At 66.5% G+C, this 55,012-nt stretch carries 66 protein-coding genes (2 of these 66 only partly in view); 58 read left to right on the forward strand and 8 right to left on the reverse strand.

The annotated features are described in order from the left end of the window. Both RI444_RS11055 and RI444_RS11060 read left to right on the forward strand, forming a co-directional pair. Window positions 1–176, forward strand: the 3' portion of a protein-coding gene (locus tag RI444_RS11055; protein ID WP_316963720.1) for a hypothetical protein. The gene continues 163 nt to the left of window position 1, outside the view; 176 of the gene's 339 nt are visible here — the last part of the coding sequence; its start codon lies off the left edge, out of view; it ends in the stop codon at window positions 174–176. 152 nt (window positions 177–328) lie between these two features. Next, the gene (locus RI444_RS11060) at window positions 329–922 is read left to right on the forward strand and encodes a hypothetical protein (protein ID WP_316963721.1); all 594 of its coding nucleotides are present in this window, start codon (window positions 329–331) and stop codon (window positions 920–922) included. A gap of 64 nt (window positions 923–986) precedes the next feature. Here the strand turns inward: RI444_RS11060 and RI444_RS11065 are convergent, their stop codons facing one another. After that, the gene (locus RI444_RS11065; protein WP_314191994.1) at window positions 987–1,208 is read right to left on the reverse strand and encodes a hypothetical protein; all 222 of its coding nucleotides are present in this window, start codon (window positions 1,206–1,208) and stop codon (window positions 987–989) included. Window positions 1,209–1,460: 252 nt separating this feature from the next. On the opposite strand from RI444_RS11065, the gene RI444_RS11070 reads away from it, so the two are divergent. The 5 genes from RI444_RS11070 to RI444_RS11090 all read left to right on the forward strand — a co-directional run bounded on the left by RI444_RS11070 (window position 1,461) and on the right by RI444_RS11090 (window position 3,641). Beyond that, window positions 1,461–1,697: a hypothetical protein gene (locus RI444_RS11070; protein ID WP_316963722.1), complete on the forward strand. Its 237-nt coding sequence runs from the start codon at window positions 1,461–1,463 to the stop codon at window positions 1,695–1,697. 67 nt (window positions 1,698–1,764) lie between these two features. After that, the gene (locus tag RI444_RS11075; RefSeq protein WP_316963723.1) at window positions 1,765–2,094 is read left to right on the forward strand and encodes a hypothetical protein; all 330 of its coding nucleotides are present in this window, start codon (window positions 1,765–1,767) and stop codon (window positions 2,092–2,094) included. A 5-nt stretch (window positions 2,095–2,099) separates the two neighbouring features. Continuing rightward, window positions 2,100–2,480: a hypothetical protein gene (locus RI444_RS11080; RefSeq protein WP_316963724.1), complete on the forward strand. Its 381-nt coding sequence runs from the start codon at window positions 2,100–2,102 to the stop codon at window positions 2,478–2,480. Between the two features lie 36 nt (window positions 2,481–2,516). After that, window positions 2,517–2,771, forward strand: coding sequence for a hypothetical protein (locus RI444_RS11085; RefSeq protein ID WP_316963725.1), 255 nt, complete (start codon window positions 2,517–2,519; stop codon window positions 2,769–2,771). A gap of 147 nt (window positions 2,772–2,918) precedes the next feature. Then, window positions 2,919–3,641 carry an HD domain-containing protein gene (locus RI444_RS11090; RefSeq protein WP_316963726.1) on the forward strand — a complete coding sequence of 241 codons (723 nt, stop codon included), beginning with the start codon at window positions 2,919–2,921 and terminating at the stop codon, window positions 3,639–3,641. A 105-nt stretch (window positions 3,642–3,746) separates the two neighbouring features. Here RI444_RS11090 and RI444_RS11095 read toward each other — a convergent pair whose 3' ends face one another. The 3 genes from RI444_RS11095 to RI444_RS11105 all read right to left on the reverse strand — a co-directional run bounded on the left by RI444_RS11095 (window position 3,747) and on the right by RI444_RS11105 (window position 5,909). After that, entirely contained in the window at window positions 3,747–3,989 is a 243-nt protein-coding gene (locus tag RI444_RS11095; RefSeq protein WP_316963727.1) for a hypothetical protein, read from the reverse strand. An 86-nt stretch (window positions 3,990–4,075) separates the two neighbouring features. After that, on the reverse strand, window positions 4,076–5,389 hold the full coding sequence (locus RI444_RS11100; RefSeq protein WP_056387588.1) for a hypothetical protein: 1,314 nt from the start codon (window positions 5,387–5,389) through the stop codon (window positions 4,076–4,078). 52 nt (window positions 5,390–5,441) lie between these two features. Then, entirely contained in the window at window positions 5,442–5,909 is a 468-nt protein-coding gene (locus RI444_RS11105) for a hypothetical protein (protein WP_316963728.1), read from the reverse strand. Window positions 5,910–8,044: 2,135 nt separating this feature from the next. Between RI444_RS11105 and RI444_RS11110 the strand changes: the two genes are divergently transcribed. Then, the gene (locus RI444_RS11110) at window positions 8,045–8,377 is read left to right on the forward strand and encodes a hypothetical protein (protein ID WP_316963729.1); all 333 of its coding nucleotides are present in this window, start codon (window positions 8,045–8,047) and stop codon (window positions 8,375–8,377) included. Window positions 8,378–8,545: 168 nt separating this feature from the next. Then, a complete protein-coding gene (locus RI444_RS11115) occupies window positions 8,546–9,034 on the forward strand; it encodes an SLOG family protein (protein WP_256248776.1) in 489 nt (162 codons plus the stop codon). Between the two features lie 124 nt (window positions 9,035–9,158). On the opposite strand, the gene RI444_RS11120 is transcribed toward RI444_RS11115, so the two are convergent. Further along, window positions 9,159–9,494 carry a histone-like nucleoid-structuring protein Lsr2 gene (locus RI444_RS11120; RefSeq protein WP_056387574.1) on the reverse strand — a complete coding sequence of 112 codons (336 nt, stop codon included), beginning with the start codon at window positions 9,492–9,494 and terminating at the stop codon, window positions 9,159–9,161. A 207-nt stretch (window positions 9,495–9,701) separates the two neighbouring features. On the opposite strand from RI444_RS11120, the gene RI444_RS11125 reads away from it, so the two are divergent. From RI444_RS11125 to RI444_RS11265, 29 genes are all read left to right on the forward strand, one after another. Continuing rightward, the gene (locus tag RI444_RS11125) at window positions 9,702–11,627 is read left to right on the forward strand and encodes a DHH family phosphoesterase (protein ID WP_316963730.1); all 1,926 of its coding nucleotides are present in this window, start codon (window positions 9,702–9,704) and stop codon (window positions 11,625–11,627) included. Between the two features lie 19 nt (window positions 11,628–11,646). Further along, window positions 11,647–12,471 carry a type II CAAX endopeptidase family protein gene (locus RI444_RS11130; RefSeq protein ID WP_316963731.1) on the forward strand — a complete coding sequence of 275 codons (825 nt, stop codon included), beginning with the start codon at window positions 11,647–11,649 and terminating at the stop codon, window positions 12,469–12,471. Window positions 12,472–12,641: 170 nt separating this feature from the next. After that, window positions 12,642–13,052: a hypothetical protein gene (locus RI444_RS11135; RefSeq protein ID WP_142938857.1), complete on the forward strand. Its 411-nt coding sequence runs from the start codon at window positions 12,642–12,644 to the stop codon at window positions 13,050–13,052. Between the two features lie 1,107 nt (window positions 13,053–14,159). Beyond that, window positions 14,160–16,088, forward strand: coding sequence for a phage/plasmid primase, P4 family (locus tag RI444_RS11140; protein WP_316963732.1), 1,929 nt, complete (start codon window positions 14,160–14,162; stop codon window positions 16,086–16,088). Between the two features lie 7 nt (window positions 16,089–16,095). Continuing rightward, on the forward strand, window positions 16,096–16,332 hold the full coding sequence (locus tag RI444_RS11145) for a hypothetical protein (RefSeq protein ID WP_056387559.1): 237 nt from the start codon (window positions 16,096–16,098) through the stop codon (window positions 16,330–16,332). 297 nt (window positions 16,333–16,629) lie between these two features. After that, window positions 16,630–19,854: a hypothetical protein gene (locus RI444_RS11150; protein ID WP_316963733.1), complete on the forward strand. Its 3,225-nt coding sequence runs from the start codon at window positions 16,630–16,632 to the stop codon at window positions 19,852–19,854. 163 nt (window positions 19,855–20,017) lie between these two features. After that, a complete protein-coding gene (locus RI444_RS11155; protein WP_316963734.1) occupies window positions 20,018–20,467 on the forward strand; it encodes a hypothetical protein in 450 nt (149 codons plus the stop codon). 6 nt (window positions 20,468–20,473) lie between these two features. Beyond that, on the forward strand, window positions 20,474–20,803 hold the full coding sequence (locus RI444_RS11160) for a VRR-NUC domain-containing protein (RefSeq protein ID WP_071416422.1): 330 nt from the start codon (window positions 20,474–20,476) through the stop codon (window positions 20,801–20,803). Beyond that, window positions 20,800–21,219 carry a dATP/dGTP diphosphohydrolase domain-containing protein gene (locus RI444_RS11165; protein ID WP_316963735.1) on the forward strand — a complete coding sequence of 140 codons (420 nt, stop codon included), beginning with the start codon at window positions 20,800–20,802 and terminating at the stop codon, window positions 21,217–21,219. Before RI444_RS11160 ends, RI444_RS11165 begins: the two co-directional genes overlap by 4 nt. Before the next feature lie 98 nt (window positions 21,220–21,317). Next, the gene (locus tag RI444_RS11170) at window positions 21,318–22,046 is read left to right on the forward strand and encodes a hypothetical protein (protein ID WP_316963736.1); all 729 of its coding nucleotides are present in this window, start codon (window positions 21,318–21,320) and stop codon (window positions 22,044–22,046) included. Between the two features lie 39 nt (window positions 22,047–22,085). Further along, window positions 22,086–23,954 (forward strand): DEAD/DEAH box helicase, encoded by a 1,869-nt coding sequence (locus RI444_RS11175; protein WP_056387546.1) that lies wholly within the window; start codon window positions 22,086–22,088, stop codon window positions 23,952–23,954. A 98-nt stretch (window positions 23,955–24,052) separates the two neighbouring features. After that, window positions 24,053–25,129 carry a hypothetical protein gene (locus RI444_RS11180; RefSeq protein ID WP_316963737.1) on the forward strand — a complete coding sequence of 359 codons (1,077 nt, stop codon included), beginning with the start codon at window positions 24,053–24,055 and terminating at the stop codon, window positions 25,127–25,129. A 202-nt stretch (window positions 25,130–25,331) separates the two neighbouring features. Then, on the forward strand, window positions 25,332–25,505 hold the full coding sequence (locus tag RI444_RS11185) for a hypothetical protein (RefSeq protein ID WP_156400143.1): 174 nt from the start codon (window positions 25,332–25,334) through the stop codon (window positions 25,503–25,505). After that, complete coding sequence (locus RI444_RS11190; RefSeq protein ID WP_316963738.1) at window positions 25,502–25,801, forward strand: hypothetical protein; 300 nt, start codon at window positions 25,502–25,504, stop codon at window positions 25,799–25,801. Before RI444_RS11185 ends, RI444_RS11190 begins: the two co-directional genes overlap by 4 nt. 149 nt (window positions 25,802–25,950) lie before the next feature. After that, entirely contained in the window at window positions 25,951–26,409 is a 459-nt protein-coding gene (locus RI444_RS11195; RefSeq protein WP_316963739.1) for a hypothetical protein, read from the forward strand. 104 nt (window positions 26,410–26,513) lie between these two features. Further along, window positions 26,514–26,831, forward strand: coding sequence for a hypothetical protein (locus tag RI444_RS11200; protein ID WP_056387538.1), 318 nt, complete (start codon window positions 26,514–26,516; stop codon window positions 26,829–26,831). Then, window positions 26,828–27,028 (forward strand): hypothetical protein, encoded by a 201-nt coding sequence (locus RI444_RS11205; protein ID WP_316963740.1) that lies wholly within the window; start codon window positions 26,828–26,830, stop codon window positions 27,026–27,028. Before RI444_RS11200 ends, RI444_RS11205 begins: the two co-directional genes overlap by 4 nt. Then, window positions 27,025–27,294, forward strand: coding sequence for a hypothetical protein (locus tag RI444_RS11210; protein WP_056387532.1), 270 nt, complete (start codon window positions 27,025–27,027; stop codon window positions 27,292–27,294). Before RI444_RS11205 ends, RI444_RS11210 begins: the two co-directional genes overlap by 4 nt. A gap of 146 nt (window positions 27,295–27,440) precedes the next feature. Then, the gene (locus tag RI444_RS11215; protein ID WP_133830757.1) at window positions 27,441–27,971 is read left to right on the forward strand and encodes a hypothetical protein; all 531 of its coding nucleotides are present in this window, start codon (window positions 27,441–27,443) and stop codon (window positions 27,969–27,971) included. A gap of 58 nt (window positions 27,972–28,029) precedes the next feature. Then, window positions 28,030–28,371 carry a glutaredoxin family protein gene (locus tag RI444_RS11220; RefSeq protein WP_056387525.1) on the forward strand — a complete coding sequence of 114 codons (342 nt, stop codon included), beginning with the start codon at window positions 28,030–28,032 and terminating at the stop codon, window positions 28,369–28,371. Continuing rightward, window positions 28,326–28,856 (forward strand): hypothetical protein, encoded by a 531-nt coding sequence (locus tag RI444_RS11225; protein ID WP_316963741.1) that lies wholly within the window; start codon window positions 28,326–28,328, stop codon window positions 28,854–28,856. The genes RI444_RS11220 and RI444_RS11225 overlap by 46 nt, the downstream gene beginning before the upstream one ends. Continuing rightward, window positions 28,853–29,197: a hypothetical protein gene (locus tag RI444_RS11230; RefSeq protein ID WP_071416432.1), complete on the forward strand. Its 345-nt coding sequence runs from the start codon at window positions 28,853–28,855 to the stop codon at window positions 29,195–29,197. Before RI444_RS11225 ends, RI444_RS11230 begins: the two co-directional genes overlap by 4 nt. A gap of 202 nt (window positions 29,198–29,399) precedes the next feature. Beyond that, complete coding sequence (locus RI444_RS11235) at window positions 29,400–29,810, forward strand: WhiB family transcriptional regulator (RefSeq protein WP_142133561.1); 411 nt, start codon at window positions 29,400–29,402, stop codon at window positions 29,808–29,810. 29 nt (window positions 29,811–29,839) lie between these two features. Then, window positions 29,840–30,154 carry a hypothetical protein gene (locus tag RI444_RS11240; protein WP_133830755.1) on the forward strand — a complete coding sequence of 105 codons (315 nt, stop codon included), beginning with the start codon at window positions 29,840–29,842 and terminating at the stop codon, window positions 30,152–30,154. 28 nt (window positions 30,155–30,182) lie between these two features. Beyond that, on the forward strand, window positions 30,183–30,635 hold the full coding sequence (locus tag RI444_RS11245; RefSeq protein ID WP_316963742.1) for a hypothetical protein: 453 nt from the start codon (window positions 30,183–30,185) through the stop codon (window positions 30,633–30,635). A 3-nt stretch (window positions 30,636–30,638) separates the two neighbouring features. Then, window positions 30,639–31,940, forward strand: a complete 1,302-nt coding sequence (locus RI444_RS11250; protein ID WP_316963743.1) for a replication-associated recombination protein A — start codon at window positions 30,639–30,641, stop codon at window positions 31,938–31,940. A 108-nt stretch (window positions 31,941–32,048) separates the two neighbouring features. Next, window positions 32,049–32,411: a hypothetical protein gene (locus tag RI444_RS11255; RefSeq protein ID WP_056387508.1), complete on the forward strand. Its 363-nt coding sequence runs from the start codon at window positions 32,049–32,051 to the stop codon at window positions 32,409–32,411. 28 nt (window positions 32,412–32,439) lie between these two features. Next, window positions 32,440–32,787: a hypothetical protein gene (locus RI444_RS11260; RefSeq protein WP_316963745.1), complete on the forward strand. Its 348-nt coding sequence runs from the start codon at window positions 32,440–32,442 to the stop codon at window positions 32,785–32,787. A 160-nt stretch (window positions 32,788–32,947) separates the two neighbouring features. Continuing rightward, window positions 32,948–33,637 (forward strand): class I SAM-dependent methyltransferase, encoded by a 690-nt coding sequence (locus tag RI444_RS11265; RefSeq protein WP_056387501.1) that lies wholly within the window; start codon window positions 32,948–32,950, stop codon window positions 33,635–33,637. Here the strand turns inward: RI444_RS11265 and RI444_RS11270 are convergent. Then, complete coding sequence (locus tag RI444_RS11270; RefSeq protein WP_071416438.1) at window positions 33,634–34,719, reverse strand: hypothetical protein; 1,086 nt, start codon at window positions 34,717–34,719, stop codon at window positions 33,634–33,636. The genes RI444_RS11265 and RI444_RS11270 overlap by 4 nt on opposite strands. A 2-nt stretch (window positions 34,720–34,721) precedes the next feature. Then, the gene (locus RI444_RS11275; RefSeq protein WP_160147647.1) at window positions 34,722–35,411 is read right to left on the reverse strand and encodes an SDR family NAD(P)-dependent oxidoreductase; all 690 of its coding nucleotides are present in this window, start codon (window positions 35,409–35,411) and stop codon (window positions 34,722–34,724) included. Between the two features lie 126 nt (window positions 35,412–35,537). Here RI444_RS11275 and RI444_RS11280 point away from each other — a divergent pair, with 126 nt between their 5' ends. From RI444_RS11280 to RI444_RS11310, 7 genes are all read left to right on the forward strand, one after another. Further along, on the forward strand, window positions 35,538–36,095 hold the full coding sequence (locus tag RI444_RS11280) for a hypothetical protein (protein WP_277798890.1): 558 nt from the start codon (window positions 35,538–35,540) through the stop codon (window positions 36,093–36,095). Further along, window positions 36,095–37,216 carry a hypothetical protein gene (locus RI444_RS11285; RefSeq protein WP_316963746.1) on the forward strand — a complete coding sequence of 374 codons (1,122 nt, stop codon included), beginning with the start codon at window positions 36,095–36,097 and terminating at the stop codon, window positions 37,214–37,216. The genes RI444_RS11280 and RI444_RS11285 overlap by 1 nt, the downstream gene beginning before the upstream one ends. Beyond that, window positions 37,213–37,851 carry a hypothetical protein gene (locus RI444_RS11290; protein ID WP_256248800.1) on the forward strand — a complete coding sequence of 213 codons (639 nt, stop codon included), beginning with the start codon at window positions 37,213–37,215 and terminating at the stop codon, window positions 37,849–37,851. Before RI444_RS11285 ends, RI444_RS11290 begins: the two co-directional genes overlap by 4 nt. Window positions 37,852–37,952: 101 nt before the next feature. Continuing rightward, window positions 37,953–38,399 (forward strand): hypothetical protein, encoded by a 447-nt coding sequence (locus RI444_RS11295; protein ID WP_316963747.1) that lies wholly within the window; start codon window positions 37,953–37,955, stop codon window positions 38,397–38,399. A gap of 169 nt (window positions 38,400–38,568) precedes the next feature. Further along, window positions 38,569–39,096, forward strand: coding sequence for a hypothetical protein (locus RI444_RS11300; RefSeq protein ID WP_316963748.1), 528 nt, complete (start codon window positions 38,569–38,571; stop codon window positions 39,094–39,096). 217 nt (window positions 39,097–39,313) lie between these two features. Then, the gene (locus RI444_RS11305; protein WP_316963749.1) at window positions 39,314–39,616 is read left to right on the forward strand and encodes a hypothetical protein; all 303 of its coding nucleotides are present in this window, start codon (window positions 39,314–39,316) and stop codon (window positions 39,614–39,616) included. A gap of 180 nt (window positions 39,617–39,796) precedes the next feature. Beyond that, window positions 39,797–39,949: a hypothetical protein gene (locus RI444_RS11310; RefSeq protein ID WP_316963750.1), complete on the forward strand. Its 153-nt coding sequence runs from the start codon at window positions 39,797–39,799 to the stop codon at window positions 39,947–39,949. 70 nt (window positions 39,950–40,019) lie between these two features. Here RI444_RS11310 and RI444_RS11315 read toward each other — a convergent pair whose 3' ends face one another. Continuing rightward, window positions 40,020–40,577: a LysM peptidoglycan-binding domain-containing protein gene (locus RI444_RS11315; RefSeq protein ID WP_316963751.1), complete on the reverse strand. Its 558-nt coding sequence runs from the start codon at window positions 40,575–40,577 to the stop codon at window positions 40,020–40,022. Window positions 40,578–40,748: 171 nt separating this feature from the next. Here RI444_RS11315 and RI444_RS11320 point away from each other — a divergent pair, with 171 nt between their 5' ends. The 13 genes from RI444_RS11320 to RI444_RS11380 all read left to right on the forward strand — a co-directional run. Further along, window positions 40,749–41,705: a hypothetical protein gene (locus tag RI444_RS11320; RefSeq protein ID WP_316963752.1), complete on the forward strand. Its 957-nt coding sequence runs from the start codon at window positions 40,749–40,751 to the stop codon at window positions 41,703–41,705. 89 nt (window positions 41,706–41,794) lie between these two features. Then, a complete protein-coding gene (locus RI444_RS11325; protein WP_316963753.1) occupies window positions 41,795–42,874 on the forward strand; it encodes a hypothetical protein in 1,080 nt (359 codons plus the stop codon). Between the two features lie 220 nt (window positions 42,875–43,094). Then, complete coding sequence (locus RI444_RS11330; protein WP_133830740.1) at window positions 43,095–44,339, forward strand: AAA family ATPase; 1,245 nt, start codon at window positions 43,095–43,097, stop codon at window positions 44,337–44,339. A 103-nt stretch (window positions 44,340–44,442) separates the two neighbouring features. Further along, the gene (locus tag RI444_RS11335) at window positions 44,443–46,134 is read left to right on the forward strand and encodes a hypothetical protein (protein ID WP_316963754.1); all 1,692 of its coding nucleotides are present in this window, start codon (window positions 44,443–44,445) and stop codon (window positions 46,132–46,134) included. Window positions 46,135–46,286: 152 nt separating this feature from the next. Continuing rightward, entirely contained in the window at window positions 46,287–48,230 is a 1,944-nt protein-coding gene (locus RI444_RS11340; protein WP_316963755.1) for an AAA family ATPase, read from the forward strand. Between the two features lie 59 nt (window positions 48,231–48,289). Beyond that, window positions 48,290–48,541 carry a hypothetical protein gene (locus RI444_RS11345; protein ID WP_316963756.1) on the forward strand — a complete coding sequence of 84 codons (252 nt, stop codon included), beginning with the start codon at window positions 48,290–48,292 and terminating at the stop codon, window positions 48,539–48,541. 328 nt (window positions 48,542–48,869) lie between these two features. Beyond that, window positions 48,870–51,659: an AAA family ATPase gene (locus RI444_RS11350; RefSeq protein ID WP_316963757.1), complete on the forward strand. Its 2,790-nt coding sequence runs from the start codon at window positions 48,870–48,872 to the stop codon at window positions 51,657–51,659. Between the two features lie 107 nt (window positions 51,660–51,766). Further along, the gene (locus RI444_RS11355) at window positions 51,767–52,387 is read left to right on the forward strand and encodes a hypothetical protein (RefSeq protein ID WP_316963758.1); all 621 of its coding nucleotides are present in this window, start codon (window positions 51,767–51,769) and stop codon (window positions 52,385–52,387) included. Window positions 52,388–52,449: 62 nt separating this feature from the next. Then, window positions 52,450–53,391, forward strand: a complete 942-nt coding sequence (locus tag RI444_RS11360; protein ID WP_316963759.1) for a hypothetical protein — start codon at window positions 52,450–52,452, stop codon at window positions 53,389–53,391. 36 nt (window positions 53,392–53,427) lie between these two features. Beyond that, window positions 53,428–54,129 (forward strand): hypothetical protein, encoded by a 702-nt coding sequence (locus RI444_RS11365; RefSeq protein WP_316963760.1) that lies wholly within the window; start codon window positions 53,428–53,430, stop codon window positions 54,127–54,129. Window positions 54,130–54,131: 2 nt separating this feature from the next. Beyond that, window positions 54,132–54,395 (forward strand): hypothetical protein, encoded by a 264-nt coding sequence (locus RI444_RS11370; RefSeq protein WP_316963761.1) that lies wholly within the window; start codon window positions 54,132–54,134, stop codon window positions 54,393–54,395. Next, window positions 54,392–54,676: a hypothetical protein gene (locus RI444_RS11375; RefSeq protein ID WP_316963762.1), complete on the forward strand. Its 285-nt coding sequence runs from the start codon at window positions 54,392–54,394 to the stop codon at window positions 54,674–54,676. Before RI444_RS11370 ends, RI444_RS11375 begins: the two co-directional genes overlap by 4 nt. Window positions 54,677–54,704: 28 nt before the next feature. Then, window positions 54,705–55,012 carry the 5' portion of a hypothetical protein gene (locus RI444_RS11380; RefSeq protein WP_316963763.1) on the forward strand. Its footprint extends 187 nt past the window's final position, so only the first 308 of its 495 coding nucleotides appear in the window; the start codon lies at window positions 54,705–54,707; its stop codon lies beyond the right edge, outside the window.

A 55,012-nucleotide genomic window follows, 5' to 3' on the forward strand; every position in this document is an offset into this window, starting at 1 on the left:
AGCTGGGGGTGAGCAGCGTGATGGACCGCCGGGCGGTGCCCGCGATCGCAGCCGCCGGCAACTGGCCGGGACGCGAGGCACACACACTGGTCCGCCTGCCCAGCGGCTTCTGGTACGACTGCGCCACCGGCCTGCAGGACGGGTCCGGATCCACGCGCATCGAACGCATGCACTGAGCCTGAACAGAGCCCGGCACAGGGGGAGCCCCTGTGCCGGGCTCGTGTTTTTCCTTGCGCTCCTGATGGCGGCTCTTCAGATCGGCACAGCCGATCCGGATCTGACCCCGAAGGACGCTTCGCGCTCCTTCCCGACCAGAAGGAGCAGCAGGATGAGTAACGACGACCACAAGTGCAGCCTGGCCCAGCTGGAGCAGGCGCTCGAGGTGCTCGACAGCAAGCTGAAGCACCTGGGACTGAACGCCCCGGTGCAGATCCGTGCGATCGGCGGCTTCGCGCTCATGAAGTACGGCATCCGTGCTGCGGACCGGGCGTTCACCGTCGACATCGACTCTGTCACCCCTGACTTCGCCCCGGCGGTCCTGGCAGCGATTCACGAGGTCGCCGAAGAGCTGAACCTGGAGCGCGACTGGATCAACAACGACAACGTGATGGATGGCGACGAGGCTGAGCTGGTCGCGTCGATGTACCAGGCACGCTGGATCGCGGACGACACAGCGTACGAGTGCATCGAGATGCACCTGGCCAGTGTTCCCACACTGACCCGGGCGAAGATCATCGCAGCTGACACTGCCGAGTTCTCCGGCCGTGCACAGGACCTGCCCGATCTCCTGGAATTGCTCCGATTCCAGGGCATCACCACTGCTGCCCGGTTCGATGCTGCTTACCCGGATCCCTACGACGAGTACCCCGCCGCCCGCGAGGCCGTGCATGCGTACTTCGCTGCAGACAGGACGTTCGCCTGAAGAAGACCCCACCGTCAGGAGCGCGTGCTCCGGCGGTGGGGTCTCTTTTTTCTGTGTCCGTGGTTTACTGCTGGCCGGAATCTTCGGAGTTACCTCCGTCGTCGATGTCCTTCATCCGCTGTTCCAGCCGGGTTGCGTGGGCCTCTTTGACTTTCCGGTAAACCTTGACGCCACCTGCAATGACCAGACCTGCAGCCGCCAAGACCCCCGCGGCGATCAGGTCCTCTGTACGGGCATCCTGCTTGCCTGCGTGGTAGCCCTTGCCATAGACCGCGCTTCCCGCCACGAATCTCTCCCTTTGTTGAATTTTGAACTCCGCCGAAAGCCTATCCCAGGGTGCGTGGAGGGGTTGTGCCGATGCTGCGGATCACCTGCACTGTGCCGGCGCGGGGTTGGAACCTTCTTGTTGTTCTTCTACATCTTCGATTCTCAGGTGCAGCCGGTGGAGGTGACAGCGGAGCTGTCACGGAGGAGTCATCGACGAAGGACGGCCTGCAGTGCAGCGCCGCGCCACCATCGGATTCCGAGGAGAACCGCCATGAGCACCATCGCAGTACCCGTACAGGACGCGCTGCCGTTCGACTTCGGCTCTGATGTGCTGGTCGTCAGCGCGCCCGTTTACGACGAGCAGGCCCGCCAAGCCGACCGCGAGCTGTGCCAGCGCTACTTCACCGGATGGTGCGGCACGGCGTTCACGGCGGACGGCACCGCAGAACACAGCGGGACTACTTTCGCGGACTTCCAGGCGGCCTCCCGCCGTCTGGCTGAGAGCTGAGGAACCAGCGCAGCTGATCCAGGTCCGGCATCGAACAAACGACTTCATCAAACAGGAGGGGATCACCGTGTCCACTGCCATCACTTCCGAGCCCGACCTCGACGCTGAAGCGCAACGCGTTGCCGCCGTCCACCGGCTCGCCACAAGCAAGGCCTTCCATCCGGAGCTGCGGCGCGCCGAGGCTCAGGCCCGGGTCCAGCTCGCGGCCGCCATCATGGCAATGGACGAGGTCGAGGACCGCATCGCCGCCGGCGAGAAGATCCACTCACTCTACGAGCAAGCCGCCGTTGAACGCGCCAAGGACGCCTACGCCCAAGCACTGGCTGATCTCGTCCGCGGCGAATCCAGCGTTGAGGCTGACCCGTCGACTTCCCAGCCCATGAACCAGGAGCACTGATCACCGTGTCCTTTCTAGAGAAAATCGGATTCATCGAGACCGCCGAGCAGGAGGCCCAGCGCCTCGCGCAGTCGCCCGAAGGCTCGGCCAACCACGAACTGTCCAAGCTGCCGGTCACCATCGAGCAGTGGCCTCAAGACCTGCTCATTGAGCTGCCCTGGCACGCCACCGAGCGCGGTTCCGGCCACCGCGTCGTCGTGGTGCCCATCGAATACCGCGGTGAGGCCCGCACCGAAGGCGAGGAAGAACCCCGCCCTCGCAAGCGCCACGCCGGTTGGTGGAACTGCGCGGTCGTCGCCAGCGACCACCCCAGCTACCCGGTCGGCGGCTACCGGCTGAGCATCCCCGCTGCCGAGCTCGCCCGCGGCAAGCGGATCGAGCTCTGAGAGAACACACCCCACGACGAAGGACCGTGAACCACCATGCCTGACACGGTGCAGACCACCGGCCGGCGCGAGCGGATCCTCCGGAATGTCGGCAGGACGCTCCTCGTCACGGGAATCGTGCTGAACGTCCTCGCCCTGCTGCCCGCGATCGCAGCCAGCGCCTGGACCGGCCACTGGACGGCGAGCGTGGTGCTCGTGGTCCTGTCCGGTGCAGTCTGGGCTGCTGGCTGGCGCGGCCTGAAGGCCCGGGCTGCGCGGCTGCGCAGCCGGAACAGTGCCCGGTCCAACTGACCAGGTTGTCACTCCACAGAGCCCCGGCTCCTGCGCTCCGGCGCGGGGGACGGGGCTCGCTCTTTGCAGCTCAGACGGATCAGCGCTGCGGGGCAGCGCCTGGTGTTTTCCAACAGCAAGAGAACCATCCCGAACAAAGGAAGAGCCATGACCACCCTGCCCACCACGCGCATCCCGCTCAAGCAGATGGACTCCGCACTGCTCGTGTTCGAACTCGAGCGGGAGATCCAACGCCTGATGCCCGGCACCGCGAACACGGAACTTGTCACCGGCGCAGCTGCGACGGCCTCTTTCCTGCACCGCGATCAGACCCGCTTCGTCAGGGGAGACCTGCCGCGTGTGCCGTACATCGAGCATCCGCTGCGCGTGGCACTGCGGCTCCTGCGCTGGGGTGTCACCGACGCTGAGCTCATTGCCGCGGCGCTGCTGCACGACGTCATCGAGGACTGCAGCGAAGGACTGCTTGCGGCGTTCGGCCTGGCTGGAGAGGACCCCCTGGACTGCCTGACGCGGCTGTACGGCCGTCGCGTCGCACTGCTGGTCGCAGCGGTGACCAATCCCGGCGGGAGCACCTCCTACGAGGAGCACCTCGCTGTGCTGGCCAGCTCCGGCTCCCGGGCGCTGCTCATCAAGGCCAGCGACCTGAAGGACAACGCCGGTTCCATCCGCCACCAGCTTGGCCACGGCCAGGACTCGCGCATGTACCGAATGCTCTTCAAGTACATGCCTGCCGTCGAGATCGTCGCAAAGGGCCTGCGCAGCTCGCTTTGCTGCCCTGCGACCCAGCAGTGCACCATGGCCGCCATCGCCGCGATGGAAGATCTCAGCCACGATCTCGCAGCCCTGTCGACCGAGCATGGCATTGACTGACCATCCTGTTGACCTGGATCACCAGCACAGCAGAGACCTCCCCGGCGGCAGCACCAGCTGCCGCCGGGGAGGTCTCTTTTTCGCCCGCGCTGTACCTGCCGGGCGCTACGGCATGTTGTCCATCGGCAGCAATGAGATGCCGATGAGATCCACGGCTCCGGTGAGCACTCCGCCGAGCAGGAACATCAGCCCGGAAACCACCATCACGAGCACGGCGAAGACCACAGGTCGGTCCTCGTAGAGATGCTGGAGCCGTGCGACGATACCCGAAGGCTTCTCACGGGTCTCGCTCGGGTCCTTCTGGGGTCCGTCGTTGGTCTCGTCGTTGGGCTCGTCGTGGTCAGTCATGGTGCTGATGCCTCCTCGGGTCTGTTGCTGGTCTGTTGCTGGCCGGTCCGCAGTCCTCGCGGGACCTAGCTACGGGTGCACGATCGTCACGCCGCCGCCTTGCTGCGCTTGCCCTCGGGCTTCTGGACCTCGACGGCCTTCGCCGCCAGGTACAGGCCCTCGCGGTTCAGGTGGCGCGAGTACGCGGCGTCGAGGTAGAGCACCGGGATGCCGCCGGCGGCCTTCTGCAGGACAGGGCGCAGGATCTCCTTGATCGGGCCCGAACCGCCGCCGTAGACGTACACCACCTCGGTGGTGCCGCCGACCTCGGCGAGGACGTCCTCGAAGCGTGCGCCGATCTCCTCGGCCAGGTACTCGGCCTCCTCGTCGACGTAGCCCTTGGCGCGGTCAAACCTGCCCTGGAGGAATACGCTGGGCTCCTGCTGCAGGAAGTCGGCCAGCGCCTTGCGGTTCTTGAACCGCAGGTCCTTGTCTCCGCTGGTGCTCATGCGGTCCAGCGCGTTCGTCAGCGCGGTGCCGTAGCCCTGGTCCAGCGTGCTGGCCGCTTCGGAGTTGAACGCGCCGTCGGTGAAGACGGGGAAGTTCACGGTGCCCTCGCCGACGTCGACGCCGACGGTGTTGCGCACACCGACCAGCAGCTCGGCGGTGACACCCTGCAGGCGCGCGGCCTCCTCGGGGTCCGAGGCCCGAAGATCGTCCAGCAGAGCCTGCGCCAGCGGCGCGCCCTTGTCGGTGATCGCGAACTGCGCGGACGCGCCCTCGGGCAGGACCTGCACATCCTCGAACTGCAGGCGCACGGTGACCGGCGTGGAGAAGTTCTTCACGGTCACCAGGTGCACCGTGGGGTCAGCCGCGCCCAGGAGTCCCACGAACTGGGCAGCGTAGGCGCTGCGGCGCTGCACGTACTCGGCAATCGGCAGAGCCAGGCCTGCGCGCACCGTGGCGCGCAGCTCGCGGTCCGGCAGCGCGCCGTGCTCGCGGACATAGTCGCGCAGGGCCTTGGCGGCGAAGACGCCCAGGACGAGCACCGAGCTCAGTTCCTGGTCAGCCTTCGAGCGGGATCCGACGACCTCGAACTGCGTGAACTTCGACCCCGGGGTGCTCAGTGCCGCGCGGCCGAAGGTGCGCAGGTCCGAGTGCCCGATCAGGGGAGTGGTGAACGAGGCGGCGACGCGGTTGTAGAAGTCGTCCTCCACCACGATCTTGAAGGCATCCGAGTCAGCCTCGGGCACCTTGGGCGTGGAGCGCGAGGTGCTCACCACGGCCGAAGGAAGGTCGATCGTGTCGAAGACCTCCTTGCCGTGGACCTCGCCGCGGATGACGCCCTTGACGTATCCGTTGCCGACGTCGATGCCGCCGGTGAGCTGGATGGTCTTCTCGGCGGTGCGGGTGTTGCTCATGGTTGTGTCCCTCTCGGTCAGGAAGTCGGTGTCTCAGGAAGTGCGGTGCGGATCAGTGGGTGAGGAAGGCGTCCAGCCCCGAAGGGACAGAAGGCTCCTCGACGGGAACAGGATGGGGCTCGCGGACGGGAGGCGTGGGCGGCGGCTGAACAGCCTGGGCTGCCTCGACGCGCTGCACGGGCTCTGAAGGAACAGCAACAGGCACGGCAGCCTCGTCACGGCTTTCGCGACTCTCGTGCTGGCTTTCACTCCCGTCACGGCCGTCATCGCCGCGTTCCTCTCCTTCAAGGGCCTCGCTGCGCCCAGGGTCCTGCTCGCCCTGCGGCGGGCGGCCGCGCCGGGGAAGCTGCTCTACGGGACGGTTGACCACGTCGATGTAGCCGTCGCGCTGGATGGACTCGCGGATCAACAGCTGGAGCGACCTCGAGATGTCGTACTGCTCGTCGAGCCACCGGTTCGTGGACTCGTCGGCCCGCGGGACGCTCCAGCGCAGACGGCGCGGCTCGGCCTTATCGGTCATTGCGAGCACCCCCTTGCGCCCTCGTGCTGATGGACACTGTCCTCGGTCATCGCGGCCCCCTCTCATGCGCGGTCCCCGAGGCGCTACTGCCAGTCGGGGACCTTTCGACTCATTTATCAGTCATCATTCTACTGGTCTTTCAATGGTCTCTGCAAGGACCACGCCAAGACCAGCAAAAGGCCACCAGCAGATCAGGCCTGCGTCACCGTGAGCGACCATGGCCGCGGCGGGACCCGTGGGAGCCGCCGGCAGGACCCGCAGAAGGCCGCGGGTCAGCCGGGGAACCAGAAGACACAGGACTCATCAAGGGCTCACCCGGGACCGGCACGCGGTCCGCTGCGGACCAGCAGAAGACCTCGATCAGGCCACGGCACATTGGAGGGCGCTCGGTGGTCCCACACAAAGCACAGAAGCGCCCTCGAAGAGACCAGCAACAGTCCACCGTCGCGAGCCGGACCAGAGCAGACCTGTGAGAGACCATCATGAGACCAGCAGTGCGCCCGAAGCGGCCCCGAGGAGCGCCATCCGGCTCTTAATGGGGTCTGAATGGCCTTTCTGGACTCTCTCGGGGCTTGTGTAGGTCTGGTCTGTGTCCCTGTCTGTCCATGCCGGTGCAATGATCTGTCCACTCCGGGACCAGAAGGGGTCCAGCGATGCGGGACCGGACCGGTACCTGGAACACCCGCCTGCGACACCTCGAGGCAGTCCTGGAGCGAGCGGAGGAGCTATCGGAGCAGGGTGGAGCAGCTGTGGTTGCGCCTGTGGCGTCACCGACCCGCCCGGGGGGCCGCAAGGAGAGCGGAGGGAAAAGGCGAACTGGGTAGTAGGGCCCCGCATGGAGCGAAAGGGCAAAAACTCCGCTTCCTGAAGAGGCTCACGGGCGGTGGGGGTCTAGAAGGTAAGAACCCGTGAGCCTCTTCAGGAAGCTGCACCTGGTGGGAGACCCGGACGGCTCGGTGACGCTGTGGAAGCGGGGGCTGCCGTTGGATCCAGGGAGGCTTCATGCTTCCCGGGAAAGCTCCTCTTCTGATGCGTCCACGAGGGGCAGGCCGGGCGGTGGCCGTCGAGGACTCGCTGTCGCTCGTCCGTGAGTGCAGCTGCCACCGGGGAGGAGAGCCAGCCGGCCCGGAACGGGCCCCGGCAAGGGGCCGGTGTGGGCCCGCCTCGGACGCGGTGCGACAGGTGCTGGCGCGACCGTGAAGCAGAGCCGGAGTGAGCGCCCGCACACCGGTGCGACAAGCGCACCGACAGATCAGAGCAGTGCCGCGACAGCAGAGTTTTCCACAGCCTGACGCGACAGGTCGCGGGGAGTGGTGGACGCTGCGCGCCGGGTCTGATGTGCCTGCGGCAGCAGGATGCACCAGGGGTGCGGACCGGGCTGCGCCCGACGTCGCTGACGCTACATGTGAGGACCCGTACGGGTACCCGCTCGTGCCTCGCGGTGGTGCGGAAGATGCATCCGTACGGCGTTGCAGCGGACGGCAAAAGGGCTGTACACCCAAAAGCCAGTAAATCCAGCGGAAACGACATGACCCGTACACCCGCTGCGCGGATGGAGAGGGGGTGTACGGGTCAAGGGTGTACGGGACGTTTCCCCTGATATTCCAGGCTTCCGCTAACGCTCCAGCCGTGGAATGGCGAAATGGCGGCAAGAGAGGAAAAGGGCATAAGGGAACCTGGCAACAGCGGTCCTGCGGACCCTCCGCTTCGCTCCGGTCTCTCGCTGCGCTTCGAGACGCTGTTGGTCGGCATAGCCGACAGGTTCCACCGCTCGCTTCGCTCGCCGGTCCGTCAGTCGCTGCGCTCCCTCCGGCTATGCCCAGCGCTGCGCTTGAGTGGAGGACGCCCCCGCCTGCCCCGCCGCATTTGTCCACAGGTGGACGACGCGGCAAAGGGTGCAGCCAGGCGGTGGATCACCTGGCGCTGCGCACCAGGTTTGTCCGAGGAGGACGGCCCGTCGGCCGGCCCGCTGCGCGGCCCAGTCGGAGCAGTTCCCGACACGGTTCACCAGTGGGCCGTCAGGCCAGCGGAGCTGGCACGGGAGCTGGACCGTACATCGAGTCTCCGCGGACCCCTGGCGGGACCTGCACTCGATGCCCGACACCTGCATCCCGAGAAACAGAAGAGGCATCGTCATGACACACGCTCGGAAGGCATCCAGGTCCGCACGCCGGCCACAGCCGCAGCTCTCGCCCTACGACACCGGAGCCAGGTGCGAGGCCAAGCCGTGGATCCCCTACGGAGAGCGAGTCACTGCGGCGAATCCGGCGGAGAGCTTTGGCAAGGTCGACTTCGACGATGAAGAGAGCGGCACGGTCTGCGTCGCCTACCTCGAGCGCGACATGGACGGTGGATACACCCTTCACGTCGCACCGCTCAGCGAGGACCGGAAGGTCCGGGTGGCAATCCATTACGAACGCGGCGTTGCCAGGCTCAACGGTGCCCAGGCGTCGGCAGCTGCCGCGTAGTGACCTGCCGACTGAGAAGGAACACCGGGAATCATTCCGGAAAACATTGCGGCGAAAGAGGACGCGAATGATGCAGCGACAGACGAGTATCACAATCCGGACTGCCACCGCGGCGGCCTCGGCGGGATCTATGCCGATGACCAAGATGACCAGCCGGGAGGCATCACGATGACCAGTGGATTCAGCCATGCCCTGCTCGTGACCGGTTCCCGAACCTGGGACGCCGCGGAGGCCATGAAGGCGGCTTTGAACGAGGCCTGGAGAGCCTGGGGACCGTCTGCGGTCGCCCGACCCGTGCTCCTGTCAGGGCACTGTCCCAAGGGTGCCGACGCCATGGCCGAGCGGCTGTGGCGGGCTGCCGGCTTCGAAGTAATTGAGTTCCCGGCCGACTGGAGCGCTGAGCCTAAGGCGGCGGGCTTCACCCGGAACCAACGGATGGTCGATGCCCTCGTCGCCATGCGCGCCGGGGGAACGCAGGTCCGTGTCGCCGCCTTCCTGGACCTTTGCAGCAAGTGCGACCAACGCACCGGCCAGCAGCAGCTGATGCCCGGAACGCCAGGGCACTTCTCACATGGCACCGTGCACGCCCGCTCCCGCGCCCTGGCTGCAAGCATCGAGGTCGAAGACATCATCCACCCGCGCCTGCCTCCGTTCTGACAAGTGCACACCCCGGACATGACAACAGCCCTGCAGCTGGTGCTGCAGGGCTGTTGATCCTTGATTCGAATAGGTGGCCGGAAATCTCTCCGGTATGGCCCGAAAGACTGCGGAAAGGGTAGGGCTAGAGAGTCCGCTCGATGCCGTGTGCCTCATCGTGGGCCTTCATGACAGCTTTCGGAATGCGACCAAACTCGGGCACTTCATGACCGTTCTCGCGCGCCCACTTACGGATCTCCTCGCGTTCCTCGGGCGTCGTCTCGGGCACGAGTCGCTTCTTCTCGCCCTTCTTAGTGGCCTTTCGACCCTTACTGATGTATTCCTTGAGATTCTTCTCAAGCTCTTTGCGCTCTTCGTCGGTCAGGTCTATCTCGAACCAGGTGTCGCCCAGTCCGAAGGTGACTGTGGCAGCATCCGGCTTGCCACTGATGTCCGACTCCACAATATTTCGAATAGCCATGTCTTGAATGGTAGACGATCCGAACCACCTTAGAGAAGTCTTTGGGCGCGCCAGAACGACAGATCTTTCGAATGCCTTCATCATAGGCCGAAAACACTGCAATACCAGCATAATCCACCTGCGACACTGCTAAAATCACACTGCCAGCGGGTGCCTTTCCCCACCCCTGTAAACCGACCATTCGACACGATCGAGAGGCCCCCCACCATGACCATTCTCCAGACCGTCGACGACCATCCACTGACGGACGACGGCGTCGACCTGTTCGCCCTGATGTGCCAGCGCCGCGGCTGGACCGACGAGTACCTCCGCGAGATCGAATCAGCTGAACACGACGAGCTCCTGGGCCTGGCCGAGATGGTCGAGGCCCTGGAAGACGCCCGGGCCGCCGGCCACAAGGTCACCATCGCCCCTGACTTCGACATGGACGGGATCTCCTCCGGTGTGCTCGGCTACGCCGGACTGTCAGAGCTCGGCTTCGACGTCGAGCTGCACGTGCCCGACTACCGCCGCGGCCACGACCTCACGCCCGAGGACATCGCAGAGATCGCCGCGACGTGGCCGGACACCAAGGTCCTGCTCACCTGCGACGGGGGAGTGAACTCCCACCGCGGGATCGCCGCCGCCCGGGCTCTGGGATGGAAGACCCTGGTCACCGACCACCACGAGGAGCTCGAACCCGGTTCGAGCGCCGACGTCACCGTCGACCCCTGTCGGATGGACGAGACCTACGCCAACACCGGCATCTGCGGCGCGCACGTGCTCTACCAGGTGTTGGAGGCCTATGCCCGCGTCCACCGGCCGGAGAAGCTCTGGGAGATCCGCCTGCTGCGCCTGTTCGCCGGCCTAGGCACCGTCTCCGACGTCATGCCCGTGCTGTACGAGAACCGGCAGCTGGTGCGCGACTCGCTGTCCATCGCACGGCTGCTGTACGCGCCCGCGCCGCGCACGGTCCCGACCCCCTGGGGCTTCGACCCGGACCCCGAGGCGATCGACGTCGGGCAGTCGACGCTGATGCAGCTGCTGCGCGTCGACCCGCACCACCCGGCCTTCGTCCGGGCCTTCGAGGGCTTCGCGGTCCTGCTGAAGGCTTTCGGCCAGGCAGGCAAGGTCCGAGACATCGACAGCATCGACGAGGGCTTCTACGGGTTCTACCTCGCGCCGGCGATGAACTCCCCGCGCCGCACGGGCGACCCGCTCGCACCGTGCTTCGGCGTGTTCACCGCGCCTGACCAGGACTTGATGCTCGAGGCGGCACACCAGGTCATCGCGACCAACGAGAGCCGCAAGGAGCTTGTCGAGGTCCACACCCGGGAGCTCGAGGAGGGTGATCAGCCGCTGGCCCCCTGGGTCTACTTTTCCGAGGCCTACCCGGGCATGTACGGTCTGCTCGCCAACCGGCTGATGGAGCGCCACGGCCACCCGGTCGTCGTGCTCAACCGTCCCGCCGGGCCGGATGACTACGTCGGAGGCTCCGGCCGGGCACCGTCGTGGTTCGGCATCATCGACACGCTCGAACACCAGGACGGCATGCGCGCCATCGGCCACCAGCAGGCCTGCGGCGTCAAGGTCGACCGGGCGGAACTGCTCGACGGTCTGATCGAAGCATTGCGGGAGGCCACGCAGGTTGCCCTGCTGGCTGTCGTCCAGGATGAGCGCCGGGCCGACCTGGTCCTGGGCCCGGACCGGGACTGCGATGCTGGCTTGGACGACCTGGAGCCTCTGGTCGGCTTCGTCCGGCGTGTGGAAGCGCTGCGGCCCTTCGGCCACGGCTTCGTCGAGCCGGTGGTCGAAATCGCTGTCGAGCCCCTCGGGCTGCGGGTGGACCGGATCGGTTCCGATACTGACTGCGGCCATGAGCGCACCGACGCCAACCTGATGACCAACGCCCGCGGCTACCGCGTGTGCCGCCTGTGCAAGAAGCACCTGCGGCTGGTCACCAGGTCGGGGCTGTTCTGCCTGTGGTGGAACGTCGCCGAGGAGAAGGAGCCGGAGATTTCGGCTCTGACGCGGTCGGCCAGCCGCACCGAGGTCGGAACGCTGCGTTTCATCGCGAAGCTGCAGCTGAACACCTTCCGCGGCGAGACCCGCGTCCAGGCCGTCATCGAAGAGCAGATCCCCGCGTCTGTCTGACCACGGAAAGGAGGCGGGGATGCCCGCTCCACCCATCAAGTCCCGGCTCGTCTCCATCGCGTGGTGTGTCCTCGTGCCCCTCGGCGTGCTCGCCGCCTACCTGGGACTTGGCCTTGCCGTAGTTTCCGTGGTCGGCGAGCCCGTCCTGGGTACGGCGGTGCTCGGAGGCCTGGTGGCGCTGCTCGTCGGCGCTGCCAGGCTCTTCCGGCCCCGGTGGTTCGCCAACGCGCCAACGGTCCGACCGATGTCCGGAACACCGCGCTTTACCCGAAGGGTGCTTGGGTGCCTGGCTCTGGCGTTCTTCGCCGGCCAGTCCCTGGCCCTGTGGCTCTATACCCTGGGCGGCTCGGCGGGATTCGATGAATCGACCCGAGCCAGGACAGACGCCGGTCCCGTCGTGGCCCTCCTGCTCGCACTGGTGGCAGCGCCGGTGGCCGAGGAGATGCTTTTCCGCGGCCTGCTCTACCCGCTGCTGCGGCGCAGGGTCGACATCGTCGCGGCGGTGCTCGTCACCGCCGCGGGCTTCAGCCTACTGCACGCCAACGTCGTCCAGTTTGCTGCCACGCTGCCCCTGGCGGTGCTGCTGGCGCTGGTCTACGAACGCACCCGCGTCCTGTGGCCGTGCGTGCTGCTCCACCTGGCCTTCAACCTCACGGCCGTCCTTGTCCCCGCCCAGCTGCTGGGCGCACTGGCGAACCCCGTCTCAGCGCTGCTGATGACCGCGGCGTTCCTCGCGTGCGCCCTGGCGGTGTACCGCATGGCGGCACCCGCGCCCGGGCCTGCACAAGACGACAGGGAAGCCGGCGGGGAAGAAGGCAGGGAAAACGAGCCACAGGCCGCGTAGCGGCCGGGCTCAATGTGCAGGACTGACGCTGGTGCCCTCCGGGCGACCTTTCGGCCGTGGGCCGACGGTCGCTCCGGAGGGCCTGCTCTCGGGTGACCGGGGTGATCCGGTCACCGGGGGATTGGCTGAAGGATTTTCGTCAGCCAGACCTGAGAGGAGGTGGATCCACCATGGCAGTCGTCAACAAGTGCACGTATGACGCGCAAGGCCGGCTCGTGCGCCCCAGCGGCAGCGAAGTGCGCCGCGCGCGGTTCGCCAGCGACTTCGACACCGGTGAGAGGCCGACCTTCGATCGAGGGTCCATGCACTTCTTCACCATGAGCACCAGCGGCCGCACGGCGGAGCAGGCGCACGAACGCGCCCGCGAGATGCTCGCCCGCTTCTTCGAACGTGCCGAGTCCGTCGCTGGCTTCCGCAAGCTCGAGATGCGCCGGAGGCAGGGTGTGATGCCCTGCAACCGCAACGTCTCCATCACCTACGAGATCCTGTACGCCGTCGAGGACGGCCACCGGGTCCGTGCCCACATACCCGAGTCCCCCAATGCGGGATACCGGCGAGGCCGCAGCGCGGCCGCCTTCTAGGCGGCCGCGCACCCTGGGCCTCGCACCAGCGTGAACGCGCAGAAAGGCCGGAGAGCTCCCTTCCCACGGGGATGCTTCTCCGGCCTTTCTGTTTTCACGTTCCTGTGACAACAACGCCTGGTGACGGTTCCTGGCCCTAACACCAATGCCCACTCTATCAGTGTCGATTCATCATGTGCAATGCAGTTGGCATCCCATTCCGTCGACCATTCGAAGGTCTGTCTCGGAATCACTCGGAATCAATCGGAAGCCCGGTCGACCAGGACGCCGGACCCATCGCGATCGCTCCCGTCAGGGCCGTGAGGGCCTGATGCTCCGCTGCACGGGAGGACGCAGCGCCGAGGTGTACCACGTGTCGTGGTACACCTTCCGATCCCAGTGCTGGCCTGCTCAAACGGCGGGTCAGGCGACCGCGGCCGAGGGAGTCTGTACCACGTGCCCGAGCGGACGTGGTACGCGTTTTGCCTTGGTAGATCAGCGTTTTCGGCAGGTGTACCACGAGTACCACCAGATTCCGAGCGTTTACATATGTGCGCGAAGGACGCCTCCGATCGGTCATCCAGCCAGTAAGAGCTCTTATCCCCATGCGCGTATATCTAGTCTTTATTTAGTGGTACGAGTGGTACAGGGGGTATATAAAGCCCGTCTGACCAGGGTAAACGCCTGTACCACGTGCAAATCTCCATGTGGTACACCCCGTTTGGAGAAGTCCTGAAATCCCCGACTGACCAGGGGAAACAGGTGTACCACGTCAAGTGGTACACCTTCCGATACCCATTGGGGGTATACCGGCTCGCTGCTGCAGCCGGATCCCAGCTCTGGAGGTTCCCGGCCGGCCGGTCGGAAGAACTCCCCGAACCCCGACCAGGGGGTCGGGCGGCTCACGCCGCCCGCGGGGGAGTGCTCGAGCACGAGAAGCCAGCGGCTCCGTGGGGCATACGCCCCCGGAGCCGCTGTTTCTCATTCCAGACCGCACGCCCTCGTCGTGTCGCCGTGGCCTCCGGGTCTCGCGCGCGACCCCTCCGAGCCCCACCCGGGACCTCTGTCGGACCATGAGTCGGCTATCAGTCGACTCGTTGCGAAAGACCATTCGGATGGCATAGAGTCGTGAGCACGTTCCTATTCGATTACGAGACCAATCGGCTTCCCACTCATTGCCGGCAGGTACTCGACGCGATCGAGAAAGACAGCAGCATGACGACTCCTGACGACCCAACGCCCGTCTTCGACGAGGACTTCGACACCCCCTCGACCAACCCTGTCGCCGACGCCTTCACCGAGGTCATGACGTACTTCGCCGACGGCGTCGACATCGCCCCGCAAAACGAAATAGTCACGCGCGCGACCGAGGTCTACCTCCAGCTGATCGACCCGTCGGACCCGCCGGCACCGCGCCTGCTCGAGAAGCAGCTGCTCGCGATCGTGAACGGCGTCTCCAAGGCCGAGAACAGCAAGACCAAGGTGGCTGCCGAGAAGCTGCCCCTGGCCCGGCACCTGACCTACTGGCAAGTGGCGCAAATCCTGTTGAGCCTGCACCACGTGATCCGCATCGCCCCCAGCGCCAAGGACACTGACCGCGAGTACGACCTGCTGGCGATGTACCAGGCCACCGGCCCGGGCCGCGGCACGTACACCACCAGCGAGGACGACATCCGCACCACGGCACGCCGTTACAACACGCAGCTGACACTCAAGGAATTCGCCGAGGTCCTGGCAGTACTCCGCGAGGACAGCCCGCGCCGGCACCAGTGCAGCCACAGAGACCTCATCGCCGTGAACAACGGCGTGTTCCACTACGGCCGCGAGGCCCGGGACATCCATGAGGGCGGCAAGGCCTTCCACTTCGAACCCAAGTCGCTCGTACCCTTCGACCCGGCACTGGTGTTCCTGGCCAAGTGCCACATCGACTACGTCGAAGACCCGGACAACCCGGTGATCGTCCACCCTGTCGACGGCTCGGTCTGGGACATCGAGTCCTGGATCCGCGAGCTCTCCGACGAGGAGGGTATCCCCGAGCTGCTCTGGGAGGTCATCGGCGCGATCATCCGGCCGCACGTCAGCTGGGGCAAGACTGCCTGGTTCTATTCAGAACAGGGCAACAACGGCAAGGGCACGCTGTGCTCGCTCATGCGCAACCTGTGCGGGCCACGCTCGCACACCTCGATCCCGCTGAGCGACTTCGGCAAGGACTTCGCGCTCGAGCCGCTCGTGCGCGCCAACGCGATCATCGTCGACGAGAACGACGTGGGCACCTTCATCGACAAAGCGGCCAACCTGAAGGCGATCGTCACCAACGACGTCATCCAGATCAACCGGAAGTACCGGATGCCGATCGCCTACCAGTTCTTCGGCTTCATGGTCCAGTGCCTCAACGAGTTCCCGCGCGTGAAGGACAAGTCCGAAAGCTTCTACCGCCGGCAGCTGTTCGTACCGTTCAACAAGAGCTTCACCGGCATGGAGCGCAAGTACATCAAGGACGACTACCTCCAGCGCCGCGAGGTCCTGGAGTACGCCCTCTGGTACGTGCTCAACCGCGCCGGCGCAGCCGACCCGGGCAACTACTACCAGCTCTCCGAGCCGGTGGCGACCAAGGACGTCCTGGCCGAGTACAAGGAGGCCAACGACCCCGTGCGCGCCTTCTGGGAAGAGTTCCGCGAGCGGCTGGTGTGGGACCTGGTGCCTTTCACCTTCACCTATGACCTCTACAAGGCCTGGTTCGCAGACGTCTCGCCCTCGGGGTCGCCGGTGAGCAACAAGCAGTTCATCACGGACCTGGTTGCGATCGTGCGGCCTGACCCGCTGTGGCACTGCCCGGACAAGAACAAGAAGATCCGCCCCGGCCAGATGATGGCCACCCCCGAGACGATCATCGCCGAGTACGAGCTGAAGAAGTGGATGAACCCGCACTACAGCGGCTCGGACCCGAAAAAGAAGTCGCAGCCGGTCCTTCAGGCCAACTACCGCGGCCTGCTCCGGCACACAGGTCCCGCTGCCCAGGTGGACGCCGACGACGAGGACACCACAGGAGAGGACTGATCCGACCATGCCCACAATCGCCAGGGCCATCACCGAGCTCGCCCGGGCGGTGACCGACCTCGCCAAGCAACAAGGCAGGGCGAGCACCGCGCTGGCCGATGTCGCCCGCGAACAGCGGATCACCAACCTGATCGTCCGCTCGCAGATCAGTGCCGACCCGGAGGAGAAGCGGCGGCTCGTGGCTGAGGCCTCCAGCCGGATGGACGCCCCGCGCCGCCGCTCTCCACACAACCCGATCGACTGAAGACAAGAACGGAAAACAGGACATGACGCAGCCGCACCCGAACGAACCGGACTGGAAAGACGGATGTGCAGGAGAGGGAGTCTCACCCGGAAAGGAATGCGCCGACTGCACCGGCCAGCGTGAGCACTTCGGCTACTCCCTGGTGGGAGGTCGATGGGCCCGCGGTGCCCGGCCGGTCCCCGCGCAGTCACAAGGAAGAAGCGCCGCCTAAGGCCATCCGCGGCAGCGCCCGGCACCCCGACCAGATAACTGCATACCCCGGCCGTGACGGCCGGTGACGACCGAAAGGCCAGACCCATGACCACCCAGCGCACCCCCGTCACAGCTGAGACCGCGCTCTTCACGTTCTACGACATCGAATCGCTGTCGAACGTCTTCACGCTGTGCGCCTACACCCCGCGGCCGGGCCGCGCCGTCCACGACCTGGAGATCTTCTTCCTGGCCGACGACCCGGCGCTGGTCGCCTCCGTCGACCCCCAGGCCCTCTACGACACCGTGATCCGCTCCAACCCGGGGCTGCCCGCGGTCAGCGTCCAGCTTTGGAACCTCGGCGGCGAACGGGGCAGCCTCCGGCTCGCCGAACTGATGGGCCTCTCGAACGCCGACCAGGTGTGCAACCACTCCGACCCAGGCGGGTACCCCGCGGCGCTGCGTCCGGTCTGCGACACAGACCCCGAGTACGACCCGGCACTGCATCCGTTCCTTGCTGGCTACAACTCAATGAACTATGACACGACCATGGTCGCGCTCTACCTCAACGAGGCGTTTCCGGCCCCGGGCAGCGGTCGGCCGTTTCAGCCGACCACGGCCCGTACTCTGCGCGACCACAACGACCAGCTCTTCTCGTCCCAGCACATCGAGTACATGCCTGGCTACCTCGGCTGGGACGGGGCGGCTGCGAAGATCCGCCGCGCCATGCTTCACTCGGGCCGGCACCTGGACGTGGCCCGGCTGAACGAACTGCAGTCCAAGGTCAGCCTCAAGCGCCTGCTCGGGATGCTCGGCCGCCAGATCAAGGAATCCGAGAAGCTCAGCCATGACACGAGCATCGAGGCGGTAGAGGATCTCTATGAGCTGCTGGCCTACAACGTCTCGGACTGCCTTGGTCTGGCCCAGCTGTTCCGGCATCCGGCGTACGCGAGCAACTTCGATCTCAAGGCCGCTCTGCTCGCCCAGTTCACCGAAACGGTGTTCACCAAGAACGGTGCGGTGCGCAAGGACCGGCTGGCGGTCGACTCCTCATCGGCAAAGTTCGTGGGCCGCATCCTCGCACCCTACGCCTCACTGGATGACATCGAGGCGGTGTCCTTCGTATATCCGCACCCCGAGGTCGCTAAAGAACGCGGGATCGAGCCGGTCAACGTGCTCGACGAGTGCGTGCGCTTCTTCGAGGAGAACGTCGCGCCCGACCCGGCCACCCACTCCGAAGTGACTGCAGCCCAGCGCGAGGCCCACCGGCAGTTCCTGCAAGTCGTGGCGTACTACCGCTCGATCGAGGGGCAGAACTTCAACGACTCCGAGGAGTACCGCGACAAGTTCAGCCTTCCGGCCCGGTCTCTGCGCGATGTGCCCAAGACCCCGAACAACGTGCCGTATTTCCGGGCGGACGCCTCGCCGTCGTCCTGCTTCGCCACGTTCTCCACCGGCGGCATCCATGGGGCCGAAGCCGACCTGTCGGTGTTCAACGCCGAGAAGGTCGAGCACAACGATCAGACCATGATGCTCATCCGGGCAGCGCAGGCCTTCCCGGACGCAAAGGACTTCGTGGCCGAGGCCAAGCGTCAGCACGCCATGCTCCGCCTGCCCGACGGCACCTTCGTCGACAAGCGGCTGGTCCTGCTGGGTTCGGACCCGGAGAAGGTCAAGTACCGCAAGCCGAAGAAGGACGACCCTGACCAGGCCGGGCAGCTCGCCCGCGCCCAGGCCCAGGTGCCTGACCCGGCGGACCTGTTGACCACCCAGCGGCCCGAGGCAGAGGCGCTGAACGTCGTCCTGCCCGACGGCGGTGTCCTGGAAGGCAAGGTGGTACTCGCCAACAGCACGGCCACCAATGCCGCCTACCGCGATGAGCCGGCCAAGAAGAAGCCGGAGCTGTTCATCGCCAAGGAAGACGGCTCCGACAAACTGCACCCGAAGTTCGCACGCACCTCGGCTGGCCTGGTGATCCACGAGGACTTCACCAGCTACTACCCGAACCTGCTGCGCAACATGCGGGCGTTCTGGAACCCCGAGCTGGGTGAGGACCGCTACGCGAAGATCTTCTTCGACAAAGAGCGCTACGGCCAGGAGATCAAGGGGCTGAAGAAGCAGCTGGCGCAGCTTCCGGGCGACAGCCCTGAAGCTGCGCGGCTGAAGGCTCAGATCGCCGGGCTCGGCGTGCTGCGCAACGGCACGAAGCTGATCCTCAACTCGGCCTCGGGCGCAGGCGACGCAAGTCACCGGACGCCGATCCGGATGAACAACCGCATCATCTCGATGCGCATCCTTGGTCAGCTGTTCAGCTGGCGGATCGGACAGGCCCAGACCCTGGCCGGGGCGCGGATCATCTCCACCAACACCGACGGCCTCTACTCGGTCGTCGGCGGCGAGAACGGATTCGACGAAGCGACCAACAACCGGGTGCTGGCCGAGCAGCAGGAGGCCATCGGCGTCGACATCGAACCTGAGCTGATGTTCCTCATCAGCAAGGACTCGAACAACCGCCTGGAGCTGGAGGCCCCGGAGCCGGGGCGGTCCGTGGCAGACAGTCCGATCATCGCCGCCGGTGGCGGCACGCTGGCCTGCCACGCGGGCCCGACTCCGACGAAGTCGCTGGCCCACCCGGCCGTGATCGACTTCGCCCTGGCCCGCTACCTGCAGACGGTGGCGAGCAGGGGAGAGTCGGCGATCGCGGAGCCCTTCGACCTGATGCTGGGCCGGAAGGTGATCGAGGAGGCGGTCCTGGAGGACGACCCGATCCGGTCGCTCCTGTTGTTCCAGAACGTCATCGCGGCCTCCCGCGGCTCGATCACCTACCCCTTCTCGGCTGCACCCATCGACCCCGCCGTGGGTGTGAAGTACAGCGAGCAGGGTCACGTGGCCAACGTCCGCGACCCGCAGGTGCTGCAGATGGTCAACCGGGTGTTCATCGTCCGCGAGGGCACTGAGAACGCCCGGAGCCTGCTCAACGCCGGTGCCTGGAAGGTCACCGCGGCCAGCCAGGCCAAGCGCCGCGAGGAGGACATCGGCCGGACCAAGCGCGACCCGGTCGCGCTGGAGGTGCTGCGCCATCACGGCTGGGCCCGCTCCCGCGCCGAGGCCAGCATGTCGGACGGGCTCGCCGTGCTCCCGGACGACCAGGACGTCGTGGTGCGGCGCATTAACGCCATCGACCCAACCTGGTCGATGGTCGTCGTTAACGACGACCTGCACCAGCTGCCGGCCGACCGGATCGAGCGGCTCATCGCCTCGCTGGACCTGGACACCTACGTCCGGATGCTCGAGGAGACGTTCACCAAGAACTGGATGAACGAGGCCGCCTGAGCCGATCGACCACAGCCCGCACAAGGGGGCCGCGCACGCCGCGGCCCCCTTGTTCAACTCTGTGCACCATTGCGAATGGTTCCGCACAGATCATTCACTTCGAGTCATAATTGAGTACGAAAGGCAATTCAGACTCGACACGACACGACCACGAGAGGCCATCATGTCCCAGTCAACACTCCCTGTCCGCTCCACTGACCCGGAGACCTCCTACGCCGCCGCCGTGAAGGCCGCGCTCGGCGCATCCCGCGTCCGTCCCATCGTGCTCGACATCGTCCGCGAGAAGGGCCCGCTCACCCACGACGAGCTCATCGCCGCTTACCACGACCGCGTCGTCACCAGCCTCGGCCAGGTGCCGCGCTCCTCGGACTCCGGCATCCGCACCCGGCTCAAGGAGCTCGCCCACCAGGGCCTGGTGACCGTCGCCGACATCGACGGCTTCTCCAACTACGGCAATGCGGCCAAGCGCTGGGTCGTAGTCGACCCTGACGACCCGAGCTTCGTCTACGACCCGGACGCCATCGCTGCCTACATCGACGACGAGGACATCGTCGGCTTCGGGCACTTCCTTGACGGCGACGCCTCCGACGCTGCCGGGACCGACGAGGACTGAGGCCCCATGCCGAGGAAGAAGAACCAGCGGGAGAAGGCCGTCGAGCAGTACCTGCTCACGCAGTGCCGCCGGCACGGTCTGTTCTGCCTGAAGTTCGTGTCCCCGGCCCGCGGGGGCGTCCCCGACCGAATCGTCCTCACGCCCACCGGCACGGTCTTCGTCGAGGTCAAGCGACCCGGCGGAGACCTCGAGAAGCGCCAGCGCGTCATGCACGCCAAGATGCGCCGTTTCGGTGCCGAGATCCACGTCGTGGATGACGAGCAGGCCGTCGACGCCTTCATCACCCACGTGCTCGGTTACCGCCGGATCGAGAGCCAGCAGAAAGCAGCATCATGACCGCAACAGCCACGGCCGCGGGCCCGGAGACAGCCGCCCGCGACTACAAAACGAAAGACTCGGGATCACGCAGGGTCACCGCCTCCGGCATGCAGCGCGAGGTGAAGACAGGCCAGCCCCGCTTCGACCTGCTCGTACCGCTTCAGGTGCCCTACCAGGACCAGCTGCTCACAAGGACGGCCGCGCTCGTGGAGCGTGGAGCGCGCAAGTACGACTCGCGCGACTGGGAGCAGGCCAGCACTGCCGCAGAGATGGAGGAGTTCCGCGCCAGCGCCTTCCGCCACTTCATGCAGTGGATGTGCGGCGAAGACGATGAGGACCACGCGGCTGCCGTGGTGTTCAACCTCCTGGCCGCGGAAAGCACCCGGACGGTGATCGCCCGCGGTGACGCCGGAACCCCGGAGGCCGCCCGATGAGCGGCCGCGTCACCAAGGGCAACGGCCAGGCCACCTCGGCCTTCCGCCAGCTCACCCGGGCCGACCTGGGCACCTTCGATCGCGAGGCCACGGAGCTCGTGCTCGAAGCGATGCGGGCCGGCTGCGTTGGGCGTGTCTCGTCCCGGGGCCACGCCATCCTGCGCAACAATGCCGGCGGATCCGTCTCGGTGCCGCGCAACATGACCTCACCCAACCGCACGGCGCAGAACGCCCGTGCCGACATGAAACGGCTGCTCGGCGGGCACCGGGCCGATCATGCAGTATCCGCCGCAGACCGCAGGCCACGCGGGAAACGGCAGATGACCGTCGCGGTGGCCTTCGTGGAGCACCCAGCCGCCTTCTCCCGCTGGTTCGACGCCCAGCCCGAGGGCCTGCCTGCGGACCAGCTCATCGAGGTCTCGTTCGACGGGGCCGGGGAGCCGGCCTTCCAGGCCGTGCCCGTCGACGCGCCCGCACAGCCCGATGCACCGGAACAAGACCAGCCGGAGCCCGCGACGGCCCGGCCCACCCGCCGCCGGGGACACCTGATGATCGCGCCCGAGCCCGGGCAGGAAGCAGAGGACGACATGACCGCCGAGGCCAAGGAAGATTTGCCGTTTGCGACGCCCATACCCGATGCGGCCGTCGGGGATGCCTCTGCCGAAGCGGTGCTTGAGCGCGTACGCACCGCGCTGGGTGAGGACCCGCGTGTCACCGCCCTGCAGCGCAGGATCGTCGGGCTGGAGGCAGAGCTCGCCGCCCAGACACGCCGGGCCGATGACGCCGAGGTCCGCCTGGGCCTTATCCGCGAGGCATTCCATGCCTGATCCCGACTACCGACAACCCACGAGAGGAGGCCGCACACCATGACCACGACCATCGCACCACCGCAGCCGTCACCCGCGCCCATCGTGCTCAAGCCCTACCAGCAGCAGATCCACGACTTCCTCGTCAGCCGCCCCTTCGCCGGAGCCTGGCTTGGTGTCGGAGCCGGGAAGACGCTTTCGACCCTCAGCGTCCTGCAGACAGTCCGGCCGATGGGCCACATCCTCGTCGTCGCACCGATCGCGATCGCTCGCTCGACCTGGCTCGACGAGATCGACAAATGGGGATTCCCGATCCGAACCAAGTCGCTCATCGTCAACGAGAACGACCGGAAGCTGCCCAAGGAGAAGCGACTGGAACGCTTTCGGGAAGTCTTCTCCGACCCGCCGACGATGTACTTCGTCAACCAGGAGTTGCTGACCCAGCCCTCCCAGGGTGCGCGTCTGCTCCAGCTGACCGGCGACCCCACCGGCGATGCCATCGCCGCCGGGATCTCACCGGAGGCCGTGCGGCTGCGCGGGCTCATCGAGACGATCGGACCAATGGCTCAGGAGCAGCTGATCGGACACTTCCTGCAGCTGGCTGCCGGGCAGTCCGGAACCAAAGCCCCCACCAAGACCGCGGTCAAGGAGGCGATCAGCGAGCTCGTCACCCGCGGCGCGCTGGAGCGCGAGAGCCACGACTGTCGCAGCTGCGGCGGCGACGGCTGCGCGCAGTGCCGCTACGGCCTGGTCGACCAGATGCCGATCCAGTCCATCAACGGACAGGACACCCTCATCTGGCCGTTTCAGACGGTGATCATCGACGAGTCGCAGGGCTTCAAGTCCCACAGCAGCGCCCGGTTCAAGGCCTTGAAGGCGGTCCGCCCGGCCATCACGCGGCTCATCGAGCTGACCGGCACGCCGAGCCCGAACGGGCTGCACGACCTGTGGAGCCAGATCTACCTGCTCGACCAGGGCGAGGCCCTGGGCCGGACCATCACGGAGTTCCGCAACCGGTGGTTCATCCCGAAGATGGTGCCTGGCACCACCACCCCGGCGAAGTGGATCCCGACCCCGAACGCCGAGGCCGAGATCCATGAGGCCATCAGGCACCTGGTGATGAGCGCGCAGAACACCAACCTCAACCTGCCGGGCCTGACGATCCAGGACGCCAACGTCACCCTCCCGCCGGACCTCATGCAGGCCTACAAGGAGTTCAGGCGCGACCTCGTGCTCGACGTCGTGAAGACCTACCAGGACGAGGACGGCAAGCTCACCCAGAGCGTTGAGTCGATCGTCGCCGAGAACCAGGCGGTCCTCACCAGCAAACTGATGCAGTTCGCCTCGGGGACGCTCTACACGGCCGACCCGGAGGACCCGGCGACCAAGGGCCAGTACGAGGTTATCCACGACAAGAAGCTCGAAATGGCCGAGTATCTGGTGCGCAACAGCGGGGGAGACCCCGTGCTGGTCGCGTACCACTTCCGCTCTGACCTGGAGCAGCTGATGGCGCGCTTCAAGAAGGCGGGCATCGACGCGCAGGTCTTTGACGGCTCGCGGGAGATGGTCCGCCGGTGGAACGCCAAGCAGATCCAGGTGATGCTGCTGCACCCCGCGGCGGCCGGCCACGGCCTGAACCTGCAGGACGGCGGCTCGACGATGATCTGGTACACGCTGCCGTTCTCGCTCGAGCACTACCTGCAGACCAACGGCCGTCTCTACCGCACGGGGCAGACCAAGCCCGTGGTGATCCACCGGATTATCACCAAGGGCACTCAGGACGAGCGGATGCCCGGAGTCCTGGCAGAGAAGCAGCAGGTCCAGGACGACCTCATCTCGGCTGTGTCCGGCGAGGAGGCGATCCTCGTCGCCCTCGAGGAGGAGATCCAGGACGACCTCAACGACCTGTGGGTCTCCGAACGGGTCTGACCGACCCATTCCGACGCCGCGGAGCGCCAGCCACACGCCGGCGCTCCGCGGCGCACCACCCCGACCCCAGTGCCACCCGGCCCGAGGAGGACTGATCCATGAATGACCCGAAGCACCAGGCCTGGCCCGACGGAGCGCGCGTGCGCTTCACCGCCGAGGCCAGGGAAGCCATGCAGGCGCGGCCCGGAACGAAGCCGCTGCGCGCACCGGCCCTCGGGCCGAACACGGACTACACGATCGACAACACCGACGACGGCCTGCACGACGTCGTGCTGCGCGAGACCGGGGAACGCTACGGCGTGCTCTGGCTCCAGAGCGCAGAGCACGAACCCGTCGACCCCGACGTCGCGCTGCTCGAGGAGCTCTTCGACCGCGAGCTGCCGGCCAGCTTCGACCCCGCCCGGGGGACAAGGAGCGTCACTCGCCATCACGGAGCAGGGATGGCCACAGCCGGAGCCCGGCCCGCCACGACCGTAGTTCAGCGCGGCAACTGGATGCAGACCTACACGGGTCGCCGGTTCTACCCGCTGGACCCGCGGCCCGAGGACGTGGACATCGCCGACATCGCACACGCGCTGTCCATGCAGTGCCGCTACAACGGCCACGTCCGCCGGTTCATGTCCGTCGCCGAGCACTGCGTACTCCTCTCGCGACTCGTCGCCCCGGAGCATGCGCTCTGGGCGTTGCTGCACGACGCGACAGAGGCATACGTGGGCGACATGGTCCGCCCGCTGAAGCTTCACATGCCGGAGTACCGGGCCGTCGAGGACGGCGTCATGGTCGCCATCGCCCAGAAGTTCAGCATCGACCCCGCCATGCCCGCCGAGGTGAAGCACGCCGACTCGCGGATCCTGCTCGACGAGCGCGCGGCGCTGCTGGGCGAGCCGGCGGGGGACTGGGAGGTTCCAGGTCAGCCCTTCGGGATCGAGATCCAGGCCTGGAGCCCGGATGCTGCCGAGCTCGAGTACCGCCTGCGCTTCGCCGAGCTGACTGGAGACCCGGCCGGTCTGCCCGTCGGGCTGTGCGGAGACCGGGAGGACCACCTGCCCCACACCCACCGCAGCGCCTCGCTTGGCGGGCTCTGGTGCTCCGCTGACCAGGACTCCCGCCTCCCCTGGGCCGCCGAACGTCGGCAGACCCAACCCGGAAACGAAGGAGAACAGCCCCATGGCTGAGACCAGGATGACCGGGACGGAACGCATCGCAGCTGGTTCATGACCGACCGGTGACCGGCACCCTGCGGGTGCTGGTCACCGGAGGGCACAGCGTCGGGGTCGGCAGGGCCGACCCGGGTGCCGGGGCAGTGATGCCGGGGGTCGGGTCCCGGCCCGGTCCCCCCTCATTGCCACGACACCACAACGAGAAGGAGCGAGTCCCATGGCTGAGCAGCCCATCTACCGGCTCCCGCCTGCGGGCTGGTCGGACTTCGGCGCACACATAGACCAGCCGGAGGTCCGCCTCGAGTTCTCGGCCGAGACCGGCGAGGACGGGATGCCGCTCTGGGAGCGGCCCATCGACATCCGTCACGACGACCAGGAGGTCTCGCCATGAAGGCGTACAGCACGCAGACCGAACGCACCCACGATTCCTGGGAGGACCTGGTGGCCGAGGAGGCCAACGGCTACGGCGTCGTGGTGATGATGCAGGCCGAGAGCCTGAAGTCCGCCAGCCCCCAGACCTACTCGCGCCTGATTGGGCCGTTCGACGACCAGAAGAAGGCCCGGAACAAGGCCGCAGCCGTTCGCCGCGCCTGGAAACGCGCCAAGGACCGCGACCCCCGTATCCAGTTGCTGGGCGTCTCGGTCGAGCCCATCTGGCCCGACCTGCGCTTCGGCACCAGGAACTGAGACCTAATTCCACAACCAGCGCCACGGGCGCGCTGTCGGGGCCGACGCTCCGCAGACCATCAACGACACGACCGACCAGGACATCCGCCATGACCATGACGACCACCGCCCGCCCCGCACCTCCACGCCTGCAGGACCCGCTCGACGCCGTGATGCGCAGCTGCCTGCGCGATGACGCAGTCTGGGCCGAGGTCACCACCACGCCGGCCGGCCTCAACCAGACCGAGCACTGGCTGAAGACCACCGCCTCAAGCATCGACCAGCAGCTCTCATTCCGCCAGGACGACGCCGAGATCTGGCGGCTGTCCCCGCTGGATCACAGCACACAGCTGATCGAGTTCCTCGAGTGGCGCAAGGGCGCGCTCTACCTCAAGAGCCTCTGCGAGAAGCGCCTCATCGACATCAAGCGCCTGCGGACCGCCGACGAGGAGCGCGCCGAGGAGATGAAGGTCCTGCTGGTCCGCCTGGCGCAAGCCGTCGTCGCCCACGAGGGCGAGCTGATCGGAGACGAGGACCTGTACGGAGCCCTCGACCGGATCTCGCTTCCCGGCGCGGACGCGCCGACCCTGCGGGAGTACCTCCAGTTCCGCGACGGCTCGAAGGACTGACCCAGACCACACGACCGCAGCCTCGCCGCGGCCGGGTCCCTGTGGGACGGCGGCGCGACGGGGCTCCTCGATCCCGGGCCAAGCGGCCCGGCGGAAAGAACCGCATGACGCCCCAGACCACCACGACCACCGCAGAAGAGCTCGTCCCTGAGATCGAGCAGACCCTGCTCGATTCGCGGGCGGACCGTGCCCTGCACGAACGCCGTGGGGTGCACGAGCACTCCGAGCAGACGGAGCTGAGCGACCACGAGCGCACCGTGATGCTCGACGTCACCCTGGCGCTGCTCATCCGGCATCGGCTGCCCATCGACGCCGACCGCGCCGCGAAGGCGGTGGCCGCCGCGCAGACCGCCGATGCCCGCACGTGGGCGGCTGGCTGCGCCCGCCACATCGCCCGCGTGGCGGAGGAGAAGAACCCATGAGCCGAAAGCGCAGGCAGCACTACTCCACCGAGGACTTCCGGCCGTCGGCGAATCCCGAACAGGCGCACTGGATGCGGGAACTCCGCAAGTCCAGTGCGACGCAGCGGCACACCCCCAAGCCCCGCAAGGGCACCCGCCGCGAGCGGGAGCGACAGGCGATCCGCGACCAGCAGCGACACCGAGGAGACCACCCATGACCGACAACAACCGAGGGCCCGCAACCGGAATCGCGCTCGACGCAGAGTCACTGCGCGCCGAGCTGCGGGAGGCCCCGGAGGCCCACGGCCTCGATCCGGAGCAGGCGGCGGAGATCGCAGCGCTCCCGGACGGACAGATCAACAGCTGGATACACGAGCTCGCCGCGCGCGACGACGCCTTCTGGGCGCTTTACGACGGGCTCCGCCGGCGCACCATCGCCCATCTCGCCGAGATGCACAGCACAGCCAAGGACGTGAAGCCGTGAACGCGCCCCTGCCCGACTGGTGGGTCGACGCGACGCCGGACGGCAAGCGCGCCAAGCACCCCGGCAAGCACGAGGTCTACGTCTACGGCCAGCAGCGCGCAGACGGCACGGCGTGCATCGGGTGCAGCTGGCAGCACAGCACGGTCATGTCGACACCAGCAGCCATCGCCCGGCACGACGCCGACCAACACCTCGAGCACGACCACGGGCTCTGGGTGCCCATCGATCGCGGCCCCCTCGCGGGCACCTGCCCGTGCGGGAAGCCCGGGCTGTACGCCGACTCAGTGCTGCGGACCAAGGTCCGCGCAGTCCTCCAGCAGGCGCAGCCGTGGAGCCCGACACCGGACCAGCTGGCGGACCTGCTCGTCGGCGCGCTCGTGCCCGACCACGGCATCCTCGTGGCCTTTACAGCCGAGCAGCAGACCGAGTCCGACTGGGAGCTGGGCTACAGCGCCTCGTACACCGACCTCGCTGCCCCCGAAGTGCTCGGCCACCGCCTGAGCGAGCGGGAGCTCGCCGAGCTGTACTTCCAGATCGAGGCCATGGGTGGACTCGGCGAGTCCGAGGCCTACCGCGACCTGGACAAGGCCGTCGAGCGCCTCGGCGAGGAACCCGCCCGGCAGCTGCGCGAGCGTGTGGCCCAGCCCGGGCTGTTCGACCTGGAGCCCGACGTCTGAGAGCCAGGGCCTCCACACCACAACGACCCCAGCAGGGGAGAGAAGGAAACCAAGTCCCATGACCCCCACCACGATCGGCGACCTGCCCCGGACCGCCCACACCGCGCCGAAAATCACCATCTACGGGCCGGCGGAGTGCCCCAACTGCGACAAGGCCAAGAGCCTGTTCGATCGGCAGCAGCCCGCGATGCAGTACACCAAAATCGACATCGAGCAGGGCGATGAAAACCACCGCCACATCACCGAAGACCTCGGATACGCCCAGGCACCCGTGATCGTCGTCAAGCTGGCCTCCGGCCGCACTGTCCACTGGGGCGGGCACCGCCAGGACATGCTCACCGCCCTCGTCCGGCTGTGCACCAAGGGCATCGTCCCGGAGGACCGGAAGGCGGCGTCCTGATGGCAGCGGCGCAGCAGCGCCTCGGCCTCAGCATCACCGCCCGGCAGGCCGACATCCTGCTCGACACGCTCGTCGACAAATCCGTCGAGACGGACCACTACCTGCTGTCCTATCCCAAGGACGAGCCCGACAAGACCGACACCTGCTGCGACGCGCACCTGGCCCGGTTCGAGCAGCGCGCACTCCAGCGCAAGGCGCTGCTCGAACGGAAAGCAGAGGTACAGCACCTCATCGCGCTCATCGAGGCGATCCGGCCGGCGTTCGAGGCCTCCGGGTCCTCCCCGGTAAGCACCACGGCCGTGGACCTGTCCGGCGTGACGCTCGTCTACCGGGACACGGCAGGCAAGACGCACGAGCAGCCGCTGGCCGACATCGGATCCGCCGGGACCCTCATCGACCCCGACAGCGGAGACGACCTCGAGCTCATCGCCGCGCTGGTCGCAGCAGACCCCACCCGAACCAAAACCCAGGGAGCAACCCCATGAGCCTGCACATCGACAGCCTTGCCGACCTCGTCCGCGGAGCTGTGTCCGGCGGCGACACCACCCGGGAAGACTTCGAGCGTGCGCTCGACCAGGTCTTCCCCCGGGATCAGCTCGACCCGTTTGAGGGCACCGGCAGCGAGGAGTACCTCGTCGGATGGACGATCGACCAGGATGCTGCATCGCCCGCTGAGGCCGCCAGCAAGGTCTGGCGGGAGGTCTTCCAGCGCGGACCATGGCAGCCCAGTGCTGACGAGGGCTGCGTCTTCACGGTCTCTCGTGAGGGCCAGCGTGTCGAGATTGACCTCAGCGACGAACACTTCGCGCACCTTTTCAGTGACTAAAAGGAACAGCGGGAGCAGCGCGCGGCGCAGCCGCCCCGGAGTACAGGACGGAAGCCTCGCGCACAGAGCCCCGGAGGAATGGGATCCTCCGGGGCTCTGTGCCCGCACACCCCGAGAACGAAGTACCGACACACGCACGACAACTTCTAGGAGGAGCCACGGTGCACGCACAGCAGAACACCCGCCTCCCGGCCGCACCGTCATGAGCGGCGAGGACCCCGACGAGAAGTGGCGCAGGGATGCCCTGTGCGCAGAAACAGACCCCGACGCGTTCTTCCCGGAGAAGGGCGGCAACACCACCGACGCCAAGAAGGTCTGTGCCCAGTGCGGGGTGCGCGCACAGTGCCTGGATTACGCGTTGAGCGCCGACGAGCGCTTCGGCATCTGGGGCGGACTCAGCACCGCCGAACGCGACCGCCTTATCAAGACTTCACCGGTGGCACACCGTAGCGCCGCCCAGGCGCAAAAGCAGGAACGCGACACCCTCATCGTCGCGATGGCCGGCAGAGGGATCGACCCCCGGACCATCGCCGACATGGCCGAGGTCACCGACCGCACCGTCTACCGGGTGCTCGCCCGGCACAAGGAGCGGGAGGACGCCGTCTCCGCCTGAGCGCAGCACCGTCAATTGAAAGGACCGCCATGCCACTGTTCCCGCGCCGCTTCAGGCAGCAGAACCTGCTGCCCGGGGACGCCTATCCCCCTGAACGGACTACAGGCGCGCCCATGCCGGCCAGGAAACGCGCCGCCATTGACCGCAAGCTCCGCCGGATGGTGAAACAGCATCGGCTCCCGGCCGAGCCGGGAGAGTACCTCGACGCAACGGGCGACCGCTGGACGCTCGACGCCCAAGGCGGCTGGACCGACGCCGGCGGCGTACACCGCGACGCCCGGTACGCGCCGATCATCGCCTTGTTCGTCCACAACTCCGGCCCGTTCACGCGCATCGAGAGCTGATGGCCACCCCGCCGCAAAAGGAGCAACCATGCACCCCCGCATCGAAGACAGCCACCTCGACCCCGGACTCCTGCCGACCGTCAATCCACAGCAGCGCACCGACACCCAGCTCGTCGAGCCGGTGCTCCGGGCCATCCACGCCGCCGTCGCGGACTGCAGCGTGACCGCCGCCCAGGTCTTCGCCGGCCGGATCCACACGCGCAAGAACGAGGAGTGCACGACAGCGTTCGGCCGGCCGCCCAGCGTCGGTCACGCATCTGACGGTGACGACTTCTACTTGCAGATCGGCGTCCGGGTGCCCTCGTACGCAGCCGCACCGGTGCTCGAAGCGATCCACGCCGTCGAGGCCATGTCGGACGCGCAGGCGCTGCGCGAGGCGCGTGCCCGGCTCGCCGAGGCCAGGGCGCGCACCGCCACGGCACAGAGCGAAGAAGCCCGGGTCGAGGCCGAGATCGCCCACCTCGAACCAAACAAGGAGTAGACCATGAGTGCCATCCAACCCCTGGCCGCCCGCATGCGGCCCACCTCCCTCGACCAGATCGTGGGCCAGGAGCACCTGGTCTTTCCCGGCTCGCCGCTCGAGCTGCTCGCCCAGGGCGAGGGTGCGACCTCGGTCCTGCTCTGGGGTCCGCCCGGCGTCGGCAAGACCACCATCGCCTCGGTGATCGCCCGCCAGACCAGCCGCCGCTTCGTCGAGCTCTCTGCGACCAGCGCCGGCGTAGCCGATGTCCGCAAAACGCTCGCCGGAGCCCAGAAGGCCCTCGACGACGACCTCCAGACGCTCGTGTTCATTGACGAGATCCACCGCTTCTCCAAGGCGCAGCAGGACGTCCTCCTGCCCGCCGTGGAGGCCGGGGTCATCTCGCTCATCGGCGCGACCACCGAGAACCCGAGCTTCTCGGTCAACTCGGCACTGGTCTCGCGCTCAATCCTGCTGGTCCTACGCCCTGTGGAGGACGGCGAGGTCGTGAACCTGCTCTCGCGTCCCCTAGAGGAGGACCCGGTCCTCTCAGCCACCGGGATCGGGTTCGCCGACCCCGCGCTGCAGATCATTGCAGGGCTGTCCAGCGGCGACGTCCGCCAGGCGCTGAACCGGCTGGAGACCGCTGTCGCAACTGCGCAGGCCGCAGGCAAGAGCGTCGTCGACCGCGAGGTGCTGGAGCAGGTCACCGGCGCTGCGCTGCAGCGTTACGACCGCGATGGCGACCAGCACTACGACGTCGTCAGCGCATTCATCAAGAGCATGAGAGGCAGCGACCCGGATGCGGCCCTGCACTGGCTGGCCCGGATGATCGAGGCGGGGGAGGACCCGAGGTTCATCGCACGGCGCTTGGTGGTGCACGCCTCCGAGGACGTCGGCATGGCCGACCTCTCGGTGCTGGGCATCGCAGTGGCCGCCGCCCAGGCAGTCCAGCTGATCGGTATGCCCGAGGCGCGGCTCAACCTCGCTCAGGCAACGGTCGCAATCGCCACGGCCCCCAAGTCGCCGGCCGTCATCCGCGGCATCGACCAAGCGCTGGAAGACGTCCGGCGCGGCCGGACCGGGAGCGTGCCAGTGCACCTGCGCGACGCGCACTACCCGGGCGCGAAGGGCCTCGGGCACGGAGAAGGCTACTTCTACCCTCACGACTTCGAACACGGAGTTGTCTTGCAGCAATACCTACCCGATGCCGTCCGCGGCACACAGTATTACCGTCCTACCGGCAATGGCTTCGAACAAACCATCGCCAGACGGTTGACTGCGATCGATCAGATGACCGTGGCGGACAGGAACCCCCTCGACTAGATCGCGGACCAGAGGCAGAACCGTGGCCGCATCATCCTGGATCGTCGCTGCATGGAAAATCACCAGCAAAGTCGTCGGCTTCCACGAGACCTACGAGAGGGGATGAGCATGATCAACGACAACACTGAACGCGCGAGGCAGACCCCGGAGTCCGACAAGCCCAGGACTGTGGACGACCGACTCTCAGCAGATCTTGGTATCGACGTCGCCGCCGTCGAAGCGCAGGCACGGTTGCATCTCGACCTGCTGCGCATGCAGCGCCGCGAGCCCGGCGAACTAGGCTACGTGCTCATCGACCGGGAGTTCCATCCCCGCACAGCTGTCGTCTTCGCATCTCCCACAGAAGCCCGCAGCGCGCTGGAAGGCCACCCTTTGATCGATGCCCTCTGTGAGGAGGACAGCGTCGATGCACGGGTCCCGGATCCGGCCGTTCTCTCCGACCTCGCCTCCCGCGAAGTCATTTTGCCCTGATCGCACGGAATCGCGAAGGAATGGAAACATGACCAACACCGGTATCTTCACCCAATCAGCAGCTTCAGTCCTGCAGGACGTCGAAGAGTTCTACTTCGGTGGCGCGCTTCCCTGGTACAACGGGAGCATGCTGACAGAGGACGGCTTGCACGTGAGCATCACACTTGACGATCCAGAGTCTGATGACGAGTCCAAGACCAAGGACTACGAGCTGTCGGCCGCCCAAATCAAGGAAGCCTTTCGAAAGGCCAAGCAGAAGGGGTACCACCTCTGCAGCTCTGCCGCCATCGAGTCCGAACAGCTCGGATTCGGCTGCGTCCAAGACCTTGACATCATCCTTCAGACCGCTTGCTACGGCGAGCTGGCCTTCGGCTGACGCCGCACCGGCTCGACTTCACCAGTGGAACTACTTCCACTAGGATGCAATCTCAGAGCTACCCAGTGGACACGGACCCCAGCACAGCCGTCCTTGCTCCTTCGTGAAACCACCCTGCTCACCCTCACTTCGCCGACCTCGACCGATAGGCTCCGATCACATGAACGACCAGGAAGTGCGCCGCGGCGCAGGTATCTACAGCAAGCCGGTGCTGGGCTTCTACGACCTGCTCGTCGTGAAGTTCTCCAATTCGCTGGCCTGGCGATGCCCCAGCCAGCTCATGCTAGACCAGTACAACCGTTGCATCGGCACCCGCCATCTCGATGTCGGTCCCGGCACTGGTTGGTACCTCGCCAATGCCGACCTCCCCGAATCTGCTGAGATCACACTCATGGACCTCAACGAAAACAGCGTGGAGCACGCAGCGTCCAGACTCGCCCACACCCACGTAAGCACCAGAGGTGTGACCGCGAACGTCCTCGAACCGATCCCCGAGGCTCTCGGCCAATTCGATTCCATCGCGGCGAACTACGTCTTCCACTGCGTTCCCGGCTCCTGGGCGGACAAGGGCGTAGCTTTCAAACACCTAGGGGAGCGGCTCGCTGCTGACGGTGTGCTGTTCGGCAGTACCATCCTGGGCAGTGGCGTGAGCCACAACCTCATCGGCCGCGGCTTCATGGCCCTGTACAACCGCCTGGGCATCTTTCACAACCGCGAAGACGACGCCGCAGGACTTGAGGCTGCACTGCGGCGAAGCTTCGACCAAGTGAAGGTCGACGTCATCGGTACCGTGGCGGTGTTCAGTGCACGAAACCCGTTGCGAAACGGCGGGGCAGGTGGACTCGACTAAAAGTCGAGCCTGATGACTGCATCCCGCCCTTCAGCCCCAGACCTGACTCCGGTGGCGGTGATGCGCACATTCTGCACGGAACCGTCGACCCGGCGAAGCGCCAGACCCATCGATTGAGAACGAGCGGTATCCCTCGCCGCAGCCGCGATGAACCTGTGCAACTCACCTGAAGCATCAATGGCAAATTCACCAAGGCCGCCGACATACCCGAAGTCTTCCCGACGCCACGATGGCGACGTCATAAGAACATCCAGCGTTGCAGAGTCGACGACGGCCATCGGTTCCTTGGCCAGGGCCATCACTCCGCGAAGCACGTCGTCCACGCGCCCCGCATTGGCGTCTTGCTCGAAGGCCATATCGTGAAAAGTCTCCGGGGCCTCGTAACTGAAGCCCTGCAGATAGATCTTGTCGTGATCGGGCTCGATCGGCGGAATCACGCCGACCAGGCGCATGTGCCGACGGTCCTGTGAAGCCGTGCCGTAACCTGTGACGATGTTGTAGGTCAGGCACCGGACCTTGCCCGTTACGCCCATCAGCCCGTCCTGGATGCCGTCGCGGATGAGGCTGTTCACGCGCATCCGGTCGGACTGGTCGATGAGCTCGCTCGCCCATTCCCCGGCTTCCCAATAGCCACTGCGCTGCTGGGCGACGCTTGTGTCAACGTCATAGATACGAAACAGGTTCCGGTCCCAGTACGTGCGCCGGCGCAGTGTTGGTTGACCGTCGGCGTCACGCTCGATCTCCCATTCCCAGCCACCGACCAGCGGTGGTTCCGGAAGCGGATCAGCCGCTTTGGCCACGCCGGCGAGGACACCGATCACCGTGGAGGTACGTGGAGAGAAGACGGGCCGTACCTCAACTGCCCACTGCTCGTCCGCATGGGGGACTGTCTCGGAAATTACATTGCCACTGCGCATCACCTGGGCGATGCGGTTCTCATCAAGTAGAAGACGCCTGGGAATTGCACGCGTGGGCTTCCGAGCGGAGACCGGACCACAGGGCTTATCGTCCACCAGAACCAGCTGCTTGCCGTCGCTTCCGCAGAAAAGGCCCCAGGAACCTACATCCAGCTGGACCTGCATGATCAAATACCGCCTGAGACCTGCACAGTGGCCCCCGACATGTAGGTATTCTCCGCGGTGTGAATGATCGCCGAAGCGACTTCATCTGCCGTCCCGAACCGACCCAGCGGGATTCCTTCCAGCATTGCCATCCGTGCCTCCTCAGCAACATCAGCCATCATGTCCGTATCAGTTGCGCCGGGAGCAACAACGTTCACCCGGATGTTCCGGGCTGCGTACTCCCTGGCCATCGATCGTGCAAACGCTTCCAATGCCCCCTTGGATGCAGTGTAATTGCACTGGCCGACAACGCCGTACTTCACGGACATGGATGAAACCAGCACGATCGATCCGCCGCGCTGCCGCAGCATCGGCCCCAGGGCCGCCTTGCAGGCCAGCATCGGCCCGATCGCATTGACCTGCATGACCTCGCTCAGGTCCTCCTCGCTCATCCGCATGAGCAGCTTGTCGCGGGTGATCCCTGCTGCGACGACGAGCACATCCAGACCACCCAGGTCGGCGGCAGCCGCCTTGACGCCAGCTGCGATCGAATTACCGTCACGCACATCCATCTCGAGGGGGAGCACCCCCTCGGGCACGGTCCCCCCGGTACGATGCGTACCCGCCGTCCGGTAGCCGGCGGAGAGCAGGGCTCGAGCCGTGGCCGCCCCGATCCCACGGGTTGCACCGATCACCAGGGCAGTTCTCCCCATGTCGCTCATTTTTTTCTTACCCCCCCCAGGTTGTAAAGTTGTGACACGGAACTTTACTGGACTTGTACCCCTTCGTTGACAAACGACAGGCGGTGTCCGCTCTTCTCGCTATTTAGAGGAACGCTGATGCCTGCCTTCATTCCATCCGCTGCGACCGCCGATACGCCTCGGAACGGCCAGCCCCGTCACCCCCTGTTCGCCCGACTGATGCGCAAAGGCGCTGCCAAGGTCGGTCCCACCAGCTGCACCCCGAAGCCCGCTCAGCTCGACCTCTTCGACTGGCCGAACGAGTTGAGCCTCGAAGCACTCGGGAAAGCCATCGCCTCAGCTTGCGGCCTCGAGATCGTGATACGGCCCATCCCGGATGAGATGCGCCATCATGAGGTCAGCGGCCTCACCACTGTGATCGGACGAGTGGCCCACGTCTTCTACGACCCTGAGCTCCCGCCCCTCAACATTGAGCAGACAATCCTCCACGAGTTCGCCCATATCCTGCACGGCGACGTCCGGGCCGACACCGACTGCACCCATCTGCGCAGCATGTTCGACGATCCGGTGGAGAAGCGCGCCGAGACCACCGGCATGCGGCTGATGGATGCTCTGCACCGGAAGCGGCGGGCATCGGAAGAACGCAGCGAGGTCCTCGCCTTCCTGTCCGGATCAAACGAGGACGGTGAGATCTGATGACTGAGATCATCATTGTCGGTATCACCATGGGCCTGATCATCATCGTCTCTGCCCTGTATCAAGGACGCCGACGCCGGGTTAACCTTCTCAGGGTCACCTGTGCCGCCCTCTTCGTGGCCACGGTCTGCCGTGGCGTGGAGCCGCCCTTAGACGGACCTGCCGTCGACCTCCTCAAGCGCCTTGCCATCCTGACCGCCCAGGTATCCGTGGCGCTGCTCATCCTCACGTTCCGCGCGACTCCGCTTTCACGACGTGCAACCCGGTTCATCTACCTCTTCGCCGGGACCATCGCCCTGGGCGAGGCCGTGCTGGTGTGGTTCATCCCCGTCCATGCCGACGGCACCATCTACGACCGGGTCGACATCGACGCCGCCCTTGCCCGCGGCCAGGCCTGGGCACTGATCTCCTACAACTTCCTGTACCTCTCTGCATTCGCCGCGGCAACTGCCGTAGTTGCCGTCGGCTGTTGGCGGACCATGACGCAGAAGAACCAACCCTTCTCCGCCCGCCTTCCGGTTGCATTCGTCTTTACGGGGGCCATCGGATCTGCCCTGTTCATCGGCTCATCACTCCTGGACCTCTTTGGCAGTCCGGTCGTCGGCGGAACTGAACTGAGGACACAACTCCTCGTCACCGTTGTCAGCTTCTTCTTCCTGGGACTCGCAACAGGGGTCATCCGCCGCATCAGCATAGAAACGCAGGTGAGGCTCGCGCTCCGCCTCGCGCACGAGGTCGTCGTACCTCTGTGGCGAACGACCACCACTCTTCACCCCGACGTAAAGCTTCCGCCCGAAGACAGGCAGGGGTTCGATCAGCTGATGACGCTCTCAAGGCTCACCATCGAAACCCACGACGCGCTCAGACTCATCCGCGAGGACCACGACCCCGCACTGGAACCCCTGCACAGGCAGCACCCCGAGGATCCGCACCTGTCGGCGGGGCTGGTGCGCCATCTCAGCGGCGAGAACGCCGTTCCCAGCCTCGGGTGGTTCACACTCGCCCTGAGCCGGCTCCGCACGCTCAAGCTGAAAGACGACGAAACCCTGGCCGCCTCTGTGCAGAGCCTCTACGAGATCCGAGTGGCGATGAGTGCCATGAATGGGACGGACGGGCGATGACCGGGAACGGAACGAAAATCCGCATCCCCGCGGCCGGCGATCCTGCGACCCGGGCCGCCCGGATCCTCAGTGACGTGTTCGCGCCCGCTGTGTCCGTATTCCTCATCTGCGTCCTCTGCGGCGTCACAGGCCACCCGCATACATGGGTTGGTCTCGGATGGGGCATCCTGATCGGCTCTTTCTGCGCAGTGATCCCGACAGCAACCATCCATGTCGCCGTGCGGCGCGAGCAGCTCACCGACCGACACGTCACCCGGCGCGATCAACGCTGGTGGGTCTTCCTGGTCTGCGTGGCGTCTGTGCTTGGAGGCATGGCAACGGCGGTGCTGCTGGACGCACCGCCCACGCTGCTGTGGATCCTGCCGACGATGGTTGCCGGGCTCGTCCTTGCCGGGGGAGTGACCCTCCTGGGACCGAAAGTCTCCATGCACGCGTTCTGCTTCACCTCCCTCGTCGTCCTCGCGGCGATGCTGCTCTCGCCCTGGTGGCTGCTCGCCCTCCCAACCCTGCTGCCCGTGGTCGCCTTTGCCCGGCTGAAGCTAAAGCACCACACACGCCTCGAGCTCACACTCGGATCCGGCCTGGCGGCCGCCGTGATGCTCGGAGCCAGTGCGTACATGCCCACGGCCGGCTAGGACTGCCCGCTGCTCCGGCGCAACCGGAAATGTGCCGATGCCACCGCATTGGAAGATCTTCCACTAGTATGAAGGTGTCGTCGCGTGCACCGTTCGCCTCGATGACTTCATGTCTGAAATCACGAGGAGGATCCAGCTCCGTGACCATCGCCCAGCGACTAGAACGCTTGTTCGCGGAGACGGCGGGACCACATGGTCGCCCCGTCACCCTGCAGGAAATCGTCCAGAGAATGGAGCAGCGCGGCATCTCCTCGATGTCGCTCAGCTACCTGCAGCAACTGCGCAAGGGGGAGGCCCGCAATCCCCGCCTGCAGCACCTCCGAGCCCTGGCCGACGCCTTCGACGTCCCCCTGTCCTACTTCCTGGAGGAGAACGAGCCAGACAGCGCCACCGAGCAGGAGCTGACCCCGCAGGAGCGCACCATCGCCCTGCGTGTGCACGGGCTCAGCGACGGCGCACTGGCCAGCATCCGGGCCATTGTGGAACTGGCGCGCAAGAGCGAGCAGCTCGACGACCCTCCCAAGAGCCCTGATTCCGCTCAAGACTGATCCCGCCGCGGGGTCCCATCACCCTGCGGACGTCTTCCTCGTGCCGGCGTTTGGTATTTGAGTGGAATCTTTTCCACTCCTGTGGCAGGATGGGAACCATAGCCCGGCGATTCCGTACATCGTGATGTCCCGCCGGACTAAGGTGATCACGCCCGTGAAGGAGCATCAGATGGTCGATATGCAGCCCCCCTCCGACGAGTTCCGCGGATTCGACGAGGCCCGGTCGATCATGTGGTGCTACGAAGCCCGCTCACGCACCTATGCCCGTCTGAGCCAGACGGACTTTCTCGCCAACGACGCCGTGGCCGCCGTGCATGTCGAGAACACCTCCCGCGCCGACCGCGTCTTTCTCGCCGCCTTCGACCGCTCCGGCGGGCTGCTGTTCGGCGACACGCTTTACATCGACGACCCGACACAGCGGCTCGACGTCACACCCGAGTTCGACCACGACTTCACGGGTATGACCGTCGCCGCTGGCTCCGAACTTGAGGAAGCCGTCGAACGCGAGAACGGCTGGGTGGTCAACCTGGATGCCCTGCGCGACTACGACCCGCTGGAGGACCGCCGGACCACGCAGCGCGCGGTACTCCTGGCGCACCTCGGAGACATGATGGCCAGCGGCCAGGCCCGGGGTTTCCTGTTTGACAAGCACGACGCTGCCGAGGATCCCGGTGAGGCCGACACCGACGCCGCCTGAGCGCGGCGCAGCACTTCTTCCGGCGCTCGATCGACCCCGCCCGGCTTCGGCCGAGGCGGGGTCTTTTGCTTCCCTGGGGAACCGGTGGAAAAGACCGTGGACCGGCTCACGCCGGTCCCGGGGGTCGTTCCGTGGTGGTCGCAGCCGCGCGGTGCGCGGCGCGGCCACCGTTACCGAATCGTCTGTTCTTGAGAGCCACGACCCACAGGAGTAGCCCATGACCGTCCCTCTCCGCGCAGCCGAGCTGCCCGTCAAGTACGAACGGGCCGAAGGCTCCGCCCGGCACGGCCGGACCATCTACGAAGTCGCCGGCTCCGGGCTCTACCAGGTGACTGCGGCCAGGGAAGAGTTCGCCGTCTCGACACTCACGCAGTCGGGATGGACGGAGCTGATCACGCTCGACGAAGGCGACGGGGTCTCGAACGTCCTGGAGGCCATGCAGATCTGGCTGGACATCCAGACCCCGTCGCCCCCGGCCGGCGACAGCGCCGCAGGGCAAGGCGGCGGTGCCGATGACTGACCCGACCGGAACGATGGCAAGCTCACCGAGAAGGCCGCGGCCGCTGTCGTCACCTCCCGGGGCCTCACCCATGAGGACGGGGAGTCCGCCCTCGCAGCCCTCGGCTGGGCCCAGGGCGCGGCGATCACCCACGAGGACGCGTTCCGGGCCTTCATCCGGGCCCTGATCGACGAACTCGGCGTGCCGGACCTCCTCGCCGCCAAGATCGAGCTGCTCGCCGAGTACAAGCTCGACTACCCCCAGGACTACGCGCCGGACGACGTCGCCCGCATGCAGGCCGAGCTAGCGCGGCTGCGATCGCTGCAGCAGATGCTTGCAGGACCCGCCGACTGACCGTTTCCGGACACAGCAAGAGGCCCGGACTGCGCTGAAGGTCGGCGCAGTCCGGGCCCCAGGCCTGCTCTCACGCCGTGGGCGGGATGAGCAGCGAGGCCCCGGCGTAGATGAGATTCGGATCCTGGATCCGGTTCTTCTCGACCAGTGCCCCGATCGGCACTCCGGTCTCCGCCGAGATCTCCGTGAGGGTGTCACCCCACTGGATCACATACACCCGCGGCTGTGGCTTCGGCTCGGGGACCTGCGCCGGCTTGTCCTCGTCGCCCTTGCCCGACGCCGAGGTGCCCGAACCCTGGCCGTCCGCAGAGCTGCCGTTACCGGCCTTGGCCTCGAAGGCGTCCGGGACCCCGTTGCGGTCCCGGTCCGGCAAGGTCACCGTCACGGTGCCCTCCTCGTGCTGGGAAGCTGCCGCCGCATCGCTCGCGGGGCTCCGGTCAGCAGTGAGGAGCTGCGTCGCGCCCCAGCCGGCGAACAGCAGCGCGCCACCGGCCATGATCCCGGCCGCCAGCACCGGTCCACTGCCATAGCCCAGGGGCCCAAGCCGGTCCCGCCGCTGCACCGCCACCCGGGCCGGGGGAGCCGCATCAGCGACCTTCTCCTCGGGCCTGTGCATCGTATCCGTCATCCCTGTCCCTCTCTATCCAGCTCACCATTTGTGACCATTCGAGTCCTCATGCACATTCTACTCGTAGTCCAGTGCATCTTGATAGAATAGGAGAAGGGATAGACGAGTCATAGACCAGTCCGACGGGCCGCCACGAACCACCGAATCACTCAACAGAAGGAACCCACCACCATGGCCAACTACTCCATCTCCGCCAACCAGCTCACCGAGGGCACCAGCGTCTTCATCCGCGGCAAGCTCGCCTTCGCCCGGCTGACCAGCCTCATCGAGGGTGCTGCCCTCGCCGCCAGCGACCAGCGCAAGGTCCAGAACGGCATGAGCCCCGTGGGCAAGCCGCACACCACGGCGACGATCACCGAGGCCGAGGTGCAGTTCGCCGACCCGGCGAACCCCACGGTCGAGGAGCAGTTCGTCTCCGAGCGCCGCTACACCTCGAAGAAGAACCCAGCCTCGGGCGCGAACTACTCGATCGACTCCAAGGGCACGAACCTGCCGATCATCGCGATCCCGTCCGAGAAGGGTGATGGCACCTACGACCAGGACACCTCCGGCCAGGAGCTGGCACAGGGACTGGACGTGACGCTCGTGCTCCGCGTCTACAAGCCGAAGAACTTCGCCAACCGCGGCCTGTCGCTCGACCAGGTGATTGTGCACGAGACCCCGCGCTACTACAACGCCGGCGGCGTCGCCAGCGGGGAGCTCGCGGCCCGCGGCATCGTCTTCAACGCCCCGCCCCGCGCGGTCCAGGCCCAGCCGGGCTCGGGCTCCGCCGTCGGCAACGGCGAGGAGCCGGTCGCCACCGAGGTCGAGGACGGCTTGTCCTTCCCGGCCCCGCAGCCCGCCGTCGCGGCTTCAGTCGCGGGTCCGGTCCCCGCCCAGGCCCACGCGCAGGTCCTGACCGAACCGGTCGCGGTGACTCCGCAGGCGGCCCCTGCCGTGGCTCCGGTTGCCGCCCCGGTCCCCGCGGTGCAGCCGCAGCAGGAGACGCCCGAGCAGAAGCTCGCCCGCCTCGAGCGTGAGAACGCCGAGTTGAAGAACGCGGGTTCGGCCGTGGGTGCTCCCGCCGGCCAGGGCCCGTGGGGCGGCTCCGGCGATGCCCAGCAGGTCGGAATCACCTACCAGGGCTGATCCAAGGCCGATCCGACCGACCGAACCCCCAGACGAGACCCCCGTGCAGGCATCCATGCCGTACGGGGGTCTCGTCTTTCAGGGCCAGAGTGCAACCCGGCCCTGTTTTCATCCGCTCCCGACAAGAAGGCATTGATGTGACCGCCGTCGATCCCCGCGCGATCTTCCCCAGCTTCTATGACAACCCCGCGATTCGCGCCCTGGCGACCGCCTGCCGCTGGACCATCTCCGGCCGGCTCGGCGAGCTCGACGACGAGGACTCCGGCCGCAAGGCACCGATCGATGTGCGGCACCTGCTCGACGGCTGCAATCCGGGCTGCCGCCATGCAGGCCCCCTGCGCGGAGCTTTCGCCCTGGACGCGACCTGCCTGCTCACCCTCGACCAGCTGGCCGACACACTGCCGAACGCGGCGAACGCTGCCTTCTACCTGCAGGCCCCCTCCGACGGTCTGATCGTGATCGACGTCGAGCCCGGTTGCCCGCCGGACGTGGCCGCAGACATCCTGCGCCTGCCCGGAATCCTGTACTCGGAGCTGTCGATGTCGGGCCGGGGCTTCCACCTGGTCGCCCCGCTGCCTGCCAACCTCCACGACTTCCCGATCGCCGCTGACAAGCGCGTCCTGCGCGAGGAGCACGGCTGGTACGAGATCCTCCTGGACCATTGGTGCACGTTCACCCGCAACCCGGTGCCGCAGCGGATCGTCGAACACGTTGCGGCGCGACCAGCCTCCGACCGGTTCTCTTCGGTGGCGGACCTGTATGCAGACCTCGCCGCCAAGGCCAAGCCAAGCATCAGCATCCCCTCGACCGCCGTCGGCACCGACGGCGAAATGCCCGACATCCCGTACGCCGAGGCCATCGTCGAGCAGACACTCGCCGGCTCCCGCGACCGGCTGAAGACGCCCGAGGACTTCGACAACGACCGCTCCCGCTGGGAGTTCTCCGTCCTGGGTGTCCTCTACACCGGCATGCAGCTGCCGTTGCGCACCTACCGGTCCTTCGGCGCGCAGTTCTCCTCCGGTGACGAGGCCTGGCTGCTGTACAAGACCTCGCTGGCGGTGATCGAGCCTCGGCCCAAGCACGCCCAGATGCGCAACGGCAGGCCGTTCCTGCTGGACCGTGCCGCTGCCCTGGTGGCGGCACGGGAAGCCTCCGCCGAGGCGTGGTGAACCTTCGGGGGTTGCCCATCGGTTTGGCGGTGGAACAAGGACTGGATCGGGCGGAGCCCGATCGGGGATGGGGAGGCGGTGGGCTTCTGAGCCCGACCGCCCCCGTCACCGGGCCTTGTGGCCCTGCTTCCGACATGTCCCGTACGGCGCTCAGCCCTGCCGTGGGTCCGTCTCCCGTCTCACCTGCTCACAGCTCACCCACGACCAGAAAGACATTCCCATGAAGTTCAACGACACCCTGACGACTCTGATCCAGCAGTCCCTCGAGGTCGGGGCCACGCCCGCGCTCATGGGCGAGCCCGGCATCGGCAAGTCCTCCTTCGTCGAGGCCCTCGCCTACTCGATGGGCACCAAAGCCTTCGTCCTGCCCTGCAACCAGCTCGCCGACAAGGCCGACCTCACCGGCGCGCGCCTGGTGCCCTACGAGAAGACCGACGGGACACAGTCCTACAAGCAGGTCTTTTACCCGCACCAGGTCATTCAGGAGTGCATCGACTACGCGCTGGAGAACCCGCGCGAGTGGCCGATCCTCTTCCTCGACGAGATCAACCGCACGACCTCCGACGTGACCTCCGGCGCGCTCACCCTGGTGACCCTGCGGCGCATGGGCCACATCGAACTGCCGGAGAACGTGCGCCTCATCGTGGCGGGCAACGACAAGGGCAACGTCACGACTCTCGACGAGGCCTCGCTGTCGCGCTTCGCGATCTTCCACGTCGAGCCCGATGCGACAACCCTCATGTCCGTCCTCGGAGACGCGCTCAACCCCTGGGTGAAGAAAGTCCTCACCCAGCACCCCGGACTCATCTTCCAGAAGTCGACGCCGAACTCCATCGTGGCCGACGGCCGCGATGACGACGATGACGACGGCAACGTCACCATGGCCGAGCTGTTCGACGGCGGCGAGGAGATGAACCAGCTCACCACGCCGCGCACCATCGACCACCTCTCCCGGTGGCTGAACCGCGTCGACCGCCAGGAGCTGGCAAGCCACCTGGCGACCCCGGTCCAGATCGGCGGCCGCGACACCTCGCTGCTCAACGAGGCGATCGAGGCCTTCACCGGCGACACCATGTTCACCACCCAGCTCGTGGCGGTTATCGCCGAAGACCTCGCATCGAACTCGGGCGGCCCCGCACACAACCGCGTCAATGTGCCCAAGCCGAACTGCTACACGACCCTCAAGTCCGCGGGCACGGTCACCGACCTTGCCGCGCAGATCTCGGGCCTGACCCAGAACGAGGTCTCCGGCTCGCTGCTCTACGCGATGAAGGAGAAGGAGGACAACTCGCGCCTCATCGAGCAGCTGGCGCAGGCCGCCATCCAGATTGAGCCGGAGCACACGCGCACCCTGTTCGAGCTGGTGACGACCGGGCAGTTCGACCGGCAGAACCTGGAGGCCTTCCTCGAGGTCGACTCGCCGATCGTGGCCGCGGTCAAGCCGTCCCTGTCGGCCTTCCTCTGAGCCGACCCGGCACCGGGCGGCGGGGGACGCCACCGGCTCCGTTCCGGAGCGTTCCCCGCCACACCACGACACCCGTCGCCTCAGACTGCAATAGGAGACCACGATGACGATCACCGTCACGAACCAGAAGCCGGCGGTGCTCGACGCCCTGCACACGATCTCGTGCACGGGCGACTACGACCCCATGCCGGCCATCCAGAAGGTCCTGGTCGACCCGCTGCTGGAGCCGCTGAAGCCCAGCGCTCCGGCCAGCATCGTCGACGGCTCGGGCCACGACATCACCGGCGACGTCCTGGACATCGTCATGCGCTGCCTCGGTGAAACGATGGACCCGGCCGCTGAAAAGAACGCCAAGGAGCTGCTCGGACAGACCCTGGTCAGCTATGACCAGGGCACACCCCTGCCGGTGGGTGAGCTGTTCGCCGTCCAGGCCGGGCAGCAAAACAAGTGGCCCGCGCCGTCAGCCCGGGTCCTGTACTCAGCCCAGAACGATGTCATCCCCGCGGCCAAGGGCCTGCTCGCCGGCTCCGCCGACGAAAGCGCCTTCTTCGCCTCCGTCGCCTACACCTACCACCCGAACACCCTCGGCTTCTGGTTCCAGTCCTCTGCCGCCTTCGACGGCTTCAAGATCTGGCTGAACCAGCAGGTGCAGGCGATGGCCGGCGCGAACGCCATGCCCGCAGACGCCCTCCGGCTGCTCAACGACTTCGCCAACCTCTCGCTGAAGGGGCTGACCGAGTCGCTGCTTCTGCGGAAGGACGACTCCGACGGCAACGACGAGTTCTCCTTCGCCCGGCTGGTCATCCGCATGCTGATGACCTACGTCGACCAGCAGCGCAAGGCCGCCTCAACAGGCGCGGCCGCCCTCGACACCGGCATCATGCCGTTTACCGTTGGGGAGCTGTTCTGCCCGCGGTCGGTGGTCCTGGTCAACGTCGAGGCCCACGCCCGCGCCACCGCCGCGAAGGTAACGGGGGAGTGGAACCTCATCAACCAGTCCCTCGCCTCGCCCGTGAAAGTCGTCTCCAACGCCGCTCTGTCCAAGCTGACCTCGCTCCCGCGGGCAGCTGCCAGGGCTGCCGCCATGGGCGCACGGCAGCAGCCGGGCCAGCCCGGCTCGCGTTCGGCCCAGGTAAAGTTCCGCAAGGCCCCGCCCACGAAGCTGGACCTGTTCAAGGACATCACCCGGGTGCTCAAGCGCATGGGCAAGGTCAACAAGTCCCAGAACGTCTACCGGACGACGAAGACGACCTTCCTCAAGGCCAACCGCCGCAACCCGGACGACTTCAACAAGCCGGGCCGGATCACCTCGGTGCAGTACATGCCCGACCTGCACGTCTTCATCGACACCTCCGGGTCGATCTCCGAGGAGAACTACCAGGAGGCGGTGCTGATGCTCATCCGGATCGCCAAGAAGCTCAACGTCAACCTGTACTTCAACTCCTTCAGCCACATGCTCTCCCAGGAGACGCTGCTGAAGGTCGAGAACAAGTCGACGCGGCAGATCTGGCAGGAGTTCCGGAAGGTGCCCAAGGTCACCGGCGGCACCGAGTTCAAGCAGGTGTGGGACTACATCAATGCCTCCCCGGTGCGAAAGCGCCGGCTGTCGCTGATGATCACCGACTTCGAGTGGCCTCCGCCGTCCAGGCGCGAGGAGCATCCGCCGAACCTCTACTACGCCCCGTGCTCGGCCATGGACTGGAAGTATATGGTCCGCTCCGCCGAGGCGTACGCGAACGGCATGCAGCACATCGACCCGAGCATCCGGCAGAAGCTGCTGGGCATGGTTCTCTGACCCTGCCCCCGGCCACGGAGGAGACGCCGACCAGCCGAGCCGAGCCGGCCGGCGTCTCCTCCTCCCTCAGACCTACCCGTAACCCTGCCAGGCATCCCGGCGCGCCCACCCAGCGCGCCGCCCGGCGAACCCACCGAAGGAAGGACCCCGCGATGGGCCTGAACAACTTCACGTCGGGCTCCGACGACGATACGAACAGCGGCGGCACGCCTCCGAGCTTCCCGCCCATGGGAGGCATGCCCAGTCAGGGCAGCCAGTCCGACGACGCCGTCAAGGAGCTCCTCGTCGACTACAACGAGAAGTTCAAGAACGCCGACCCGACGATGTTCCGCGACGCGCTTATCGAGCAGGTCCTCTCCGTCCTGATCAGCCGGAACAAGCCGAACGTGCTCCTGAAGGGCTCCGCCGGCGTCGGCAAGACCCGGATCGTCGAGGACATCGCCCGCCGGATCGCCCTGGGCGACACACTCATCCCCGACCAGCTCAAGGGCTTCACCGTCTACGAGCTGCCGATCACCAACCTCGTCGCCGGCTCCGGCATCGTCGGGCAGCTGGAGGAGAAAGTCCAGGCCGTCATCGACTTCGCCTCGGACCCCAAGAACAAGGTCATCCTGTTCATGGACGAGATCCACCAGATCACCGGTGGATCCACTTCCCACACCGACTCGGTGCTGCGCAAGGTCTCACAGGTGCTCAAGCCTGCCCTGGCCCGCGGCGACATGCGCGTCATCGGTGCCACCACCTCCACCGAGTCCCGGGCCTTCGACGACGACCCCGCCTTCGCGCGGCGCTTCACCCCGCTCATCGTCGACGAACTGACCGTCGAGCAAACCCTCACGGTGCTCGGCAGCGTCCGGCCGGGCCTGGTGGCGCACTACCGCCATCAGATCGCGGTTTCCGACGATGTCCTGGCGGAGACGGTCCGGATCGCGGAGGAGAATTCCCGTGCCGGGCAGCACCGCCCCGACAGCGCCATCACGCTGCTGGACCGGGCGATGGCCGACCGTGTGCTGGAGCAGAAGAAGCTCATCGTCCAGGCCGAGGCAGCCGGAGACACGGCACTCGTGAACACCTTGCGGTCGATCCCGCAGGTGCCGCTGACTACCAAGCGCGTCCTGGACGTGGCCAAGCGTCTGATGACCGGAAACGCCCAGCGCCCGGAGTTCGACGTCGCAACCCTCCGGGCGACCCTGCTGGGCCGCCTGCGCGGACAGGACGACGTGCTCGAGAAGCTCGTGGACCGCCTGGCCCGCGAGGAGCTGGACCTGTTCCCGACGTCGACCCCGACAACCTGGATGCTCGCCGGAGCCTCGGGCGTGGGCAAGACCGAGACCGCGAAGATCATTGCGGAGCAGATGACCGGCACCGAGCCGATCATCCTGAACATGACGGAGTTCCACACTCCCTCGGACACCGCGAAGATCGTCGGGGCACCTCCCGGCTACGTGGGCTCGGACTCCAACCGCGAGCTGCCATTCGACACGCTCGAGTCCAACCCCCACCGGGTGATCCTGCTCGACGAGTTCGAGAAGGCGGACAAAGCCGTGCAGCGGCTGTTCCTCTCGGCCTTCGACGAGGGCTACATCCGCAACGCCCACGGCAAGGTGCTGGACTTCTCCAAGGCGCTGGTGATCTGCACGACCAACGCCGCGCGGGAAGCCTTGAACCGCAAGCCGGTCGGCTTCGGCTCGGCCCCGCCGGCGGTCTCCCACCGGTCCCTGACCAAGGAGCTGGCTCAGTTCTTCGACGCAGAGCTGCTCGGGCGGTTCTCACTCGTCGTGGGTTTCAACCCGGTCGACGAGCAGGCCTACCGGGAGATCCTCGCGGCGGAGTACAGCCGCCAGCGCGAACGGATCCTGGACGCCAGGCCCCGCCTGGGCCAGACACTGCCCGCGTCGATCCCCGACGACGAGCTGCGTGCCGTCGCCGAGGAAACCTACGTCGACTCCCAGGGTGCGCGTCCGGCCGGCAAGGCCGTGCGCGTGTGGATCGAGGACCGGCTGCTCGCCGCCCAGGCTGCGTCGGCTGCGTCGACTGCGTTCATCCCACCCGCTGCCGCCGTCTCCGACGAGCCGGAGGCGCTGGCCGTCGATTGATCCCGGCACCACACTGCGTTCGAGCGCCCCTGTCCCGGATACCCGGGGTGGGGGCGCTCGTGCGTGCGCGTACCGCGTTCGAACACAGGAAGAAGGACGTCACTGCCATGACCACCACGACCACCACCGGCACAGTCCGTGCGGCACAGCCCGAAGACAGGAGCGAGCAGATCTGCGACGACGCACTGCTGCTGGTCTCCGCCCACTCGGCGGACGCGGCCGACTGCCGTGATCTCGCACTCATGCTCGGCCTTGTCGAGGTGGACCCCTCCGGGTCCGTCACCAAGGCCAATCCCTGGAACGCCGACTGAAGGTGCTTCCCGCCGGGCCTACCCAAGAGGTGAGCCTGCGATTGACCGCCGCGCGCATGGGTAGCGCGCGGTGTCCGGGTCCGCGGGGCTGACGCCGCCGCGCCGGGATTCAGGGGCCTCACGGCCCCTGACGGGTGGGTTGAGAGGAGCGCGGGACGGCTCGTCGCCAGAGGCGAGCCCTCCCGCTCTCATGCCCGCGCCCGTGACCCAAGCGCTCGTCTACGAGCATTCGACTGACCATTCGTCTCCTGTGAGAATGGTCTATGCGGCTTCCATTCGACAAACCCTCTCGACCCGCCTACTGATTCGTTCGAAGAAAGACGACACCATGCCTATTCTGCTTGACGACATCGACCTTTCCGCAGCCGCCGTCGCTGCCCAGAAGACCGTCGACCCGAAGTTCTTCTCCTCGCGCCTGACCGGGTCCGGCAAGAAGACCGGCCTGCTCAATGAGAGCCTTCGGCCGATCAACACTGCGACCAACACCGCCTACGCGGTTGACCGCGACATCGAGGTCAAGCAGAGCTCGACCCACCACGACATCACCACCGCGCTGGTGCCGCTGGCCCCGATCACGCGCCGCTCCCTGCTTTCGGGCGGGTCGTTCACGCTGCCGGTACCGCATGTCGATGACCGCTTCGAGCTCGACATCGCCACGCCGACCAACTCCTGGGACGTGCACTTCGACATGACCCCCCAGGCCCTGACCGTGTACGAGGACAAGTCCGGCGACAAGATCCGCCGTGACCTGGTGATCCAGTACCGCCTGGAGCTCTACTTCCTCAAGCAGGGCTTGGCCGAGCCCGAGCGCGCCGTATCGGTGTCCCGCTCCATCGGCTACGGCAACCACGACGCGGCGGTGTTCCTGCAGTGGGACACCAGCCCCGCAGAGAATGCCCGCGACGTCATCGAGGATGTGCTCTCGGCCGCAGGGTTGAGTGTCACCAACCTCGACAAGCTCGCCGACTGGATGGACGAGTACCCCATCTACGAGCGCATCACGCGCCTGGCCCAGATCTGGGACTCCGAGGCCATCTCGGACACCGTCTGCCAGTACGTGCAGGACATGCCGGCCAGCCCCACCGAGGAGCAGCTGAACATGCTCGCGGTGCAGCTGCGCTACCTGGAGAACTACAACGTCCCGCTGGAGGCCTACCGCCGGATCCACCAGCAGCTGGACACCACGTTCTCCGCGCCGATCGCGGCGAAGCTGTCCAAGCAGAACCTCAGCCTGCTGATGAACCACACCCTCGACCACCTGGAGCGCATGAAGGGCCAGCTCATCACGCCGCCCCAGCCGGCCACGGCCCCGGTCTTCCCGCCGCACCTGTCCAAGCAGCAGCTCGACGCGCTCAGCACGCACGAGCCGCTCGTGATGACGCAGGCCGGCGCGGGCACAGGCAAGTCGACCGTGATCCTCGAGCGCATCAAGTACCTCGAGACCTGCGGGGTGCCCGCCAGCGACATCACCGTCCTGTCGTTCACCAACGCCGCCGCCGACAACATCACGGAGAAGAACCCGAACGTCGGCTCGATGACGATCGCCAAGATGATCATCGACATCTATTCGATGAACCACCCGACCCACAAGGTCTCGGCCATCGACACGATCATCAACTCGATCGACATCTTCTACCCGAACAGCCAATTCGCGGCGACGTTCCGACACCGCCTGCTGGAGGTCGACCAGAACAAGACCGGCGCGTTCACGGCCCTGAACACCTTCGTCGAGAACCACTTCGACGAGGTGATCGCGCTGCTCGACCGCATCGAGCAGACTTCGCTGGAGCTGCAGATCATCATCTGCTACCAGAAGATCGATGACATGTCCGAGCCTGCCCACGTGCAGAGCAAGTACCTGATCATCGACGAGGTCCAGGACAACTCGGTCTTCGAGTTCATCTACGTGCTGAAGTACATCACCAAGCACGCCCAGTCGCTGTTCATCGTCGGCGACGCCAGCCAGACGCTGTACGAGTTCCGCTCGGCCAACCCGAGGGCGCTCAACACGCTGGAGGGCTCGGGGGTCTTCGCAACCTTCCGGCTCACGACGAATTACCGGAGCAACCAGGAGATTCTCGACTTCGCGAACGTCGTGCTTGGCGGTCTGGAGACCAACCAGTTCGCCAACATCCAGCTGCAGGCCAACTCGCTGGCGGTGCCCACGGCCGACTCCTTCCAGGAGAAGGTCACCCTCAACTACCACGAGGTGGCCCGCCTGACCGGCTTCATCGCCAACGACCTGCAGCCGCTCGTGCGCAACACGGTGATCCCGGAGTACGTTCAGGCCTGCCTGGACCGCGGCGAGCAGGTGGCCTTCCTGGCCTACGCCCGCCGTGAGGTGGCGCTGATCCAGGAAGTGCTCGAGAAGGCCTACCCGAATAAGCACGTGGCCTCGCTCGTCAGCGACCGCGTCTACGCCACGGACATCTTCTCGAAGTACATCAAGTTCTTCTGGAACGACGTCCTGCAGGTGCAGCCGGCCAACGCCTCGTTCGTGGTCTCCCAGGGGATCAAGGACAACATGGGCAAGCTGACGAAGAATGCCGGAAACGTCAACGTCGAGAAGGCAATCCTGCGCACCATCTCCGAGTGGTGGGTCGAGAACAGCGCCGCGATCAACGGCTGGGTGGCCCTGTGCAACCAGGGCAGCCTGCCTGCGAACGTGTTCTTCGACCGGCTCCGCGACAACCTCCTGTCCTTCGAGATCACGCGCAACCAGCAGAAGCTGAACGTGAACAAGCAGAAGAACCAGGAGCGCAAGCGGAAGAACCTCGAGTCCAAGGCCGATCTCGTCGTCTCGACGATCCACGGTGCCAAGGGCCTCGAGTTCGACAACGTCGTCGTCCTCTACAAGGAGGACGCGAAGATGACCCAGGACACCAAGCGGATGTTCTACGTCGCGTTCACGCGCGCCATGAAGAGCCAGTACGTGCTCTCCTACGGCACGGCGAAGAACCCGCCGATCCAGAGCAGCTACGAACAGATCGTCAACGCCCTCACCGAGCGTGACGAGAAGAACGCGCAGCGCGCTGCGGGCATCGACCCGACCCTTCTGGTCGACGACGAGAACGCCGGTACTGCCGGCGACCAGCAGCAGGTCGCAGAAGCCGTCTGACCGACGGCACCGGCGCGGGCGCTCCACCTCCACGAGAGGTCGGAGCGCCCGCGCCTCCTGCTTCCCATCCCATAAACACAGCCAATGCAGCTTCGAAGGAGCACGCCATGACCGCCACTGGAATCCAGGCCGGCTCAGAGGAGCTCGTGCCGGGCCCCGACAGTGCCTACGACCTGGTCATCTGCCACGACGACCGGATCGTCTTCCACGACCACTACCCCTCGCCAGCATTCCGGCTGCGCATGTGCGCGCAGCTGCTTACCGCCTCGGACGTCGTCCTGGGTGCAATCGACGCCTCCGCCGCGAACGAAGTGCACGAGCTGTACCAGTCCAGCTCCGGGCAGTGGGAGAGCGCCCCGGACAGCGTGGTCAACGCCATCGCCAAGCTCTGCCGCCGATGGGGCGTCCAGGTCTACGTGAGCACAACCCGCAAGAAGACCGAGGTTCCCGCCGCGCTCTATTCGGTGATCACCGAGTACGGCCCCGGACAGACCATCGCCGAGCACTTCACCTCCAGAGAGGCCCGCCGGGCCAGCCTCATCGAGCGTGCCGACATGTTCTTCAGCTCCCGCGGCAGCATCCCCGAGCGGGTGCAGGCCGACGAGCAGCGCCTCGCCGCGCTCGTGGGTGCGTTCCTCATGCCCGCCACCGTGCTCCTCACCGAGGCCGTGCTCGACGAGGCCGACGGCCACTACAAGCCCTCCGGCCGGCCACTGCCGATCCTCTGAGCACCGCCCGAGCGGACGGCCCCGACCACAACCCTGACCAGCAGACCCGGAAGGGACCCGCCATGTCCGCACCTGACACCGTCAAGCCCGAGAACCCGTACGCCCGTACGTACGCCGACTTTCTCGCCCAGACCCGGGAGCACGTCCTCGTCGTTCTGCACGACGAGGATCTCTACCGCCACTTCAGGATCCAGGGCCCAGGGACCCGCATGTGGTCCTGGGACGTCACCACCTGGCCCGGCCACCTGGCCACCAGCGGCGACATCGCCGACGGCAACATGTTCACCCGAGAACCAGACATGATCGGGTTCTTCGCGTCGGCCGGCAAGAGCGAGGGCTACTACTCCGACGGTGCGCCAAGCATCGACTTCCGCTACTGGGCCGAGAAGCTCTGCGGCGGCCGCTCCCGCGAAGTAAAGCAGTACGACCCGGATCTCTTCATCCAGCTGGTGCGGGAGCACCTCGAAGAAAGCGAGGGACTCGGCACCGAGGCCCAGGAGGTCCACCATCAGCAGTTGGCGCTGCTGGCGCGCCTGCACGAACTGCGCGGCCTTGACGGGGACGCACAGTTGGCGCTCTTCGAGGCCCACTGGAACGCCCAGGAGCACCTCGCGGCCACCGGCACCGTGCTGAACCACGAGCGCCGGAACGCGGCCGCTGCCGCGCGCGCTGCCCTCTGGAGCACCGACGGCATCCCCGACGAGAAGTTCGACCGGCTCACAGAGGAACACAACTGGATGGAGCTCGCCGACATCGAGGTCCCACGACATTCCCCTGCCGAGCGGCGCATGGAAATCATCGAAGACGCCCGCTGGCACGCCGACAGCGAGTCGGAGGCCCACAAATGGCTGGCTGAGCACGAGGACACCGTCGGCTCCGACACCTGGGAGTGGGACCTGCGCGACTGGGACATCCACTTCCTGTTCACCTGCTACTGCGTCGACCTGGCTGTGCGCCTCTACCGCGAGCACGCCGCCGCGAAGACACAGCAATCCGCCGCCTGAGCCGACCCCACCCACATCCCGACCCAAGGAGAACCCATGAGCGCCGATATGCTCACCGCGGCCATCGCCGTCCCGGCCGACCGCACCAAGCCGATCGACTTCGAACGCGGCCGCCTGATGGTCGAGGAGACCGCGGACCCTGAATCGTTCCGGTTCGACGACCCCGAGTCCCAGCTCGAGGAGATGGTCGAGGACTTCGACCCCGACATGCACCTGGACGCCGAGGGCGAGCCGAGCCCGGAGGTCATCAAACGCGTCGGCCGCAGGGTCATCGACGAGCTCGAAGAGGCGCTGAACTCCAGCGAGACGGACACCATCGAGGTCGCCGGCTACCGGCTGTACCTCTCCGGCGGACTCTCCTCGGGCGATTCCCCCACCGACGCCGCCGACGCGATCTGGCACGCCCACCACCTGCCGGTGACCGTCCTGCTTGCCATGGGATTCATCCCCGACTGCCGCAGGCCGCTGTCCCGGACCAACGGCAACCCCGGACCTGTGACCGACACCGACATCGTCGACGCCATTGCCCTCGGCCTCGGCACCAAGCCGGAGTGGTCCGGTGCCGACGAACTGGAGTGGATCGCCAACGCGATCGGCTCCGTCCGGCCGCACCCGGGAGACCGGGACCCTGCCGAGTACCACACGGAGTTCACGGAGCGGCACGGCTTCGATCCGGTCGACGACAACTTTCTCATCGGCTATGTCAGCCAGTACGACAACCAGGAAGGCGGGGACTGACCTTGGCCAGCGGTGTTTTCATCCTCTGCGCGTGCTGCGGCCTCAAGCTCGTGAACGACGACGAGTCGGCCTGCCGCGACTACCACGGCCACGACCACGCTCCGCTGCAGGTGCCGGCTGGCACCGCGATCACCCAGGGTCCCCACGAATGGGCGGGCTCTCTCGAACTGACCTGCCATGGCCATGAGAACGGGACCATCCAGCCCCTCGGGGAGTACTGGGTGGCCCAGCCCGGTCCCGCACCGGCCGAAGAAGGAGTGCGATGAGCAGCCGGACACCAGTGCCCGATGCGCTCTTCGACGCCGATCTCTGCCAGCCTCTCGGCCGCGAGGACTGGGTTGACCGCTTCGACTGGGTGATCATCGACAGGCGCGTTGTGCACGCGCCCGTCACCTGGACATGGACGTGTCCCACATGCGGAGAGTCCGGCGTCATGCCCGATGGTCCCGACCTGCTGGTAGTCCCGCACGGGTCACAGCATGCTGCAGGACTTTTCGGGACGATCGTCCCGCTCGACGTCGAGGCCGAGCGTCCGTTTACTGAATAGCCTCACCGCCCGGAAGGAGGGACCCACCGTGACAGAAATCAGCACTGCTACGGCCGCGGTCCTCTCGCCGGCCGTGATCGTCGACATCGACGGGACGGTCGCAACGCACACCCTTCCCGACGGACGCTTCATCAGGGGACACCACGAGTACCGGCTCGTCCCCTGGGACCTGCCCAACCCGCCAGTGATCGAAACCGTGCGCGCCCTGCACGCTGCCGGACTTGAGATCGTGTTCTGCTCCGGCAGGCCGGTCATGGACGACAACGGCTGGGACGTCGGCCGCGCGACCTACGCCTGGCTCATCGAACATGTGGGGGAGTGGACTGCCAGCTGCCC

The organism is Paenarthrobacter sp. AT5, assembly GCF_032764245.1.
GTDB classification, from domain to species: Bacteria; Actinomycetota; Actinomycetes; order Actinomycetales; family Micrococcaceae; genus Arthrobacter; species Arthrobacter ureafaciens.

Coding starts and splice junctions, on each gene's coding strand:
- RI444_RS11070 (WP_316963722.1), top strand. CDS start 1,461: ATGAGCACCATCGCAGTACCCGTACAGGACGCGCTGCCGTTCGACTTC.
- RI444_RS11120 (WP_056387574.1), bottom strand. CDS start 9,494: ATGGCTATTCGAAATATTGTGGAGTCGGACATCAGTGGCAAGCCGGAT.
- RI444_RS11090 (WP_316963726.1), top strand. CDS start 2,919: ATGACCACCCTGCCCACCACGCGCATCCCGCTCAAGCAGATGGACTCC.
- RI444_RS11320 (WP_316963752.1), top strand. CDS start 40,749: ATGGCCAACTACTCCATCTCCGCCAACCAGCTCACCGAGGGCACCAGC.
- RI444_RS11160 (WP_071416422.1), top strand. CDS start 20,474: ATGCCGAGGAAGAAGAACCAGCGGGAGAAGGCCGTCGAGCAGTACCTG.
- RI444_RS11245 (WP_316963742.1), top strand. CDS start 30,183: ATGCACCCCCGCATCGAAGACAGCCACCTCGACCCCGGACTCCTGCCG.
- RI444_RS11095 (WP_316963727.1), bottom strand. CDS start 3,989: ATGACTGACCACGACGAGCCCAACGACGAGACCAACGACGGACCCCAG.
- RI444_RS11105 (WP_316963728.1), bottom strand. CDS start 5,909: ATGACCGATAAGGCCGAGCCGCGCCGTCTGCGCTGGAGCGTCCCGCGG.
- RI444_RS11215 (WP_133830757.1), top strand. CDS start 27,441: ATGTCGACACCAGCAGCCATCGCCCGGCACGACGCCGACCAACACCTC.
- RI444_RS11295 (WP_316963747.1), top strand. CDS start 37,953: ATGACTTCATGTCTGAAATCACGAGGAGGATCCAGCTCCGTGACCATC.
- RI444_RS11280 (WP_277798890.1), top strand. CDS start 35,538: ATGCCTGCCTTCATTCCATCCGCTGCGACCGCCGATACGCCTCGGAAC.
- RI444_RS11330 (WP_133830740.1), top strand. CDS start 43,095: ATGAAGTTCAACGACACCCTGACGACTCTGATCCAGCAGTCCCTCGAG.
- RI444_RS11230 (WP_071416432.1), top strand. CDS start 28,853: ATGAGCCTGCACATCGACAGCCTTGCCGACCTCGTCCGCGGAGCTGTG.
- RI444_RS11130 (WP_316963731.1), top strand. CDS start 11,647: ATGCCCGCTCCACCCATCAAGTCCCGGCTCGTCTCCATCGCGTGGTGT.
- RI444_RS11185 (WP_156400143.1), top strand. CDS start 25,332: ATGGCTGAGCAGCCCATCTACCGGCTCCCGCCTGCGGGCTGGTCGGAC.
- RI444_RS11255 (WP_056387508.1), top strand. CDS start 32,049: ATGATCAACGACAACACTGAACGCGCGAGGCAGACCCCGGAGTCCGAC.
- RI444_RS11300 (WP_316963748.1), top strand. CDS start 38,569: ATGGTCGATATGCAGCCCCCCTCCGACGAGTTCCGCGGATTCGACGAG.
- RI444_RS11335 (WP_316963754.1), top strand. CDS start 44,443: ATGACGATCACCGTCACGAACCAGAAGCCGGCGGTGCTCGACGCCCTG.
- RI444_RS11060 (WP_316963721.1), top strand. CDS start 329: ATGAGTAACGACGACCACAAGTGCAGCCTGGCCCAGCTGGAGCAGGCG.
- RI444_RS11270 (WP_071416438.1), bottom strand. CDS start 34,719: ATGCAGGTCCAGCTGGATGTAGGTTCCTGGGGCCTTTTCTGCGGAAGC.
- RI444_RS11275 (WP_160147647.1), bottom strand. CDS start 35,411: ATGGGGAGAACTGCCCTGGTGATCGGTGCAACCCGTGGGATCGGGGCG.
- RI444_RS11125 (WP_316963730.1), top strand. CDS start 9,702: ATGACCATTCTCCAGACCGTCGACGACCATCCACTGACGGACGACGGC.
- RI444_RS11355 (WP_316963758.1), top strand. CDS start 51,767: ATGACCGCCACTGGAATCCAGGCCGGCTCAGAGGAGCTCGTGCCGGGC.
- RI444_RS11100 (WP_056387588.1), bottom strand. CDS start 5,389: ATGAGCAACACCCGCACCGCCGAGAAGACCATCCAGCTCACCGGCGGC.
- RI444_RS11115 (WP_256248776.1), top strand. CDS start 8,546: ATGACCAGTGGATTCAGCCATGCCCTGCTCGTGACCGGTTCCCGAACC.
- RI444_RS11220 (WP_056387525.1), top strand. CDS start 28,030: ATGACCCCCACCACGATCGGCGACCTGCCCCGGACCGCCCACACCGCG.
- RI444_RS11110 (WP_316963729.1), top strand. CDS start 8,045: ATGACACACGCTCGGAAGGCATCCAGGTCCGCACGCCGGCCACAGCCG.
- RI444_RS11250 (WP_316963743.1), top strand. CDS start 30,639: ATGAGTGCCATCCAACCCCTGGCCGCCCGCATGCGGCCCACCTCCCTC.
- RI444_RS11240 (WP_133830755.1), top strand. CDS start 29,840: ATGCCACTGTTCCCGCGCCGCTTCAGGCAGCAGAACCTGCTGCCCGGG.
- RI444_RS11165 (WP_316963735.1), top strand. CDS start 20,800: ATGACCGCAACAGCCACGGCCGCGGGCCCGGAGACAGCCGCCCGCGAC.
- RI444_RS11210 (WP_056387532.1), top strand. CDS start 27,025: ATGACCGACAACAACCGAGGGCCCGCAACCGGAATCGCGCTCGACGCA.
- RI444_RS11200 (WP_056387538.1), top strand. CDS start 26,514: ATGACGCCCCAGACCACCACGACCACCGCAGAAGAGCTCGTCCCTGAG.
- RI444_RS11285 (WP_316963746.1), top strand. CDS start 36,095: ATGACTGAGATCATCATTGTCGGTATCACCATGGGCCTGATCATCATC.
- RI444_RS11205 (WP_316963740.1), top strand. CDS start 26,828: ATGAGCCGAAAGCGCAGGCAGCACTACTCCACCGAGGACTTCCGGCCG.
- RI444_RS11135 (WP_142938857.1), top strand. CDS start 12,642: ATGGCAGTCGTCAACAAGTGCACGTATGACGCGCAAGGCCGGCTCGTG.
- RI444_RS11290 (WP_256248800.1), top strand. CDS start 37,213: ATGACCGGGAACGGAACGAAAATCCGCATCCCCGCGGCCGGCGATCCT.
- RI444_RS11315 (WP_316963751.1), bottom strand. CDS start 40,577: ATGACGGATACGATGCACAGGCCCGAGGAGAAGGTCGCTGATGCGGCT.
- RI444_RS11155 (WP_316963734.1), top strand. CDS start 20,018: ATGTCCCAGTCAACACTCCCTGTCCGCTCCACTGACCCGGAGACCTCC.
- RI444_RS11340 (WP_316963755.1), top strand. CDS start 46,287: ATGGGCCTGAACAACTTCACGTCGGGCTCCGACGACGATACGAACAGC.
- RI444_RS11150 (WP_316963733.1), top strand. CDS start 16,630: ATGACCACCCAGCGCACCCCCGTCACAGCTGAGACCGCGCTCTTCACG.
- RI444_RS11145 (WP_056387559.1), top strand. CDS start 16,096: ATGCCCACAATCGCCAGGGCCATCACCGAGCTCGCCCGGGCGGTGACC.
- RI444_RS11305 (WP_316963749.1), top strand. CDS start 39,314: ATGACCGTCCCTCTCCGCGCAGCCGAGCTGCCCGTCAAGTACGAACGG.
- RI444_RS11350 (WP_316963757.1), top strand. CDS start 48,870: ATGCCTATTCTGCTTGACGACATCGACCTTTCCGCAGCCGCCGTCGCT.
- RI444_RS11265 (WP_056387501.1), top strand. CDS start 32,948: ATGAACGACCAGGAAGTGCGCCGCGGCGCAGGTATCTACAGCAAGCCG.
- RI444_RS11375 (WP_316963762.1), top strand. CDS start 54,392: ATGAGCAGCCGGACACCAGTGCCCGATGCGCTCTTCGACGCCGATCTC.
- RI444_RS11180 (WP_316963737.1), top strand. CDS start 24,053: ATGAATGACCCGAAGCACCAGGCCTGGCCCGACGGAGCGCGCGTGCGC.
- RI444_RS11235 (WP_142133561.1), top strand. CDS start 29,400: ATGAGCGGCGAGGACCCCGACGAGAAGTGGCGCAGGGATGCCCTGTGC.
- RI444_RS11190 (WP_316963738.1), top strand. CDS start 25,502: ATGAAGGCGTACAGCACGCAGACCGAACGCACCCACGATTCCTGGGAG.
- RI444_RS11085 (WP_316963725.1), top strand. CDS start 2,517: ATGCCTGACACGGTGCAGACCACCGGCCGGCGCGAGCGGATCCTCCGG.
- RI444_RS11260 (WP_316963745.1), top strand. CDS start 32,440: ATGACCAACACCGGTATCTTCACCCAATCAGCAGCTTCAGTCCTGCAG.
- RI444_RS11175 (WP_056387546.1), top strand. CDS start 22,086: ATGACCACGACCATCGCACCACCGCAGCCGTCACCCGCGCCCATCGTG.
- RI444_RS11360 (WP_316963759.1), top strand. CDS start 52,450: ATGTCCGCACCTGACACCGTCAAGCCCGAGAACCCGTACGCCCGTACG.
- RI444_RS11365 (WP_316963760.1), top strand. CDS start 53,428: ATGAGCGCCGATATGCTCACCGCGGCCATCGCCGTCCCGGCCGACCGC.